This is a genomic window from Enterobacter cloacae complex sp. P24RS, assembly GCF_014982165.1.
GTDB lineage: Bacteria > Pseudomonadota > Gammaproteobacteria > Enterobacterales > Enterobacteriaceae > Enterobacter > Enterobacter quasihormaechei.
The window spans coordinates 56,754-113,591 of record NZ_JADCKU010000007.1; the positions used below are offsets into that span (position 1 = coordinate 56,754).

The following is a 56,838-nucleotide window of genomic DNA, read 5'->3' on the forward strand; positions in this document are numbered from 1 at the left end:
CCTACTTCCTGCTGGCGGACTACAGCGCGATATCCGATCTGGACGACGTCAGCTTTTGCCGGTGGCTGACGAAAGAGGTGGGCGTGGCGGCCATTCCGCTGTCGGTGTTCTGCGCCGATCCCTTCCCGCACAAGCTGATTCGCCTGTGCTTTGCGAAGCAGGAATCGACGCTGCTGGCGGCGGCGGAGCGTCTGGCGACGCTCTGACTATTTCACCGTCCAGGCTTCGGAATAGCGACGGTCTGCAAACAGCTCCAGCAGGCCGTTGATCTGCTTCAGGCGCAGCACCTCGTCGCCGTCCATCCCCAGCTCCTTACCGATTTTTTCGTCGTTCCAGCCTAGCTGGGCCAGTTCCCGCACAATGTCGGACATGGCGTTAATCTGGTGACGGCCGCGGGCCCGGTTATGGCGAATGGTGGCCGCCATCCGGTCAAGCTTTTGCTGGCGATCTTTGCGCAGGCAGGTGACGGGCAGATAGCCCCTGAGCTGGCGCTTCAGCGCGGCTCTGCTTTTGCCGATTTCGTGGCGATGGAATCCGTCGACAATTTCATAGTGCGCCGGCTCGCTTTCGGTCACCACGATGGGCTGGGTAAAGCCGTCCAGTTCCAGCGATTTGCTGAGCAGCCGTTTTTCCGGTGGCGCCACGTTATTGGGGTTGTAATCGTTGGCGCTGATGTCGTCCTGCCTGATCCACAGCACGCAGTCGACGGGCTGATCGCGAAACGGGCTGAGCTGATGCATGGCCTGGCGAAACGCATTGATAGCGTCAATTCTTTTCTCATCGCTTAACGTCTGAAGGTACGCTTCCATCTCGCTGATTATTCGTTGTTGCATAAAATTCCCCACTCCTTGCGTTTTGATTTCATTCGTTCGCTGTAGCGCTGATAGTGCCTGGGTTTGTTTGGGCTAAACGAGAGCGCCCGACACCAGTAATCGTTATTCAGCAGAACCTTGCATATCCGCCGCCATGAGGGGATATCCTTCGCGCCAATATCGCCCTCCTGCGTTTCGGGGATATCCGCCATCCCGCGCTTCTGATACCAGTGCAGGTACACCGCGACCTTATTGCGGTAATGTTCAGCGGTCGATTGCGGCATGCTGTCGAGCAACAGCATGGCGTATTGGCGCCAGCTCAGGTGGTCGGGCTTGAGGATCTTCCTGTGGCCGTAAAAGTGGTTATCGTGCCCGGCGTAAATTCCGCCGCTGCGCACGCCGCTCACGCGTTCGCACATGGCGGCCCAGCGATCGGGCTCCACAACGTGATAGAGCCATAACCCCTGGCGCTGCTCGGGGCCAAAGGGCTCACAGATGCGCATATAGCGCGGCGGCACGCCAGCCTGGTACATCAGGTCGTAGAGGGGGTTATAGGGACAGCCGGATTTGGCAAACCAGGTCCAGATGTCGGCGGTTTTCCAGTCGTAGAGAGGGTAGATATACCAGGCATGCCCGCCCGGCGCGACGGTTGTCCAGGGTTTGTCATCGGAAAAGCGCTGCTTGCGGGCGGAGGCGATAGCCAGGAAGCGGTTGTAGGATTCATCGGCGCGGATGCCCACCATCACTGCGGCGGGGCGCCTTCGCGCATACCATTCGGCAAAGTCCCGGACGAAGGCTTCGAAGGTCATCCCCTGCTGATAAAAAGCGAAGTATTGTGGGTCGGTAATGGCATCTTCAGGCGGCAGGCGAACCCAGCGGGTGCCCGGCTCCCAGCACTGCCATTCGGGCTGAAACTGGGACAGCGCATTTTGCGTGGTGATTGGCAGAGCCACCCACCAGAAGTGATGGATAACGTCCTGATACAGCACACGCATGTTTTCGATGTGCTCGATAGTGCTTGAAAACTGTGCTTCCCAGTCCAGAAAAAGCACGTCGATTTTTCGCTTTAAGCGCCGCGCCTGCTGCGCGACAAGGTGGAGCATAACCGTTGAATCTTTTCCGCCAGAAAAAGAGACGCAGACCCGCGTCAGGTTCTGAAGCGTCCAGTTTATGCGTTCGGTAGACGCCTCCAGAACATTTTCCTGAAGCGGTAATTTATAGAGAGACATGATGAATCGCGTCCTGCGTATTGAAGACTTTTTACATTATTGAACGCCAATAATGGTATTATCTGTCTGTATTCACAAGTCATCATTGCTATATCGTGCGCCTGCTCACGGGCGGCGGTGGTTCATTATATTGATACGGTTAATGCGCCAGCTTATGCATTTTTTCAATGAATGTTGCAAAAACGGTACTGTTTAGCGATGAGCGGTTGTACAGCATATAAATAGGTACTTCCGGTAATTCAAACGGCGGTAAAAGCCGTTTTAACCCGAGCGATGATTTATACGTTTCAAAAATAGAAAGCGGGATATACCCTAACAGGTCCGACATGCTGACCATAGACACAAACGAGCTCATGGAATCCGTGCGAAAGGCGATATTTCTGTCAGGATAAATGTCTGCTGCACGGCCCTGAAGCTCCTTAATACCCGGATTAGTGCTCTGGTAGAAGGTAAATTTCTCCTGCTTTAGCTGGTCCAGCGTGACCTCGCCGTCAAGGCGCGAATGATCCTGGCGACAAAACAGCACAGACGGAATCGTCACGAAGTGAGAGCACACTACGGCGCGGCTGTTGACCGGCGAAACGGTAAAGATCAGGTCGGCTTTGCGGTAGGCCAGTAAATCCTCCGCAGACTCTGCCGAAACGAGCATATCGCGTTGTTCTACCTCGTAATTTTCCTGAGACATCAGCAGCCGGATGGGTTCATAAAGGTAGCCCGGAGAGACCATCTGTGAGCAATAAATCACAAACTTCTTTTTGATGTCGGCATCGTGCATCAGGTTGATGGTTTGCTCTATCTGGTTGAGGTTTTTCTCAAGATGCTGGTGCAGATTGATGCCAACGGTCGTCGGGGTGATGCCTTTACCGGAACGAATAAACAGCGGATCGTTCAGTTGTCCACGCAGGCGCTGAAGCGACTGGCTTACCGCGGAAGGGGTGATATAAAGCATTTCCGCTGCTTTACTGATGCTAAGATGTTGATAAATGCATTCAAAAATAACTAACAGGTTAAGATCGAACTTTTTAAGATCGTAAAGGTTTGCCATGTTTCATCCTGACTGTGCCGTGTGTGCGAGTATGACATATTGTTGATAACTATAGATTAAAGCTAACCATTTACAATCCTTTTGGTTAACGACTTAAAAAGATATTTAAGTCATCTTAATATATCACGCTGTCGCATTAATGAAATAGAACTTCAGATGTGATTAAGATAATTTTATCTTTGAACAGAGCGATAATAAATTAAAGGGTAATTGACATTTATATATTGCCTCTTATTCATCACCCGTTTTGATTTAGTCAGGCGGTTATGACTGTTCGGTTAAACCTATCAGAGCCATAGACAGGAACGCCCCTGTTAAGGATTGCTCAATGCCTGTACGGATGGTGTAATCAGGGTGCTGTTACCGCCTTGATACAAGGTAAGTAGAGCGCAACGCAACGCCAGCTTCGGCTGGCACTGAATGTACCTGCGGGGAATTCAGGTATCAGGGCCGCCCGTTGAGGCGGCCTTTTTACTTTCAGGCTTTCCTGTAAAGAGTTCACCTTGCTGTCTTGTTGCCGTTGTAAGGTTTGGCTGATTGATTTGATAAAGCATACGCATTAGCCCCGATGAGCAAAGTTGGTTACCTTACATCTCAACGAAAACACGGAGGAAGTACAGATGTCCTTGATTAACACCAAAATTAAACCATTCAAAAACCAGGCGTTCAAAAACGGTGAGTTCATTGAAGTTACCGAGAAAGATACTGAAGGTCGCTGGAGCGTCTTCTTCTTCTATCCGGCTGACTTCACCTTCGTTTGCCCGACTGAACTGGGCGACGTTGCTGACCATTACGACGAACTGCAAAAGCTGGGCGTAGACGTTTACTCAGTGTCTACCGATACCCACTTCACCCACAAAGCGTGGCACAGCAGCTCTGAAACCATCGCGAAAATCAAATACGCGATGATCGGCGACCCGACTGGCGCCCTGACCCGTAACTTCGACAACATGCGTGAAGATGAAGGCCTGGCAGACCGTGCAACCTTCGTTGTTGACCCGCAGGGTATTATCCAGGCTATCGAAGTTACCGCTGAAGGTATCGGCCGTGATGCATCTGACCTGCTGCGTAAAGTGAAAGCGGCTCAGTACGTAGCTTCTCACCCAGGTGAAGTGTGCCCGGCGAAATGGAAAGAAGGCGAAGCAACTCTGGCGCCATCTTTAGACCTGGTCGGCAAGATCTAAGTCTGTAAAGCCTGGCGGCGCTGCGCTTGCACAGGCCTACGGTATCGTAGGCCGGGTAAACGAAGTGCCTCCGGCAATCAATGGGCGCACCCGCGCCCATTTCATTCCAGCACCATGATGCAAGTTGCATTCAGGCCGCCCGCAAAGGCAGCTTGCATGATGACGTCTTAAGAGAGGGAAGAACCATGCTCGACACCAATATGAAAACCCAGCTCAAGGCCTACCTTGAGAAACTGACCAAACCCGTTGAGCTGATTGCCACGCTGGACGACAGCGCGAAATCGGCAGAAATCAAAGAGCTGCTGGCAGAGATCGCTGAACTGTCGCCGAAAGTGACCTTCAAAGAAGACAATTCGCTTGCGGTTCGTAAACCTTCTTTCCTGATTACTAACCCGGGCTCGGACAAGGGACCGCGTTTTGCCGGCTCTCCGCTGGGACATGAATTTACCTCACTGGTGCTGGCGCTGCTGTGGACCGGTGGTCACCCGTCGAAAGAAGCGCAGACCCTGCTGGAGCAGATCCGCGATATCGACGGTGATTTTGAATTTGAAACCTATTATTCGCTCTCCTGCCACAACTGCCCGGACGTGGTGCAGGCGCTCAACCTGATGTCGGTTCTGAACCCGCGCATCAAGCATACGGCGATTGACGGCGGCACGTTCCAGAATGAAATCACCGATCGCAACGTGATGGGCGTTCCGGCGGTGTATCTGAACGGTCAGGAGTTCGGTCAGGGCCGCATGACGCTGACGGAAATCGTCGCGAAAGTGGATACCGGCGCGGAAAAACGCGCGGCGGAAGAGCTGAACAAACGCGATGCGTACGATGTGCTGATTGTCGGTTCCGGCCCTGCGGGCGCGGCGGCAGCGGTTTACTCCGCACGTAAAGGGATCCGCACCGGCCTGATGGGCGAGCGTTTCGGTGGTCAGGTGCTCGATACGGTAGACATCGAAAACTACATTTCCGTGCCGAAAACCGAAGGTCAGAAGCTGGCCGGTGCGTTGAAGGCGCACGTCAGCGATTATGCTGTGGACGTCATCGACAGCCAGAGCGCCAGCAAACTGGTTCCGGCGGCGGTAGAAGGTGGCTTACACCAGATTGAAACCGCCTCTGGCGCGGTGCTGAAAGCGCGCAGCGTGATCATTGCCACCGGCGCGAAATGGCGCAACATGAACGTGCCGGGTGAAGATCAGTATCGCACCAAAGGCGTGACCTACTGCCCGCACTGCGACGGCCCGCTGTTCAAAGGCAAACGCGTAGCGGTGATCGGCGGCGGTAACTCCGGCGTGGAAGCGGCTATCGATCTGGCGGGGATTGTTGAACACGTTACCCTGTTGGAGTTCGCCCCAGAGATGAAAGCGGACCAGGTGTTGCAGGACAAAGTACGTAGCCTGAATAACGTCGACATTGTGCTGAATGCCCAGACGACGGAAGTGAAAGGCGACGGCAGCAAGGTGACTGGCCTGGAATACCGCGACCGCGTGAGCGGCGATACCCACAGCGTACCGCTGGCGGGGATCTTCGTTCAGATTGGTTTGCTGCCAAACACCACCTGGCTGGAAGGCGCGATTGAGCGCAACCGCATGGGCGAGATCATCATTGATGCGAAATGCGAAACCAGCGTGAAAGGGGTATTTGCGGCGGGCGACTGTACCACCGTGCCGTACAAGCAGATCATCATCGCCACCGGCGAAGGTGCGAAAGCGTCGCTGAGCTCGTTTGATTACCTGATCCGCACCAAAACCGCATAACAAAAGAAAGCAAGACTATACCTGCAATGCAAGAGGCCACCAGAAGGTGGCCTCTTTTTTTATCTGACGACCATCACCGGAATGTGGGTGTGGCGGATCACGCTGGACGCGTTCGATCCCAGCAGGTGCGTGGTAATGGAAGGATTACGCGAACCGATCACCACTACGTCCGCATTCAGCTCCGCGGCCAGCTCGTTAACGGCGTCGCGAACGCTGCCGAAGCGAACGTGAGTTTTAATGCGGGAAGGGTCGATGCTGAAATGCCCGACCATGGTTTGCAGGCGCGTTTCGGCTTCGTGCTGTAAATGCTCTTCAAAACGACGCACGTCGGCAGCAAAGCGGTGCAGGCTCAGGCTGGCAGAGCCCGGTAAGACATGCAGAAGATGAATAATTCCGTCCTGCTGCGCGAGAAATTCCGCGTGACGTACAGCTTTATCACTCAGTTCCATTTCGAAAACATCAACCGGCATAATGATTGTTTGATACATAACCGTTTCTCCTTGTTTATAAACGCTGAAATCATTCAACCACAAAATATAAATGGTTTCTGTAATCCCGACAGCACTTTTTCATTTCGCCAGGATAAATCTCAAAACAGCCGGATTCCGGGGCAGATCCCGTGGGGTAGCTACCCTTTTATAAGCTAACCCACACCCTTTCGGAGGTTGCATGAAAGCTCTCACCTATCACGGTCCACACCATGTTCGGGTTGATAACGTGCCTGACCCGGGCATTGAACAGCCAGACGATATCATCCTGCGCGTAACGGCCACGGCGATCTGTGGTTCCGATCTGCATCTTTATCGCGGAAAAATTCCCAAGGTCCAGCACGGCGATATCTTTGGTCATGAATTTATGGGCGAAGTGGTGGAGTGCGGCAGCGAGGTGAAAAACGTGCAGAAAGGCGACCGGGTGGTGATCCCGTTTGTGATCGCCTGCGGCGACTGCTTCTTTTGCCAGATGCAGCAGTACGCGGCCTGCGAAAACACGAACCGCGGGCAGGGCGCGGCGCTCAACAAAAAGCAAATTCCCGCTCCTGCGGCGCTGTTTGGCTACAGCCATCTCTACGGCGGCGTGCCGGGCGGACAGGCTGAGTACGTGCGCGTGCCGAAAGGTAACGTGGGGCCGTTTAAAGTGCCGCAGCTGTTGTCTGACGACAAAGCGCTTTTCCTGTCCGATATTCTGCCAACCGCCTGGCAGGCGGCGAAAAACGCCCAGATCCAGAAAGGCTCCAGCGTCGCCGTATTCGGGGCCGGACCGGTGGGGCTACTGACCATAGCCTGCGCGCGTCTGCTTGGCGCAGAGCAGATTTTCGTGGTTGACCATCACCCTTACCGGCTGCGGTTTGCTCAGGAGCGCTATGGCGCCATCCCTATTAACTTTGATGACGATAACGACGCGGCGGAGAAAATCATTGAGCAAACGGCCGGGCAGCGCGGGGTGGATGCGGTCATTGATGCCGTCGGGTTTGAGGCCAAAGGCAGCACGACGGAAACGATCCTCAGTAACCTGAAAATTGAAGGCAGCAGCGGCAAAGCCCTGCGCCAGTGCATTGCGGCGGTGCGACGCGGTGGTGTGGTCAGCGTGCCGGGCGTATATGCCGGGTTTATTCACGGCTTCCTGTTTGGCGATGCCTTCGATAAGGGGCTGAGCTTTAAGATGGGCCAGACGCACGTCCATGCCTGGCTGGGAGAGCTGCTGCCGCTCATCGAAAAGGGGCTGCTCACGCCGGAAGATATTGTGACCCATTACCTTCCGCTGGCCGACGCGGAGCGCGCCTATAAGATTTTCGAAAAACGCGAGGAGGAGTGCCGCAAGGTGATCCTGGTGCCTGGCGCAGATACCCCGGAGGCCGCACAGCAGAAGGTGAAAGGGCTGGTGAATGCTTTCCCCGGCGGCGTCGTGTGAGGCCTCTCACTGACACTCTCGGGTGATTTTGCGGAAAGAGGATGCAGACGCATCCTCTGTGCAAAGCGAGGTCGCTTGTTCAGAAGGGATTAACGCAGATAATCGCCTGCGGCTTCAGGCTGGTAGAGCAGCTCAAGCACTTCCAGGTGGGCCGAGGCGCCGCCCGGGAGTTCCCAGTGGATGGTATCGCCCGTGCGCAACCCAAGCAGCGCCGCGCCCACGGGGGCCAGCACCGAAAGCTGCGTGCTGCTGTCGGTCATCTGCGCCGGGTAGACCAGCGTGCGGGTCAGTTCTTCCCCGGTCGTCAGGTTGCGGAACTTCACCTGGCTGTTCATGGTGACCACATCATGCGGCATGGTTTCAGGCGTACACATCTGCGCCCGGTCTAGCTCCTCGTTCAGCGCATCCGCTACCGGCAGCGAGGCAAATTCTGGTTTTTCCAACAGGCGGTCAATACGTTCTGCGTCGAGTTCATTGATGATAATCGTAGGTCTGGACATTTTTACTCCATGTCGTTAATGCTGCGTGTAACGCAGAAACCAATCCAAAAGAAAACCCTCGCCGTCTGGCAGCGAGGGTTTAACTTATCTGATGATACTGTCTGAACCCGTAAGTTTGAAGTGATGAACGTCACAATCATGCGCCATATGAATTTTTAGCAATAAACCCGGCCCCCGATTCACGCTGAACGGAAATTTCGTTAGTCTGGGAAGACCGAACCCGGGCAATGCGCGTTGCAGCCCACCGTAGAGGTAGCGATATGTACTTTTACCAACCTTCTCAGGGGCACGGCCTGCCGCACGACCCGCTGAATGCTATTATCGGCCCGCGTCCGATTGGCTGGATCTCATCCAGTGATAAGGCCGGACAGCTAAACCTGGCCCCGTACAGCTTCTTTAACTGCTTTAACTATCGCCCCCCAATCATTGGTTTTTCCAGCAACGGCTGGAAGGACAGCGTGCGGAATATTACCGAAACGGGTGAGTTTGTCTGGAACCTCGCGACGCGCGATCTGGCTGAGGCGATGAATGAAACCTCCGTCACGCTGCCTCATGGTGAGGATGAATTTACCTTTGCCGGCCTGACGCCCGTAGCCAGCCAGCTTGTGGGCGCGCCGCGCGTGGCGGAAAGCCCGGTTAATTTCGAGTGTCGATTATCGCAGTGCATTCAGCTTACCGGCGCGGACGGGACGCCGATTGATACCTGGCTGGTGCTCGGCGAAGTGGTGGGCGTCCACATCGCCGAAAGTCTGCTGGAAGAGGGGATTTACCAGACCGCAAAAGCGCAGCCCATTCTGCGTGCGGGTGGACCGACGGCCTACTACGCCATCAGCGACAGCCATCGGTTCGATCTGGTACGCCCGGATGCCCGCAGGAACAATCAGTAACCGGCTTTATCGATCACGAACTGTTTACCGCAGTTGCCCGGATGCGGCTGCGGAGCAAAGTAGCCGGCAGAGAGCGGCTGGTTTATGGTGCTGGATTTCAGCGAGATCTGCATTTCGGTCAAATAGGCCGGATTGCCATGGCAGGTAAGCTTGAAGGCTTTAACGTTCTGCTTCCCCCAGCTTTTGGCCACGGCGGCATCAAAGTCGCTGCGGCGTACGGTTTTGCCGTAGTTTTCCGCCAGAAATTCCCCTACCGCGCTACTCTTCACTTCCTGGTTCATGCGCACCATGGTGCCGAAGTAGGCGTCGGGATCAAAACCAAAGCAGACGCCGTGTTTCGCGTATTCATAACGTTCAAGGCAGGAGTTGCCGCCCGCGCCGGGCATCACGCTGTTCAGCTTTGCCGCGCCCGAGAGTGATAGCCCGGTTTCTGCGGCGGCACATTTGCGGCTGGCTTTTGCTTCCGGCATGTTCGGCACCGGACGCGTGGCGCAGCCGAAGCGCATCCAGCGGCGTTCATCCACGCCGCGAGCAGCGATCGATTTCGGCAGGCCGGGCCATAAGCCGTGGACGGTCAGAAAATCGGTTTTGTTGTTGCTCTCTTTTTGCAGACGGCACTCGTCCGGTTCGCCGCGGTTACGTTCGACCATGCTTTGGCAAAATCCGGTTTGCCAGGAAAGCGCCAGAACGTAGCGATCGAAATCGCCGTACTGCGTTGCCTTAAGAGGGTCCGCCTGGAGTGAGAAGACACAGAGTGCAAGCGCTACTGCGCCAGACGGGATAACGATATCCTTCCTGAACATTTGCTTTCCTGATTGGTTGGGCGCGATTAATTTCTGGGGGTTATTAAAGCACAAAAAGCGCCCGCAGGCGCTTTTTGGAAACCAGGAATTTCGCTTAGGCAGCGCCGGGAACCAGCACTTCGGTGGCGATGATGACGATAATCAGACCAACCAGCACCGGCACTGACGTGCGTTTTACCACTTCAAACGGAGAGATTTTTGCCATCCCCGCAACCGCAACCACCACGCCCGATACCGGAGAGATGGTACGACCCAGGTTAGAGGCCTGAAGCATTGGAATGGACAGGTAAGCCGGGTTGATGCCGGAAGTGTGTGCCAGCTTAGGGATCATCTCAACAAAGGCGTAGAAAGGCGCGTTACCGGAGCCGGTGGTCATCGCCGCCAGCATGGTCAGCACCACCAGTACCAGCATCAGGATAATGCTGGCCGAGCCGAACGAGGTGGCGATTGAGATCAGGCTCTGAATAAAGCCGATAGTGCTCAGCCCCTGGGCAAATACCCCTGCGGCAACCAGCAGCATTACCACGCCCGCGAAGGCGTCCGCCATACCGCGGAAGGCGACTTCAAGACCAGTGAACACTTTCTGGGTATTAAAGCCACGGACAAATTCGAGGATGGCCGCCAGCAGCATACAGATCACCAGGATAGTGATGATGTGCAGCTGCGGACCCCATTTGCCGTCAAAAATAAGCACGCCAATAATCGGGGTGAACGGCAGGATGGAATAAAACGCCGGGGCGGTAGTGGTGATTTCGCTGACGTCCATCATTTCATGGCTGACGTTCTCTTTCTTATCGAGATAGCGCTGCCAGAAGAAGTGCGCCACGCCCATACCGAGAATAGCGGTAATAGAGATCGGCAGCGTGGTTTTGAAGGCGAAGTCAATCAGCGACATTTCCGCTGCTTTTGCGGCCAGCACTACGTCACCGGAAGTAGGGGAGAGGATAATAGCCGCCGGAGAGGCGCAAATAGCCGCCGCTGCGCCACGGCTGATCCCGACGTTAACCATCACCGGGAATAACGTCGCCATCAACAGCACGCCGAGGCCTGTGGCTGAGGAAACGGCTAACGACATCAGGCAGGCCAGGAAATAGGCCGCGACCATCAGCAGGTAGGGGGAGTTAATATATTGCAGCGGTTTAGAGGCCAGCTTCACCACCATATCATTCGCGCCGATATGGGTCATGTAGGCGGCAAAACCGCAGAGCATCATGATCATCATGCCCAGATCGCCGCCGCGGCTCATCAGCAGAATTTTTATATATTCCACAATATCGGTGGCGGTATATCCCGTGCTGGCTTCACTGGCGGGTAATACCTGATGACCCATTAGCGCGCTAATAATGAGCAGCGCAAGGCCCCCGACAAATAACACGCCGGTGGCAGAGTATCCTTTAATGATGTAGCGTGCTACACCGACAATGACCACGACTCCAATGAGGAGTTCGAGAAAAGTAAGCATGATTTCCCCTGTATCCTTGCTGCCCGAGAGGACAAATAATCAATAAAAAAGCAGCCTGAAATGTGCCGAATAAATGGCCAGTCCTTGCTGATTAAAATCAAGTAAGCGACGACTAAAGGCAATGATGATGATATTTTTGCTCATCCTGCGTCATTTATCTTATGTCCTTATTGACCAGATGAATAGAGATTATATGTCATTAAATTGATATTTAAGTGTTAATTTTTTTTGGTGTGGCGTACTGTTGTCCCAGCATCTCGCTCCGAAAAGCGTTGAAGCACGCGAACGTGCCCTGGCCGCGGCCCGGCGCTGTACCGTCGCAGCGATGGCGGCAGGAAGATTACCGCACCACGGCTGAGAATGTCGGATATTCCTGCGCAGCATAAATTGTTACATCAGAGTTAAATATGCCATCTGCATGCGCTTATTCAGTCAGGCAGATTTCCGGTACGCAGACTATTCTCAGTACCGGATTGTTAATTAAGAATATCCCCCCATGCCGTTAAGCGTTCATTCAAGTATCCTGTGTTAAGGTTTGCACTGAATACGAAATAGGGTAATGGCACTGTGATTGTACGATTTAAATTCCCCCTTCTTTTATTGTTTATTATTGGGCAGTTATCGTTCGCGTCCGTTGTAAATGCAGAGGGTAATACAGCGGATAAAGGCTGGTTTACGACCTTCACGGATAACGTCGCGCAAACATGGAAGGAACCCGAGCATTACGATCTCTATATTCCGGCCATTACGTGGCACGCCCGTTTTGCCTACGATAAAGAAAAAACAGACCGTTATAACGAGCGTCCCTGGGGGGCTGGCTTCGGTCAGTCTCGCTGGGATGAAAAAGGGAACTGGCATGGCCTGTACCTGATGGCGTTTAAGGACTCCTACAACAAATGGGAGCCCATTGGTGGCTACGGCTGGGAAAAAACCTGGCGTCCGTTATCAGACGACAATTTCCATCTGGGTTTAGGCTATACGGCAGGGGTGACGGCGCGTGATAACTGGAAATACATTCCTGTCCCGGTGCTGTTGCCGCTTGCCTCTATCGGTTATGGTCCGGCGACGTTTCAGATGACCTACATACCGGGTACGTATAACAACGGTAACGTTTACTTTGCCTGGATGCGGTTCCAGTTTTAACTGATTTTGGGTGATGAATCGGCCAAAAAATGCACAGGCATTGAAATGTAAAGGATAAAAATCGGACAGCAAAAATTAACGCGACTTTTGTCACTTTTTATCAAAGATCCGCTGGACAAAACGCCTCACAATTGTTGTACTGATACCCGACACAGCATTTGTGTCGTTTTTTAATGTAAAGGTAATTTTGATGTCTAAGATTAAAGGTAACGTTAAGTGGTTTAATGAGTCCAAAGGATTCGGTTTCATTACTCCTGAAGATGGCAGCAAAGACGTGTTCGTACACTTCTCTGCAATCCAGTCTAATGGTTTCAAAACTCTGGCTGAAGGTCAGCGCGTAGAGTTCGAAATCACTAACGGTGCCAAAGGCCCTTCTGCTGCTAACGTAATCGCTCTGTAATTCAGACGCGTCAGCAAGAATTTCAAAACCCGCTCAATGAGCGGGTTTTTTTCGTTCTGAATCAACCCATAAGATAGATTTTCAGAAAGCTGGCGACGATCGCAACGCTTAGCAGTACCATGCCCGCGCTCAACAGATTCTCTTTCATGCTCTCACCCTCAGTCAGTAATGCGCCAAGAGTGACAGAGAAAAGTTAAGCCAACATTAAGGGTGCCGCGTTTACTGTCCGCTGGCGGGGGAAAATAACCAGAATGCGATCGCGGTCATAGCAAACGAGCCAAGCATGTTAACGGCGATATTCGTCAGCGCCCAGCCCATCCGTCCTTCCTGAAACAGAAATACTACTTCCGCAGAGAAGGTCGAAAACGTCGTTAAGCCGCCGCAGAAACCGGTCGTGATCAGCACCTTCCACATCGGGTCGATATGAGTCATGCGGTTGAACCACGCCAGCCCCATGCCAATAATAAACGCGCCAATCAGGTTTGCTGCCAGTGTCCCCATCGGAATGGCCTGATGCAGAGGGTTAAACCGCATGCTTAAGAGCCACCGCGCAACGCTACCCGTGCCCCCACCAATAAAAACGGCTATAAGTAGTTGTAACACTGTCATTACCTGCTGTTTGCTGTGTGAATGCGTCGAGTGTAACGCTGTTTTTAACCGGGAGACAATTATGTATGTAGCAGTAGGACAGTTCGCGGTGACGCCGGACTGGAATGAAAATGCGCGCAAATGCGTCTCCCTGATGGACCAGGCATCGCAAAAAGGGGCGGCGCTGTTGGTGCTTCCGGAAGCGTTACTGGCGCGCGATGATAGCGATCCGGACCTGTCGGTCAAATCTGCGCAAATGCTGGAAGGGGCGTTTTTGAAACGACTTCTGGCCGAGAGCGCTGGCAACGCGCTCACCACCATTTTGACTATTCATGTTCCCTCCACGCCGGGACGTGCGGTGAACACGCTGGTGGCGATTCGTGAAGGTGCGATTGTCGCGAGTTACGCCAAGCTACATCTGTATGATGCGTTCAGCATTCAGGAGTCGCGGCTGGTCGATCCGGGAAGTAGTATTCCGCCGCTGATTGAGGTGGACGGTTTTAAGGTTGGCCTGATGACCTGCTACGATATCCGTTTTCCCGAGCTGGCGCTGAACCTGGCATTGCAGGGGGCAGACGTGCTGGTGCTGCCTGCCGCGTGGGTCAGAGGCCCGCTTAAGGAGCATCACTGGGCCACGCTGCTGACCGCACGCGCGCTGGATACCACCTGTTATGTGGTTGCCGCAGGGGAATGTGGTAACAGGAATATCGGGCAGAGCAGGGTTGTTGATCCGCTGGGAGTGACCGTTGCGGCGGCGGCGGAGTCGCCTGCGCTACTGCTGACGGAGATAACATCAGACCGAATCGCGCTTGCGCGTGAGCAATTACCTGTTCTGCGTAACCGCAGATTTGCGCCACCGCAATTAATATGATGTTTTTTTCAACAATGCTTGATTCACCTTGTTACAGATTGCTATTGTGTGCGCGCGCCTGATGACCGTTAATACGTTCAGGTTTCTTTGGCGCTGAATGCAGCCTGTTTCATGTAAAGAAGGTATTTATGGGTGAGATTAGTATTACCAAACTGCTGGTGGTTGCCGCACTGGTCGTCCTGCTGTTCGGTACCAAGAAGTTACGCACGCTGGGTGGAGACCTGGGTGCTGCCATTAAGGGCTTTAAGAAAGCAATGAACGATGACGACGCGGCAGCAAAGAAAAGTGCCGAAGATGACATCACCGCACAGAAGCTTTCGCACAAAGAGTAATGGCAATGCTGCAAGGCTTGCATAAAAAAACCGGCTCACGAGGCCGGTTTTTTGTTTTACTGTAAGCAAATTTTACAGGTTTATTTAACTTCTTCGCCTTTCGCCTGCATATCGGCGTGATAAGAGGAGCGAACAAACGGGCCGCAGGCCGCGTGGGTAAAGCCCATCGCCATCGCTTCGGCTTTCATTTCATCGAACTCATCCGGGCTCACGTAACGCTGTACGGGCAGGTGGTGACGGCTCGGCTGTAGGTACTGGCCCAGCGTCAGCATCGTCACGCCATGGCGGCGCAGATCGCGCATCACTTCAATGATTTCAGCGTTGGTTTCACCCAGACCCACCATCAGGCCAGACTTGGTAGGAATATGCGGATGGGCTTCTTTAAAGCGCTCCAGCAGTTTCAGAGACCAGTTGTAATCTGCACCAGGACGCACCTGACGGTAGATACGTGGCACGTTCTCCAGGTTGTGGTTGAACACGTCTGGAGGCGTCGCGGTCAGAATATCGAGCGCGCGGTCCATTCGGCCACGGAAGTCCGGCACCAGCGTCTCAATCTTGATGTTCGGGCTTTTTTCGCGGATGGCGGTAATGCAGTCAGCAAAATGCTGAGCACCGCCATCGCGCAGATCGTCACGGTCAACGGAGGTGATAACAACATAACGCAGCGCCATATCGGCAATGGTCTGCGCCAGTTTTTGCGGTTCGTTTGCGTCAGGCGCAACAGGACGGCCATGGGCAACGTCACAGAACGGACAGCGGCGGGTGCAGATGGCACCCAGAATCATAAACGTCGCGGTACCGTGATTGAAACATTCAGCAAGGTTAGGGCAGGAGGCCTCTTCACAGACAGAGTGGAGGCCATTTTTGCGCATCGCCGCTTTGATCCCCTGGATACGCGAAGAGTCAGCCGGAAGTTTAATTTTCATCCATTCCGGTTTTCTTAACAGCGCCTCGCGCTCTGTAGCCACGTTTTTAACCGGGATAAGGGCCATTTTATCGGCATCGCGGTATTTAACACCGCGTTCCATCACAATGGGTTTACTCATAGCGTGCGTGTTCCAGTTGCGAATATCGAAGGAAAGCGTTTCAATTCAAGGGAATGTTGTAATTATCAACTATTTTTGAACGAACGACAGGCAGTATATCATTTATAGGGGCGTGAAAGCAGCCTGCCAGGTCGCCAATTTGTAAAATAGTTGTTGTTTTGTGCCTTTTGCCCCGCATGCGGCAGGGGCTTGTGCTGAAAGGCAGGATCAGAAAGCCTGACGGATCACGTTAATGACGTTTTCCAGGACCGGATCGCGCAGGCTTAGTTTGTTGTAATGCAGTGAGATTTCAACAGATTCCGTAGCGAGCTGGCTCAGCGGAATGCTCTCCAGCGGCCAGCACTTTTGCAGCAGAGTGAAGAGACGCACGGGCATGATACAGAGCAAATCGCTGCTGCCAAGCAGGGCCGCAAGGGTAAACATATTGTAACTGCTAAAGCTGATCAGACGGTCCGGGAACAGTTCGTTAATACGCTGTCGCAGCGGATCTTGTCCCTGTCCTTCGGCCATAAACGTGGCATGTTCGTATTGACGCAGATTTTCTGGCGTCAATGGTGCGCTTAACGCAGGGTGAGCCTGACGGCAAACGAGCGCCAGCGAGTCGGAATAAAGTACGTTATGCCCTAATGCTCTGGCCGCGAAGGTATTGCTGTCGATGATCAGATCCGTCTGGAATTGCCCCAGCTGTGTTTCCGGATCGTTTACGGGCACGTTGCGGATCAGCAGCTGCGGCGCATGCTGTTTCACAGCCTGATAAATAGCCGGCATGACCAGAACGCCCACCGAGGGCGAAGTGCCTATGGTAATGGTTCTTTGCTTATCGTAACTGCCGGTGAGATCCAGCGCGCCCAGAATCGACTCCAGGCCCTGACTGATGTACTCATGCAGATGGGTGGCGTATGCGGTTGGGGTTACGCCCTGGCCTTTACGAATAAATAACGGATCGGGAAATATCGCGCGCAATTTTTGAATGGACTGGCTAATAGCAGAGGGCGTGAGATTAAGAATTTTCGCAGCATTAACGATACCTTTGTGGACATATACCGCCTCAAAAATAGTCAGTAAATTGAGATCAATATTACGTAAAGTCCGAAAAATTTGCGGCTTATCTTCGCCGCCAGTTTCATTCAGGCGTTTGGCTGGTAAATTAGTAGGCTCCACGCTCTTACTCCGTATCCATTCACAATATGAATGATAGTTGAATTTATTTATTATGCTTGCAGAGATCAGTAAAGTCTTTCGTAAGTTTCCATTGTTTATCGAAAACAAGCAGTTGGGTGATTGTCACGCACGTTACACGCTACCCGGTAATGGTTCTATTAAGGTTCTAATTAATATGGGTCGCTAATATATGGGCGACTCGAAAATATAGAATATGCGGTTTATTGTAAAGCGTAAATGCGTTTATTAAGACGTGGCTCGTCAAATAATCGAGCCACTGACGGATAGATGTTAAGCAGTAATATATTCGTAAGCGGGATTGTTAAGCAGCGCTAAAAAGTTCTTCAGAAGCACGGGGCGGATATTGTCAGGCGTGGCGGTATCAACCCACTGGCGCATTTGCGTCATTTCCATACCGGCATACCCACACGGGTTGATGCGCTGGAAGGGGGTCAGATCCATATTGATATTCAACGCCAGCCCATGGAACGAGCAGCCTTTACGAATACGCAGCCCCAGCGAACAGATCTTCATCTCTCCTACATAGACGCCCGGCGCATCGGCGCGAGGATGAGCGTCAATATCATACTCAGCCAGCGTGTTCACCACGGTCTGTTCCAGTAGGGTAACCAACTCGCGCACGCCCAGCTTTCTGCGTTTCAGGTTAAGCAAAACATACATCACCTGCTGGCCAGGGCCGTGGTACGTCACCTGTCCACCGCGATCGCTCTGGATCACCGGGATATCGCCCGTCATTAATAAATGTTCGGCTTTTCCTGCCTGGCCTTGAGTGAACACCGGCAGGTGTTCAACCAGCCAGATTTCGTCAGGCGTGGTGTCATCGCGCGTATCGGTAAAGTCATGCATAGCCTGAGAAACTGGCTCGTAAGGCTGTAGCCCAAGATGGCGGACAAGAATTTTATCCTGGTACAAAAGGATGTCTCCGAAGACAGGGGAGAATAGGTAACGGGGAGTATATCACAGCGGGGAAAGGGGTTACCCGGCAAACCGGGCAACCGCAGAGGGACTACAGTACCATACGAACAATTTCGATATTGCCGAGCTCTTCGTACAGCGTCTCTACCTGCTCAATGTGTGTTGCAGTAATGGTGATTGAGACCGAGTGGTAGTTACCTTTGCTGCTCGGTTTGACTGATGGAGAGTAGTCGCCCGGCGCATGGCGCTGTACCACTTCAACCACCTGATCAACCAGCTCAGGTTTCGCCAGACCCATTACTTTGTAAGTAAAAGGGGTAGGGAATTCAAGCAGTTCGTTAAGTTTGGTTTTCATGTCAGCTCCGGCGTGTGTATAAAAAATAATAACTCCCGCCACGGGGCGGGAGTTTTACTGATACGTAGTATATGGGGATCAAAATCACACTTTCAAGTGTTCAATTTTTAACCAAACCAGTGATGGAACATCAGCTTAATGTAATCAATGATTTTGCCGAAGAAATTGCCTTCAGGAATTTCTTCCAGCACCACCAGTGGGCGCTGATCGATGGTTTTGCCATCCAGCTGGAAATTGATGGTACCCACAACCTGATTCTTTTGCAGCGGGGCGTGCAGTTCGGTGGTATTCAGCACGTAGCTGGCTTTTAGATCTTTCATACGCCCGCGTGGGATTGTCAGATAGAGATCTTTGTCCACGCCCAGGGAAGCACGGTCGTTATCGCCAAACCAGACGGGCTCAGAAGCAAATTCTTTACCGGCCTTCAGCGGGTTCACGGTTTCGAAGAAGCGGAAGCCCCAGGTCAGCAGTTTTTTACTTTCTGTTTCGCGTCCTTTAAACGTGCGGCCCCCCATCACGGCGGAGATCAGACGCATCTGGCCTTCAGTAGCGGAGGCCACCAGGTTATAGCCAGCTTTGTCGGTGTGACCGGTTTTAATGCCGTCGACGTTCAGGCTGTTATCCCACAGCAGGCCGTTACGGTTGGTCTGACGAATGCCGTTGAAGGTGAACTCTTTCTCTTTGTAGATAGAGTATTCGTTTGGCACATCGCGGATCAGCGCCTGACCAATCAGCGCCATGTCACGCGCGGAGCTGTACTGGCCTTCCGCATCCAGGCCGTGAACGGTCTGGAAGTGGGTGTTTTTCAGGCCCAGCGCGGAGACGTAGCTGTTCATCAGACCCACAAACGCGTCCTGGCTGCCTGCGGCAAAGTCGGCCATTGCCACACAGGCGTCGTTACCGGACTGCAAGTTAATGCCGCGAATCAGCTGAGAGACGGGAACCTGCATGCCTGGCTTCAGGAACATCAGCGATGAACCTTTGAACACCGGGTTACCGGTCGCCCACGCGTCGTTACCGATAGTTACCAGGTCGGTTTCTTTGAATTTTCCTGCCTTCATCGCCTGGCCGATAACGTAGCTGGTCATCATTTTAGTCAGGCTGGCCGGATCGCGGCGGACATCGGCGTTCTGTTCTGCCAGAACTTTGCCGGAGTTGTAATCAATCAGGATGTAGGATTCCGCGTCGATCTGCGGAACGCCAGGGATCATGGTCTTGATGTTCAGGTCATCAGCGTGAGCGGCGGAGAACGCAGCAGCGCAAAGGGCCGTGGTCAGCGCCATGCGCTGCACAAAACGAGCAGAAAAAGTGGTCTTCATGGTCAGAACTACGACATCCGTGATGGAATTAAAAAAAGTGCCTTACTATAGCAAATGCTATACGGGCAGGCATCCGACTTTCATCATGAGAGTGTTAACGTGGTTTACACAAACTGACATTTCGGATACCACCGATTAATTATTTCGTAACAGCGATAAACGACTGGAGTTGCGCCTCGCTCTGCAAACGCTGTTGCAGGGACGCGGCCTGTGCTTTGCTGGCAAACGGGCCCATCTGGATACGCCATACCGCACCGTTTTGCTCAACGCGGCCTGGCACGCCAAACTGCTGGCTTAAGCGCTGCTGATACTGCTCTGCACGCGTCCGATCGCTGACGGCGCCAACCTGAACCACGTAGCTGCCGCTCGCCGCCGCAGGCGCAGCAGTCTGCGTCGCAGCCGGCGCAGTTACCGGGGCGGGTTGTGCTGCGGGCGCAGTAACGACAGGCGCAGGCGCTGGTTCATTCGTTTCAATCACGCCCGACGCTAAGGTGGTGGGTGCGCCAAGGAAGCCGCTGCTTTTCACCGGGGCGCCTGTCGCATCTTCACTTTGCAGCGTATCGTTGCTGATGGCGCGCACTTCACCCTGCGGCTGTGCGGGCTCTGCCGGCGTTGACGCGCCCCCCATACCACCGCTCAGATCCGGGCGAGCGGGCAGGGCGTAGGTTTGCTTCGCCACCGTGGTACAGGCTGTGCCTGGTCCAGACAGCGAACCATCCTGCGCCACGATAATCGGGTCGATACGCACTTTCGTATTATTGGAGGTGTTCAGACGATCGGCCGCCGCGCGCGAAAGGGAAATCACGCGATCGTTGCCGTAAGGGCCACGATCGTTGATGCGCACCACGATCATTCGGCCGTTCGCCAGGTTAGTGATGCGCGCATAGCTCGGGATGGGCAGCGTCGGGTGTGCCGCCGTGATCTGCATCGGATCGAAGGTTTCACCTGACGCGGTCAGGTTGCTGCCTGGCTCAGCATCATAGATGGCAGCAAAGCCCGCCTGGCTGAAGCGGGAAGGATCCTGAACGATTTTATAGCTTTTACCGTCGCGCTGATAATCCTGATTCACGCTGGCGTTCAGCGGTTCATAAATGGGATCGGCACCGCTAATTTCAACAATCGGGCCATTACAGACCGCAGGCTGCGGCGGCGCGACGGTTGCCTGTTGCTGACCATCATCACTTGTACAGGCGGCAAGTAAACTTGCTGCGATACAGATACCCAGCCACTGCTTACGCATTGCGATCCCCTTATTTTTATACGCTTTTGGACAACATTTTCCTGTGGGTATGGATCGACATCACGATACCAAACCCGGCCATCAACACGATCAGTGCCGAGCCCCCGTAACTCACCAGCGGCAGCGGTACGCCAACAACCGGCAGAATACCACTCACCATACCAATATTTACGAAGACATAAACGAATAAAATTAACATTAACCCACCCGCCATCACCCGGCCAAAGGTGGTCTGCGCACGCGCGGCAATGTAGAGCCCACGCATGATCAGCAGCACGTAGAGTGCAAGCAGCACCAGGATGCCGACCAGCCCTAACTCCTCAGCCAGAACGGCAAAGATAAAGTCGGTGTGGCGTTCCGGTAAAAATTCGAGCTGCGACTGCGTACCGTGCAGCCAGCCTTTTCCGCGCAGGCCGCCGGAGCCAATCGCAATCTTCGACTGAATAATATGATAGCCTGCGCCCAGCGGATCGGTCTCGGGATCGAGCAGCATCATCACGCGCTGGCGCTGGTAATCATGCATCAGGAAGAACCAGAGAATAGGGATGAAGGCTGCCAGCAGGACTACCGCGATGCCGATCAGGCGCCAGCTCAGGCCGGACAGGAACAGAACGAACAGGCCGGAGAGGGCGATAAGAATCGAGGTACCGAGGTCAGGCTGTGCGGCCACGAGCAGCGTCGGCAGGAAAATCAGCACCAGCGCAATGGCGGTATTTTTCAACGACGGCGGACAGACGTCGCGGTTAATGAAGCGCGCCACCATCAGCGGAACGGCGATTTTGGCAATTTCCGACGGCTGGAAGCGGACAATCCCCAGATCCAGCCAGCGTTGCGCCCCCTTCGAGATGGCACCGAACGCGTCTACCGCCACCAGCAAAATGATACAGAAAATATAGAGATAGGGCGCCCAGCCCTCATACACGCGCGGTGGGATTTGCGCCATCACCACCATAATGACCAGGCCCATGGCGATCTGGCCGATTTTACGCTCCATCATGCCGATATCCTGGCCGCTGGCGCTCCAGATAACGAGGGCGCTGTACACCAGCAGAGCCAGCAGGATCAGCAGCATGGCTGGGTCGATGTGGATCTTATCCCACAGCGATTTTTTATTCGGATTATCCGTCATGATTATTGGTCCTCCGCCGCAGCGGCTGCCGGGTTTTCAGCAGGCAGTTCGGTATTGTTATCACCCAGCATGATGTGGTCGAGGATTTGACGCATGATGGTACCCACCGCCGGGCCTGCGCCGCCGTTTTCCAGAATCATCGCCACCGCAACCTGCGGGTTATCGTAAGGGGCAAACGCCGTCATGAGCTTGTGGTCACGCAGACGTTCGGCAATTTTGTGGGCGTTATAGGTTTCATTCGCTTTCAGACCGAAGACCTGTGCAGTACCCGATTTGGCGGCAACCTTATACGGTGCGCCAGCGAAATATTTGTGCGCCGTGCCGTTAGGGCGGTTGGCTACGCCGTACATACCGTCTTTCGCGATTTCCCAGAATCCGGAGTGAATGTCACCCACCGGTGGCTCATGAGGCTGTATCCACGGCACTTTTTTGCCGTCTTCAACGGTGCTTTGCAGCAGGTGCGGCACTTTCACTACGCCATCGTTGATGAGGATCATCATCGCCTTGTTCATTTGCAGCGGCGTTGCCGTCCAGTAACCCTGGCCGATCCCCACCGGAATGGTGTCACCCTGATACCAGGGCTTTTTAAAGCGCTTCTGCTTCCATTCGCGGGTTGGCATGTTGCCGGAACGCTCTTCCGCCAAATCTATACCGGTGTAATGCCCGTAGCCGAATTTGCTCATCCATTCAGACAGACGGTCAATACCCATGTCGTAGGCGACCTGATAGAAGAAGGTATCAGCAGACTCCTCCAGTGATTTGGTCACGTTCAGATGGCCATGGCCCCATTTTTTCCAGTCGCGGTAGCGTTTCTCAGAGCCAGGCAACTGCCACCAGCCCGGGTCAAACAGGCTGGTATTGCGGGTAATGACGCCCGCGCTCAGCGCAGACACGGCGACATACGGTTTAACCGTTGAGGCTGGAGGATAAACCCCCTGCGTAGCGCGGTTCACCAGCGGGGTGTTTGGGTCATTGAGCAGGCCGGAGTAATCTTTGCTGGAAATACCGTCCACGAAGAGGTTCGGATCGTAGCTTGGCATGGAAACCATCGCCAGAATGCCGCCGGTACGCGGGTCGGTCACGATCACGGCGGCGCGGCTACCCGCCAGCAGCGTTTCGATATACTGCTGGAGCTTCAGGTCGAGCGTCAGATACACGTCATGTCCCGCCTGCGGGGGGACCTCTTTTAGCTGACGGATCACGCGACCACGGTTGTTGACTTCAACCTCTTCATAACCGGTCTGACCGTGCAGGACATCTTCGTAGTAACGTTCGATCCCCAGCTTGCCGATATCATGGGTTGCGGCGTAGTTAGCCAGCTTGCCGTCTTTATCAAGGCGTTCGACGTCTTTATCGTTGATTTTGGAGACGTAGCCAATCACGTGCGTCAGCGCGGAGCCGTAAGGATAGTAGCGGCGCTTATAGCCTTTGACTTCCACGCCGGGGAAACGGTACTGGTTAACGGCAAAACGGGCGACCTGAACTTCTGTCAGGTTGGTTTTTACCGGAATGGAGGTGAAGCGGTGAGAGCGTGCGCGCTCTTTTTTGAACGCCGCGATGTCATCATCGTTCAGGTCGACAACGCTTCTCAGCGCGTTCAGCGTATCCTGCACGTTATCCACTTTCTCCGGCATCATTTCTATCTGGTAGATGGTGCGGTTTAGCGCCAGCGGGGTGCCGTTACGATCGTAGATAATGCCGCGGCTGGGCGCGATGGGCACCAGCTTGATACGGTTTTCGTTTGAGCGGGTCTGGTAATCGGTATAGCGGACAATTTGCAGATTATAGAGGTTGGCGATCAGCACGCCGGTAAGCAGCAAAATCCCCGTAAAGGCGACCAGCGCCCGGCGCACAAACAGCGCGGACTCAGCCGTATAGTCGCGAAAAGAATTCTGTAGTTTCATCCGCTGCTTAAGTTACCCTGGTCAGTCATTACTCGCGGTGATAAGGGTGGTTGGTAGTGATGCTCCACGCGCGATACAAACTTTCTGCCACGAGAACCCGCACGAGCGGGTGGGGCAGCGTCAGCGCAGAGAGTGACCAACTTTGTTCTGCTGCCGCTTTGCAGGCGGGAGATAACCCCTCTGGTCCGCCAATCAACAGACTGACGTCACGACCGTCCTGCTTCCAGCGCTCCAGTTCGTGCGCCAGCTGCGGCGTATCCCAGGGCTTGCCCGGGATATCGAGGGTCACGATGCGGTTTTTGCCTGCGGCAGCCAGCATCAGCTCTCCCTCTTTATCGAGAATACGTTTGATATCTGCGTTCTTGCCGCGCTTTCCTGCTGGGATCTCCACCAGTTCGAACGGCATATCTTTTGGGAAACGACGCAGATACTCAGTAAAACCGGTTTGTACCCAGTCCGGCATTTTGGTGCCGACGGCGACCAGCTGCAACTTCACGCATTAACCCCAGAGTTTTTCCAGCTCATACAGGCGACGGCTCTCTTCCTGCATGACGTGGACAATCACATCGCCGAGATCGACAACCACCCAGTCAGCGGTCGCTTCACCTTCAACGCCCAGCGGAAGCAGCCCTGCCGCGCGCGATTCCTGAACAACATGGTCAGCAATCGAAACAACGTGACGAGTTGAGGTACCGGTGCAGATAATCATGCAGTCGGTGATGCTGGATTTACCCTTAACGTCGATAGCGATGATGTCCTGACCTTTCAGGTCATCAATTTTGTCGATAACAAAATCCTGGAGTGCTTTACCCTGCAAGTTTTCCCCCTGGGTGAATGAGATTGTACAACTGTGAATTCGTGGTCAGCCAGTATACCTGAACTGACGCCAGTCGCGGGACAAATGTCACCGCCCGGCTTTTGAAGGCGGGTATCATCCCACCCTCCGCCTGAGATTGCATCGCCATTTTTGTAAAACAATTTCTGTAAAGCAACGATCGGCGGGAAAGTCTGGCAGCGGAGGATATCAGTATGGCTTAGCCTGTCAAGGCAGGATAATCATTAACAGACAATTTCGCCGGCGATGTTCAGGCATCTGTACTTTTCTGATACAGACCGTGTGCGTGGATATAGTCCAGCACAGGTAAGGGCAGGAGATCGTCACAGTTCAAACCCTGCTGGAGACGCTCGCGGATGAGGGTTGCGGAAATATCAAACCACGGCGTCTCGGCGAGGTAAATTTTACCGGCGGGCAGGCTGTGAAGGTCTTCTATATTGTCCGTCAGATGCGCGTCAAGCCACTGCTGATGCTGCGCTTCACGCATGGTCAGCGGGTAGCCCGGACGGCGGCAGACCAGCAAGTGACTGTTTTCCAGAATGGTTTCGTACTGGTACCAGCTGGGAAAGTTGAGCAAGGAATCCTGGCCGATGATAAACGCCAGCGGTTTCACTGGCCCCTGTTCAGCGCGCCACTCCCGCAGCGTTTGCGATGTCCAGGACGGCGTATCCCGGCGCAGTTCGCGCTCGTCAAGCGTGAAGAGAGGCTTATCGGCGATAGCCAGCGCGAGCATCGCTTTGCGCTGTTCGCTGGTTGCTTCTGGCTGAGGACGGTGCGGCGGAACATTGTTGGGCATGATGATCACCCGCTGCAAGCCAATCAAATTCGCGAGGATTTCTACCGGCTTAAGATGCCCATAGTGCACCGGGTCGAAGGTCCCGCCATACATTGCCTGTAAAGAATGCATATCACCCATCGATAAATACGTCTGCCAGCGCCTTATGGCAGAGCAGTAAGGAGAGGCTCTCCAGCTCCGCCCAGACGGACTGGCCGTAATCCTGTTTCAGCGTCAGTTCGGCGCGCATCAGCAGCTGCACGGCCTGACGCAACTGCTCCTGGCTCAGGCGGTTTATCGCCTCTGTGGTCATCGCCCGACGGTTCTGCCACACGCGATGCTTGTCGAATAAGGCGCGCAGGGGCGTATGCGCAGACTGGCGCTTAAGGTTGTTCAGCAGCAGTAGTTCGCGCTGGAGCGTGCGGAGCAGAATGACCGGCTCACTGCCTTCCAGGCGCAGCTGTTGCAGTATGTGCAGGGCACGCTTACTTTTCGCCGACAGCAGCGCATCAACCCAGTGGAAGGGGGTAAAGTGCGCGGCATCGTTCACCGCCTGTTCGACGCGGGGTAGCGTCAGCTTGCCATCCGGCCACAGCAGGGAGAGCCTGTCCAGCGCCTGCGCCAGTGCCAGAAGATTGCCTTCATAGCAGTAGCAAAGGAGCTGGCTGGCAGCATCGTCCAGTTGCAGGTTGTGCTGCTTTGCTCGCGCGGCAACCCATTTTGGCAGATGTGCCTGTTCAGGCGTCTGGCAGGTAACCAGTACTGCACTGGTGGCCAGCCGGGTAAACCAGGCCGCGTTTTCCTGCGCTTTTGTGAGTTTGTTGCCGCGTACTATCAGCAGCAGATCGCTGTGTAACAAGCTGACCAGCATGGCGAGCTGTTCGTTGATGGCGGCGTTAGGGCCATTCTCTGGCAGCAGGATCTGGATTGTCTGACGTGAGGCAAACAGGCTCATGGCCTGACATAGCGAGAAGATAGCGTTCCAGTCGGTACTGTTATCGATCTGAAACGTATGATGCTCATCAAAACCCTGTGCGGCTGCCGCATGGCGAACAGCATCAAGGCTTTCCTGAAGTAACAGGGGGTCGTTACCAAGTAGCAGGTAGGCCGCGCGCAGCCCTTCGTTGAGCTGCGCGCGGAGTTGTTCAGGATACAACCTGATCATCAGTTACCCAGCGACGTTGGCATGTCCGGCGTGCTGGCATCCGGTGTTTCGATGACGTCAGCGCCTTTTTTCGACGACGCGGCAATGGCAGGCAGTCTACGGATCAGCTGCTCTGCGGCCTTATCATACATTTCCTTGATGATAATCTGCTGTTCAGCGTCTTTTGCCAGGGCCGTCTGCGGGTTATCGAAGAACGAACGGTAGACTTTGGTGTTGATAGGGTAAATATCTTTACCCGGCATTAAGACGGCCGCATCAACGGTAAGCACCATTTGATATTCCGCGGTTCGACCATCCTGGAAGATCGACGCCGTGTCTTGTGACAGTGTAGATTTCAGGACGCGAAGCGAAGGAACATCCTGACGCAGGGTTCCCTTCTCGATCAGCTTAACATCGTTCAAACGCAGTTGGTTACGAATGGCCCGGCTCAGCGGTCCGTTCGGATCGGATGAGTCAAAGATCATCGTTTTCATCTGCGCAGGCACTGCCGTGGTGTTGCGCAGGTGCCAGCCGCAGCCAGCGGTGACAAGCACCGCCAGAGATAAGAGTATTGTTGCCAGTTGTCGCACGTTTCCTCCCGCGCTTAGCCAACGACCAGATTCAGCAGTTTACCCGGTACGTAGATCACTTTACGTACGGTAACGCCCTCAAGGTATTTCGCGACCAGATGCTCCTGGCCTGCGCGCTCGCGAACCTGTTCTTCGGTTGCGTCGACCGCGACGGTGATTTTACCGCGCACTTTACCGTTAACCTGCACCACCACCAGCGTGGTGTTTTCCACCATAGCGGATTCATCAGCCACTGGCCACGGCGCGTTGTCGATATCGCCTTCGCCTTTCAGCTCTTGCCACAGCGTGAAGCTAACGTGCGGCGTGAACGGGTTCAGCATGCGAACGACCGCCAGCAGCGCTTCACGCATTAACGCGCGATCCTGCTCGCCGTCCTGCGGAGCTTTCGCCAGCTTGTTCATCAGTTCCATAATAGCCGCAATTGCGGTATTGAAGGTCTGACGACGACCAATATCGTCGGTGACTTTCGCAATGGTTTTATGAACATCACGACGCAGCGCCTGCTGATCTTCAGTCAATACAGCTACGTTCAGCGCTGGCGCATCGCCCTGAGAGGTGTGCTCGTAAACCAGTTTCCAGACGCGTTTCAGGAAGCGGTTGGCCCCTTCAACACCGGATTCCTGCCACTCCAGGGTCATGTCTGCCGGAGATGCGAACATCATGAACAGACGCACGGTGTCTGCACCGTAACGCTCAACCATCACCTGCGGGTCGATGCCGTTATTTTTAGACTTGGACATCTTGCTCATGCCGGTATAAACCAGTTCATGACCTTCAGCGTCTTTCGCCTTCACGATACGGCCTTTCTCGTCACGTTCGACAATCGCATCAACGGGAGAAACCCAGTTACGCTCGCCGTTCGCGCCAACGTAGTAGAACGCATCTGCCAGCACCATCCCCTGACACAGCAGCTGTTTTGCTGGCTCGTTGGAATTGACCAGGCCTGCGTCACGCATCAGTTTGTGGAAGAAGCGGAAGTAGAGCAGGTGCATGATGGCGTGTTCAATGCCGCCGATGTAGATGTCTACCGGCAGCCAGTAGTTTGCCGCGTCCGAATCCAGCATGCCTTCTTTATACTGCGGGCAGGTGTAGCGCGCGTAGTACCAGGAGGACTCCATGAAGGTGTCGAAGGTGTCGGTTTCACGCAGCGCTGGCTGACCGTTGACGGTGGTTTTGGCCCACTCAGGATCGGCTTTGATCGGGCTGGTGATACCGTCCATGACCACGTCTTCCGGCAGGATCACCGGCAGCTGATCTTCCGGGGTTGGCATGACGGTGCCGTCTTCCAGGGTCACCATAGGGATTGGCGCACCCCAGTAACGCTGACGGGAAACGCCCCAGTCGCGCAGACGGTAGTTCACTTTACGCTCGCCCACGCCCAGCGAGGCCAGTCTGTCGGCGATGGCGTTGAAGCCCTCTTCGAAGCTCAGGCCGCTAAACTCACCGGAGTTAAACAGGGTGCCTTTTTCGGTCAGCGCCTGCTCGGAGAGGTCAGGTTCAGAACCGTCAGCCGCCAGGATCACAGGCTTGATGTTCAGGCCGTATTTGGTAGCAAATTCGTAGTCACGCTGATCGTGGCCCGGCACGGCCATCACTGCGCCCGTACCGTATTCCATCAGCACGAAGTTCGCTGCCCAGACCGGGATGGCTTCGCCCGTCAGCGGGTGAATTGCTTTGAAGCCGGTATCAACGCCTTTTTTCTCCATCGTCGCCATGTCGGCTTCGGCCACTTTCGTGTTGCGGCATTCGTCGATGAAGGTTGCCAGCTCCGGATTGTTTTCCGCTGCTTTTTGTGCCAGCGGGTGACCCGCAGCCACGGCAAGGTAAGTCGCACCCATGAAGGTGTCCGGACGGGTGGTGTAGACGGTCAGGGTCTGGTCGTAGTTTTCTACGTTGAAGGTGATTTCAACGCCTTCGGAACGGCCAATCCAGTTGCGCTGCATGGTTTTAACGGTGTCAGGCCAGTGATCCAGAGTGTCCAGATCGTTCAGCAGCTCGTCAGCGTAGGCGGTGATTTTGATAAACCACTGCGGGATCTCTTTACGCTCAACTTTGGTGTCGCAGCGCCAGCAGCAGCCGTCGATAACCTGCTCGTTCGCCAGTACTGTCTGGTCATTCGGGCACCAGTTAACGGCGGACGTTTTTTTGTAGACCAGGCCTTTTTTATACAGCTCGGTGAAAAACTTCTGCTCCCAGCGATAATATTCTGGTGTACAGGTAGCCAGCTCGCGGCTCCAGTCGTAGCCAAAGCCCAGCATTTTCAGCTGATTTTTCATGTACGCGATGTTGTCGTACGTCCACGGAGCCGGTGCCGTGTTGTTTTTCACCGCTGCGCCTTCAGCAGGCAGGCCGAACGCATCCCAGCCGATAGGCTGAAGAACGTTTTTGCCCAGCATACGCTGGTAGCGTGCAATCACATCACCGATGGTGTAGTTACGCACATGGCCCATGTGTAGTCGACCAGAAGGATAGGGAAGCATCGACAGGCAGTAATACTTCTCTTTGCTCTCGTCTTCGGTTACTTCAAAGGTGCGCTTCTCGTCCCAGTGTTGCTGGACTTTTGATTCTATCTCTTCCGGGCGGTATTGCTCTTGCATGGCAGCCAGTGGTCCTGTGTTCAATACAGCTACAAATGTAGCCAATGGATGTGGTAATTCAGATCCGCATAGCATAGCCCAAACGCCCGCGTCAAAACAGCCTTTCACGCAAATGCACTTTGCAGGAATTTACCGGGTCTGTGCTTCACCTGACAAAGCGGTGACGAAATAAGGTCTATTATTAGAGACAGTTACTTACCCGGGAGGCAAAATGATGAACAAGGTTGCTCAATTTTACCGTGAACTGATGGCCACACTGACGGAACGGCTGCGTAACGGCGAGCGCGATATCGACGCGCTGGTCGAACAGGCACGCGCACGCGTGACGCAAACGGGTGAGTTAACGCGAACCGAAGTGGAAGAGGTGACGCGCGCCGTGCGCCGTGACCTGGAAGAGTTTGCGCGAAGCTACGAGGAGAATCAGGACGAGATCGCCGACAGCGTTTTTATGCGGGTCATTAAAGAGAGCCTGTGGCAGGAGCTGGCAGATATTACCGATAAAACCCAGCTGGAGTGGCGCGAGGTGTTCCAGGATTTAAACCACCACGGTGTCTATCACAGCGGCGAAGTGGTGGGGCTGGGGAATCTGGTGTGTGAGAAGTGCCACCACCATGTGGCCGTTTATACGCCGGAGGTGCTGTCGCTGTGTCCTAAGTGCGGTCACGACCAGTTCCAGCGTCGCCCGTTTGAGCCATAAGTAAAAGCGCAGGTTTATTCCCTCTCCCCGTGGGAGAGGGCCAGGGTGAGGGCATCAGGCCGCAGAATAATAAGCCAGCCTCTCCGCCAGCAAATCCACAAACGCTTCCCGATCAATATCCACCATTACCGTCGTATTCGGCTTGTTTCCCGTCAATGAGTAATAGTCTACCACCGTCATTCCTTGGGTATATTTCCCCTGCGTCTCCACGCCAACCCAGCGATCCAATGTGGTAAACATCTCCGGCTTCAGCAGCCAGGCGATGGTGCATGGGTCGTGCAGCGGCGCGCCGTGGAAGCCCCACTTCTCGGCTTTGTGATACTCCATAAAGAAGTCGAGCAGCTCGGCCACGGTCGTTGCAACCGGGTTGTCCACGGCGCTAAAGCGTTCAATATCGTCTGCCATAATCTGCGCCCGATGCGTCACGTCCAGCCCCGCCATCACAATCGGCAGGCCCGACTGGAAGACGATCTCCGCCGCTTCCGGGTCAACAAAGATGTTGAATTCGGCCGCAGGCGTCCAGTTCCCCAGCCCCATTGACCCGCCCATGATGACAATACGGGCGATGTTGCTGTGCAGTTCAGGATGGCTGTTCAGCAGAAGCGCAACGTTGGTCTGCGGGCCGGTAGCCACCAGCGTCACCGGCTCTGCGCTTTCACGCAGTATCTTCGCCATTAGCTCGACGGCAGTGCAGTCTTGCGGTGCGAAACCTGGCTCCGGCAGTGCCGGGCCATCCAGCCCGCTTTCACCGTGAACGTTGTCCGCAATGATCAGCTCGCGCATCAGCGGCTTAATGGCGCCGCCTGCGACCGGAATATCGGTGCGTTTCAGCAGCGTCAGCATGCGCAACACGTTTCGCAAGGTTTTATCCGGCGTCTGGTTCCCGGCGGAGGAGGTGACAGCTTTGACGTCCAGTTCAGGGGAGGCAAGCGCGAGGACGAGCGCGATCGCGTCATCATGACCCGGGTCGCAGTCGAGAATTATAGGGTGTGCCATAGCGTTCTCCATTCTTAGCATTATTTTGTGACAAGGTTAACGCTGCGATGTGACGCCGAATAGAAAAAGAGATCTAAAGCGTGAAGCAGTGCGCAATCCGCAGATTGCGCACTGAAAAGATTAATGCAGGATTTTAGCGAGGAAGTCTTTAGCGCGTTCGGATTTCGGATTCGCGAAGAACTCTTCTTTCGGCGAGTCTTCAACGATTTTCCCTTCATCCATGAAGATCACGCGGTTGGCCACTTTACGGGCGAAGCCCATTTCGTGCGTCACCACCATCATGGTCATCCCTTCGTGCGCCAGCTCCACCATCACGTCCAGCACTTCGTTGATCATTTCAGGATCGAGTGCAGAAGTCGGTTCATCGAATAGCATCGCCACCGGATCCATACACAGCGCCCGCGCGATTGCCACGCGCTGCTGCTGGCCGCCCGAAAGCTGTGCCGGGAACTTATCCGCATGCGCAGAGAGCCCGACGCGTTCCAGTAACTTCAGCCCTTTTTCGCGCGCCGCTTTTTTATCGCGCTTCAGCACTTTCACCTGCGCAAGCGTCAGGTTTTCAATGATCGACAGGTGCGGGAACAGCTCAAAATGCTGGAACACCATGCCCACGTGGGAGCGAAGCTGGGCAAGGTTGGTTTTACGGTCGTTCACTTTGGTGCCGTTAACGACAATTTCACCCTGCTGGACAGGTTCCAGACCATTAACGGTTTTGATAAGCGTAGACTTACCGGAACCGGACGGGCCGCAGACCACCACCACATCGCCTTTTTTCACTTCTGTTGAGCAGTCGGTCAGCACCTGAAAGTGCCCATACCATTTAGAAACATTTTTCAGGGAAATCATTATACGGTCCTTTTCTTCAGCCAGCTGACCAACAGCGATGCGCTTAAACTAATCACAAAATAGACCCCGCCCGCGAAGAGGATCATCTCAACCTGCGTTCCGTCACGTTCGCCAATGGTGGAGGCGGTACGGAAGAAGTCTGCCAGGCTCAGCACGTAGACCAGGGAGGTATCCTGGAACAGGACGATGCCTTGCGTCAGCAGCAGCGGAACCATGGCGCGAAACGCCTGCGGCAGAATAATCAGCTTCATGGACTGCCAGTGCGTCATACCGAGCGCCAGCGCAGCGCTGGACTGCCCGCGAGAGATACTCTGAATACCGGCGCGGATGATCTCGGAGTAGTAGGCGGCTTCAAACATGGAAAACGCCACCATGGCAGAGATCAGGCGGATATCGGTTTTCGGCGACAGTCCCAGCACGTTCTGTAAGAATCCGGGAACAATCAGGTAAAACCACAGCAGCACCATGACCAGTGGAATGGAGCGGAATACGTTAACGTAAGCCGTGGCGAACCAGGCGAGCGGCTTAAAGCTCGACAGGCGCATCACCGCCAGCAGGGTGCCCCAGACAATACCGACAATAATAGCGATAACGGTGATCTTTAAGGTAATTGCCAGTCCATCCAGCAGATAGGGCATGGAGGGAACAATGGAACTCCAGTCAAATTCGTACATTATTTATTTGCCCCCCAGATTGCCCGGCAGGCGTACTTTGCGTTCAACCAGGTTCATCACCAGCATGATGAAAGCGTTAATCAGAACATACGCGAGCGTGATCGCCGTGAAGGATTCCCACGCGTGAGCGGAGTAATCCAGCAGCTTACCCGCCTGCGCCGCCATATCGACCAGGCCAATGGTTGAGGCGATGGCCGAGTTTTTCACCAGGTTCATCATTTCGGAGGTCATTGGCGGAACGATGACGCGGTAAGCGTTAGGCAACAGGACGTAACGGTAGGCCTGTGGCAGGGTCAGGCCCATCGCCAGTGCCGCATTCTTTTGCCCGCGCGGCAGTGACTGTATGGCGGCACGTACCTGCTCGCAGACGCGCGCAGCGGTGAACAGCCCCAGACACAGCATGGAAGAGACAAAGAACTGTACGTTAGGATCCAGTTCTGCCTTGAACCACATGCCGAGATCTTCCGGCAGCAGTTCCGGGATCACCAGATACCAGGTAAAGAACTGCACGATCAGCGGAACGTTACGGAACAGTTCCACATAGAGCGTGCCAATTGAAGAGAGAAAACGGTTAGGGACGGTACGCAGAATACCGAACAGCGAACCGACAAGAAACGCGATAATCCACGCCGTTATCGATAGCGCAACGGTAACCTGAAAGCCGCTCCACAGCCAGCCGAGATAGGTGGTGTTGCCGAACGGGGCTTGTTGCAGAAAGATGCCCCAGTTCCAGTCAATTGACATAGTAAACTCCAGAAAAAAGAGGGTAGCAGCGCTACCCTCGAAGATTGGTGAGAAGCTCAATTTTTGCGCTGAGTGGGGAACGACCACTCAACGTATAGTCTGTCCATGCTTCCCGACAATCGAGAGGGCAGGAGATCCCGCCCCTGTCGTTCTAATTAGTTAAGAGCTTTGTCGTTTGGTGATTTGAACAGCGCTTTCATGTCGTCAGACAGTTCAAAGTTCATGTTCAGGTTTTTTGGTGGAATAGGGTTCTTGAACCACTTGTCGAACCATTTTGCCGCTTCGCCAGAGGTTTGCGCCTGAGCGATGGTGTCATCGATCAGCTTTTTGAAGTCTTCATCGCCTTTACGCAGCATACAGCCGTAAGCTTCTTTCGACTGCGCGGTTCCGACGATTTCCCAGTTGTCTGGTTTCTTCGCCTTCGCGCGTTCGCCCGCCAGCAGGGCGTCATCCATCATAAACGCGACAGCACGACCGCTTTCCAGGGTACGGAACGAGTCGCCGTGGTCTTTCGCGCTGATGATGCGCATGTCCATTTTCTTCTCGTCGTTCAGCTTGTGCAGCAGTACTTCGGATGTGGTACCGGAGGTCACGACAACCGCTTTGCCTTTCAGGTCAGCAAAGTCTTTGATATCGCCGCCTTTTTTCGTCAGCAGGCGAGTGCCCACAACGAAGATGGTATCGGAGAAAGCGGCCTGTTTCTGACGTTCAAGGTTGTTGGTGGTCGAGCCACACTCAAAATCAAACGTGCCGTTTTGCAGCAGAGGGATACGGTTCTGTGAAGTGATGGGGATCAGCTTCACTTGCAGGTCAGGTTTGTTCAGCTTTTTCTTCACGGCTTCAACGATGGCGTTGGAGTAATCCTGTGAATAGCCCACGACTTTTTGCGTGTTGTCGTAGTAAGAGAACGGGACAGAAGATTCACGGTGGCCGACCACGATCACGCCGTTTTTGGCAATCTTGTCGAGAGTGCTTCCTGCTGCCGGAGCGTCTTCAGCGTGGACGATGCCCGCAGACATTCCCATAACCAGCATTGCTGTGGCCAGTTTACGTAATTGCATACCCAACTCCTTTCTTATCAGCGCCAGTGACGCATAGATACCCATTGTGATGTTGTTATATCTCGCGCAATGCGAGTGCAGTGTTATGCAAGCTTGTTAACATTTAGTCTGGCTTAATGTAAAGATTTTGCTGCGTTATTGTTTATTTTTGCGAAGCGCGCCGCACCATTCCGAGGCAATAATCTCCCGTTGCACCGTTTCGGTGCCACCGGCGATCGTTGCTGGTGCGACAGGGTTGCACGTTAAGCCAGACAGCGTTTGCGTGAAGAAATAAAGCAACAGGCGTGCCAGAATTGAAGGGTTGGGAGGAAATTGTCGGGTGGCGGCGACGCCTTAACCGACCTGCGGGAGTAAAAATGTAGGCCGGGTAAGCGTCAGCGCCACCCGGCAACAGAAGGTTAGACTAGCGACGACGCTGACGCAGGCTCATCAGCACGGCGCCAAAGCCGAACAGCGCGGTCAGGATCCACAGCGGCCAGTTGCCGGTGCGGGCGTACGGCGTCAGGCCCGAGGCAGGCGTGACTTTGGTTGTCAGCACTTCACGGGTGAACTGCGGGATCATGGCCTGGATTTCGCCCTGCGGGCCAATCACGGCGGTGATGCCGTTATTGGTGCTACGCAGCAGCGGACGCGCCAGCTCCAGAGAACGCATTCGCGCCATCTGGAAGTGCTGCCACGGGCCAATCGATTTACCGAACCAGGCGTCGTTTGAGATGGTCAGCAGATAGTCGGTGTCCGGGCGGAAGTTATCGCGCACCTGCTCGCCGAGGATAATCTCGTAGCAAATGACGGCCGTCAGGGCAAAACCGTGCGCGTGAAGCTGCGGCTGAACGTACGGGCCGCGGCTGAATGAGGACATCGGCAAATCAAAGAACGGTGCCAGCGGGCGCAGAATCGACTCCAGCGGAACAAACTCGCCAAACGGTACAAGGTGGTTTTTGTTGTAGCGATTGGTGGAGGTATAGCTGTAATCGCTGTCCTTACCGAGCGTAATGATCGCGTTGTAGGTGTCATAGCGGTTCTGCTGGTTCAGACGCGCATCCACAATGCCGGTAATCAGCGTACTGCCGCGGGCGCGCAGCAAATCGTCCATCATCTTCAGGAAGGGTTGCTGATTGATCTCCAGGTCCGGGATCGCAGACTCAGGCCAGATGATGAGCTGTGATTTGCCCATCACCTCTTCGGTGGCGTTGGCGTAGATTTTCAGCGTGTTCAGCAGCTGATTCTCATCCCATTTCAGTGACTGCGGGATATCGCCCTGCACCAGAGAAACCTGCGTGGCGCGCGCGGGCTCCAGCGTGTACCACTGGATATAGCGCAGCGGGAAGGGCAGGGCAAACAGGATCAGCGCGACAGCCAGCGGCTTCCCGTTACGCGTCACCAGGGCCAGCACCAGCAGGCCGCTGACCGCAATTAACAGGAAGTTGATCGCCTCCACGCCCATGACGGGAGCCAGACCTTTCAGCGGGCCGTCTATCTGGCTATAGCCGAACTGCAACCACGGGAAGCCGGTCAGTACCCAGCCGCGCAGAAATTCGGTGATTTGCCAGACAGCGGGAGCCGCTATCGCCACGCGCAGCCAGCTGGTTTTAGGCCACAGACGAGAAAGGACACCCGCGAACAGGCCGGTGTAGAGCGACAGATACGCGGCGAGCAGCACAACCAGGAAGACGTTAACCGGCCCCGGCATTCCGCCAAATTGCGCGATACTGACGTAGACCCAGTTGATGCCAGAGCCGAACAGCCCCAGCCCCCAGAAGTAGCCGATGGCCGCGGCCTGTACCGGGCGACGGTTCAGGGTAAGACCCTGTAGCCCCATCAGGGAGAGAAGAGCGGCAGGCCAGATATCGTAAGGAGAAAAAGCCAGCGTACCGCTGGCTCCGAGTAACAGCGCCAGCAGCAAACGGACGCGCTGGCGTTCAAATAATGGGGCAAATGCCATTTACATTAATCTTCCAGTTTTGGCACCGGTGAGTCGTCCGGCATTCTGACGTGAACCTGAATAATACGTCGGCTGTCAGCCATTGCGACCTTGAACTGGTAACCATCGATGTCAACGGTTTCACCGCGGGCCGGAAGATGGCCGAAGGCCTGCATCACCAGACCGCCAATGGTGTCCACTTCTTCATCGCTGAAGCTGGTGCCGAAGGTGTCGTTGAAGTCTTCAATGGAGGCCAGCGCGCGCACGGTCCAGGTGTGGCGGCTCAGCTGACGGAAGTCGATATCCTCTTCTTCGTCATACTCATCTTCAATTTCGCCCACGATCAGCTCAAGGATGTCCTCGATTGTAACCAGACCGGAAACGCCGCCAAATTCATCAATAACAATCGCCATGTGGTAGCGCTGGGAGCGAAACTCCTTCAGCATCCGATCCACACGTTTACTTTCCGGCACAACGACGGCCGGACGTAACACTTTTTCCATACTGAAGGCTTCGGCATCGCTGCGCATAAACGGCAGCAGATCTTTCGCCATCAAAATCCCTTCGATGTGATCTTTATCTTCGCTGATGACCGGGAAGCGCGAGTGAGCCGATTCGATAATCACATCGAGGCACTCGTCCAGCGTCTGGTTGCGTTTCAGGGTAATCATCTGCGAGCGGGGGATCATGATGTCGCGGACGCGCTGGTCGGCGATGTCCATCACCCCTTCGAGCATTTCGCGCGTATCTTCATCGATAAGATCGTTCTGCCCGGAATCACGAATCAGCTCCAGCAGTTCATCACGGTTTTTGGGTTCGCCGTGGAAAAGCTGGTTCAGAATGAGGGAGAAAAATCCCTTTTTTGTGGTTGTCGTGTCGCTACTGTGTGAATTGTCGTCGCTCATGGCGTTTGTTAAGGGTTCTCTTGTTAGTTCAACGTTAACCGCCGCGCTCTATCCCTGCGCGGCGGAATGGTAGTCAGTGACTGACTATTCTTTCTCGGCAATGTACGGATCCTCATAGCCCAGAGCAAGCATTATCTCTGTCTCGAGGGATTCCATCTCTTCCGCTTCGTCATCTTCAATATGGTCGTAACCCAGAAGATGCAGGCTACCGTGCACCACCATGTGTGCCCAGTGTGCTTCCAGCGGCTTTTGCTGCTCTTTGGCTTCCTGCTCAACCACCTGACGGCAGATAATCAGATCGCCCAGCAGCGGCATCTCAATACCCGGAGGCGCTTCGAACGGGAAAGAGAGCACGTTGGTCGGCTTATCTTTCCCGCGGTAGGTCAGGTTGAGCTCATGGCTTTCCGCTTCATCCACCAGGCGAATCGTGACTTCTGATTCTTCCTGAAACTGGGGGATTACCGCATCCAGCCATTTCTGAAACTGTGCCTCTTCTGGCATGCCGGAATTATCTTCACAGGCCAGCTGTAAATCGAGGATCACCTGACTCATTTCTGTTCATGCTCCTGCGCTTCGCGCTTACGTTCTGCGGCCAGTTCGGCCCTGCGCTTCTGATCGGCCTCTTCCCAGGCCTCATAAGCGTTAACGATACGCGCGACGACCGGATGGCGTACCACATCTTCACTGTGGAAGAAGTTAAAGCTGATTTCGTCTACCTCGGCCAGCACTTCGATGGCGTGACGCAGACCCGATTTGGTGTTGCGCGGCAGGTCAATCTGGGTCACGTCACCGGTGATAACCGCTTTCGAGTTAAAGCCGATACGCGTCAGGAACATCTTCATCTGTTCGATGGTGGTGTTCTGGCTCTCATCCAGAATGATGAACGCGTCGTTAAGCGTACGGCCACGCATGTAGGCCAGCGGGGCGACTTCAATCACGTTACGCTCAATAAGCTTTTCAACTTTCTCGAAGCCGAGCATTTCGAACAGCGCGTCGTACAGCGGGCGCAAATAGGGGTCCACTTTCTGACTCAAATCGCCCGGCAGGAAGCCGAGTTTCTCACCGGCTTCTACGGCAGGACGGGTCAGCAGGATGCGACGGATTTCCTGACGCTCCAGCGCATCCACCGCAGCGGCAACCGCCAGATAGGTTTTACCCGTCCCCGCCGGACCCACGCCGAAGGTGATGTCATGGTCAAGAATGTTGGCGATGTACTGCGCCTGGTTCGGCGTACGCGGCTTGATGACGCCGCGCTTGGTCTTGATATTGATGGCCTTACCGTAGTCCGGCACGCTCTCGGCGCTCTGCTCGAGCACGCGCGCCTCTTTGATGGCAAGGTGGATCTGTTCAGGCTCAATATCCTGAATTTCGCCACGCATCGGGGCGGTATCAACATACAGGCTGCGGAGAATATCTGCCGCGGCATTGACGCAGATTGGGCGTCCGGTGAGTTTGAAATGGTTATCGCGACGATTGATTTCGATACCCAGACGTCGCTCCAGTTGTTTGATGTTGTCATCAAACGGCCCGCACAGGCTCAGCAGGCGAGCGTTGTCTGCGGGCTCAAGGCTAATTTCACGCGTATCTATGTTCAAACTGTTCCTCTTTTATTGGTTAACTGACCTGTGGCCACACGGCGTAATAAAACGGTCATTACCGAAATTATTCACGCCATAGAATAAAGGCGCAAGCGTTGCGGTAGATATTGGGGGTGATGAGAGGAAATACAAGGCCTGCCAGGAGGGCAGGCCAGAAGGATTACGGCTGGTAAATACCTACGCCAGAATCGTTGACTTTGCGGGTGCGAGAGATGACGGATTCTGGCGTCTGTGCAATGCGCAGACCCATTTCATCCTCGGTGCGCACCAGCTTCCCGCGCAGGGAATTAGTCAGCACTTCGACAATCTCAACGTCCACAAATTTACCGATCATGTCCGGGGTGCCTTCAAAGTTCACCACGCGGTTATTTTCGGTTCGACCGGACAGTTCCATAATGCTCTTACGGGAAGTGCCTTCCACCAGAATACGCTGGACGGTGCCGAGCATGCGACGGCTCCACGCGTTGGCCTGCTGGTTAATACGCTCCTGCAAAATATACAGACGCTGTTTTTTCTCTTCTTCCGGCACGTCGTCAACCATATCGGCAGCAGGCGTGCCCGGTCGCGCGGAGAAGATGAAGCTGTAGCTGACGTCGAAATTCACGTCGCCGATAAGCTTCATGGTGCGCTCGAAGTCGTCAGCGGTTTCGCCAGGGAAGCCGACGATGAAGTCGGAGCTAATCTGGATATCCGGGCGCGCTTCACGCAGCTTGCGGATGGTGGATTTATACTCCAGCACCGTGTGTGGACGGCCCATCAGGTTAAGCACGCGGTCAGAGCCGCACTGAATCGGCAGGTGCAGGAAGCTCACCAGCTCCGGCGTATCGCGATAGACGTCGATGATGTCGTCGGTAAATTCCATCGGATGGCTGGTGGTAAAACGAATGCGGTCGATGCCGTCAATCGCCGCCACCAGTCGCAGCAGTTCAGCAAAGCTGCCCGTGGTGCCGTCGTAGTTCTCACCGCGCCAGGCGTTAACATTCTGGCCCAGCAGGTTCACTTCGCGTACGCCCTGTGCGGCAAGCTGAGCGATTTCAAACAGAATATCGTCCGCCGGGCGGCTAACTTCTTCACCGCGGGTATAAGGCACCACGCAGTAAGTACAGTATTTGTTACAGCCTTCCATGATGGAGACGAAGGCGGTCGGGCCATCCGCGCGCGGCTCTGGCAGACGGTCAAATTTCTCGATCTCCGGGAAGCTCACGTCAACCACCGGGCTGCGATTCCCGCGAACCTGATTGATCATCTCTGGCAGACGGTGCAGGGTCTGAGGGCCAAAGACGATATCCACATACGGGGCTCTCTGGCGGATCAGCTTACCTTCCTGCGATGCCACGCAGCCACCCACGCCAATGATCAGGTCCGGATTTTTCCGTTTGAGAAGCTTCCAGCGGCCTAACACATGAAAGACTTTTTCCTGTGCTTTTTCACGAATTGAACAGGTGTTCAGCAGCAGCACATCGGCTTCTTTCGCATTTTCAGTCAGCTGGTATCCGTGGGTGGTATCCAGCAGATCGGCCATCTTGGATGAATCGTATTCGTTCATCTGACAGCCCCAGGTTTTTATATGGAGTTTTTTAGTCATCGACTTGCTCAGCTCAGGATTGCAAGCCGCGTATTGTAATGCTTTGGTGCGGTTGTGACCAGTATGAAGGTTGTCAACCTCAGGACCGCAAAAATCCGGTAAACTTAAGGCATTCTCCAATAAGGAATAGTGACCATGACACTCCTGAACACCGAAGTTGCCGTTGTCGGCGGCGGTATGGTCGGCGGCGCACTGGCGCTGGGGCTGGCGCAGCAGGGATTTGATGTAACCGTTATTGAACAGGCGGCTCCGCCAGCATTCGATCCTGCCAGCAAGCCGGACGTGCGTATTTCCGCCATCAGCGCGGCGTCTGTTGATCTGCTTCGCGGGCTGGGCGTCTGGGAGGCGGTGCTGGCGATGCGCGCGCATCCCTACAGTCGTCTTGAAACCTGGGAGTGGGAAAATGCCCACGTGTCGTTTGACGCCGCCGAGCTGAAACTGCCGCGCCTGGGTTATATGGTGGAAAACAACGTGCTCCAGCAGGCGCTCTGGCAGGCGCTGGAGGCGCATCCGAAGGTGACGCTGCGCGTTCCGGCCTCGCTGAAAGCCCTGCATCGTCATGAAAGCGGATATCACCTGACGCTGGACAACGACGACGAGCTGGCCGTGAAGCTGGTGGTGGGGGCAGATGGCGCGAATTCACAGGTCAGGCAGATGGCAGGCATTGGGATCCATGCCTGGCAGTATCAGCAGTCCTGCATGCTGATCACCGTTCAGTCAGAAAACGCACCGGGCGAAAGCACCTGGCAGCATTTTACGCCGAACGGCCCGCATGCATTCTTGCCGCTGTTTGATAACTGGGCTTCGCTGGTGTGGTACGACAAACCGGCGCGTATTCGGCAGTTGCAGGGGCTGACAATGGCGCAGTTGCAGCGTGAAATCCAGCAGCACTTCCCGAGCCGTCTGGGGAACGTAACGCCGGTTGCTGCCGGTGCATTCCCGCTGATGCGACGCCACGCGTTGCAGTATGCCCGTGAAGGGCTGGCGCTGGTGGGGGACGCGGCGCACACCATTCATCCGCTGGCGGGGCAGGGGGTTAACCTGGGATACCGTGACGTCGATGCGTTACTGGACGTGCTGGGCAACGCACGCGCTCACGCGGAAGTCTGGGCCAGCCATCAGGTACTCAAGCGCTACCAGACGCGCCGGATGGCGGATAACTTCGTTATGCAGTCGGGGATGGATCTGTTCTATGCCGGGTTCAGCAATGACGTGGGTCCGGTGCGGATATTGCGAAATATCGGACTGATGGCGGCAGAGCGTGCCGGTGGCCTGAAGCGTCAGGCCCTGAAATACGCCCTCGGACTCTAATCTTAATTCCCTCTCCCCGTGGGAGAGGGGTAGGGTGAGGGCATCAGGCCGCACTATTCTGAGCAACAAAAACAAAAAAGCCCGCAGAGCGGGCTTTTTTGTTTTAAGTGGCTGGGGTGCAGGGATTCGAACCCCGGAATGCTGGTATCAGAAACCAGAGCCTTACCGCTTGGCGACACCCCAATTGCGTTAAACAAATGGCTTAACGACTTTAAAGTGGCTGGGGTACGAGGATTCGAACCTCGGAATGCCGGAATCAGAATCCGGTGCCTTACCGCTTGGCGATACCCCAACAATGTTCAGTTTACCGAATGGTATTCGATAACGTAAATATGGTGGCTACGACGGGATTCGAACCTGTGACCCCATCATTATGAGTGATGTGCTCTAACCAACTGAGCTACGTAGCCAGTACTGCAATCTTCGATGGCTGGGGTACCTGGATTCGAACCAGGGAATGCCGGTATCAAAAACCGGTGCCTTACCGCTTGGCGATACCCCATCCGTGCAACGCTTACCTGGGAATGGTGCGGGAGGCGAGACTTGAACTCGCACACCTTGCGGCGCCAGAACCTAAATCTGGTGCGTCTACCAATTTCGCCACTCCCGCAAAAAAGATGGTGGCTACGACGGGATTCGAACCTGTGACCCCATCATTATGAGTGATGTGCTCTAACCAACTGAGCTACGTAGCCAGTACTGCAATCTTCGATGGCTGGGGTACCTGGATTCGAACCAGGGAATGCCGGTATCAAAAACCGGTGCCTTACCGCTTGGCGATACCCCATCCGTGCAACGCTTACCTGGGAATGGTGCGGGAGGCGAGACTTGAACTCGCACACCTTGCGGCGCCAGAACCTAAATCTGGTGCGTCTACCAATTTCGCCACTCCCGCAAAAAAGATGGTGGCTACGACGGGATTCGAACCTGTGACCCCATCATTATGAGTGATGTGCTCTAACCAACTGAGCTACGTAGCCATCTTTTTTTCGCGTTACCTTATCGGCGTTGCGGGGCGCATTATGCGTATAGACCCTTGCAGCGTCAACACCTTTTTCAATGAAAATAGCCGGAATGTGACTGTTTGGTTAGGTTGCGAACAGCGAGGCCGAATATTCGACAATTATTGGTTATTAATCGTTTTTATGCGGGGAAAAGAGAGGCAAAAAAATCAGGCCCCGGAGGGCCTGATTATGGTCTGGACATTATTTATAGGCAGACTGGTGAACGCCTACCGCACGTCCTGATGGATCGTTCATGGATTTGAAAGATTCATCCCATTCAATGGCTTTGGCAGACGAGCAGGCGACCGATGGCCCCCCCGGTACGCACTCGGCTGCGCTTGGAACCGGGAACAGCTCTTCGAAGATCTCACGGTACAGATACGCCTCTTTCGAGCCCGGCGTGTTGTACGGGAAGCGGAAGCTCGCGGTTTCCAGCTGTTGGTCAGAAACCTGCTTCGCTGCCACCTCTTTCAGGGTGTCGATCCAGCTGTAGCCTACGCCATCGGAGAACTGCTCTTTCTGACGCCACGCCACGCTCGCCGGCAGGTAGGATTCAAAACATTCGCGCAGGATATGTTTTTCCATTTTGCCGTTGCCGCACATTTTATCCTGCGGGTTGATGCGCATTGCCACGTCGAGGAATTTCTTATCGAGGAACGGCACGCGGGCTTCCACGCCCCAGGCGGACATGGCCTTGTTGGCGCGCGCGCAGTCAAACATGTGCAGCGCCTGTAGCTTACGCACCGTCTCTTCATGCAGCTCTTTGGCGTTCGGCGCTTTATGGAAATAGAGGTAACCGCCAAACACTTCGTCAGAACCTTCGCCGGAGAGCACCATCTTGATGCCCATCGCCTTGATCTTACGCGACATCAGGTACATCGGCGTGGAGGCGCGAATGGTGGTCACATCGTAGGTTTCAATGTGATAGATCACGTCGCGGATCGCGTCCAGGCCTTCCTGCACGGTGAAGTGAATTTCGTGATGCACGGTGCCCAGATGGTTCGCCACTTCCTGGGCAGCCTTCAGGTCAGGTGCCCCTTCCAGACCCACGGCAAAGGAGTGCAGCTGCGGCCACCAGGCTTCGGAACGCTCCTGATCTTCCACGCGACGGGCGGCGAATTTTTTGGTGATCGCGGAGATCACGGAGGAGTCCAGGCCGCCGGAGAGCAGAACGCCGTACGGCACGTCAGACATCAGGTGGCTCTTCACGGACTCTTCCAGCGCCTGACGCAGTTCGGCTTTATCCGTCACGTTGTCTTTGACCGCGTCATAGTCAAACCAGTCGCGCTGGTAGTAAGGGCGGATCTCGCCGTCTTTACTCCACAGGTAGCTGCCCGCCGGGAACTCTTTAATGGTGCGACAAACCGGTACCAGCGCTTTCATCTCTGAAGCAACGTAGAAGTTGCCGTGTTCATCGTGCCCCATGTACAGCGGGATAATACCGATATGGTCACGGCCAATCAGGTAAGCGTCTTTTTCGCTGTCGTACAGCGCGAAGGCAAACATGCCTTGCAGCTCGTCGAGAAACTCCGGGCCTTTCTCCTGATACAGCGCCAGGATCACTTCACAGTCAGAACCGGTCTGAAAGGCGTAGCGGTCACCGTATTCGGCGCGCAGCGCCTGATGGTTGTAAATTTCACCGTTAACAGCCAGCGCGTGCGTTTTTTTCTCGTTATACAGCGGCTGTGCACCGGCGTTGACGTCAACAATGGAGAGACGTTCGTGAGCCAGAATCGCTTTATCGCTGGCGTAAACGCCTGACCAGTCCGGACCGCGATGGCGCATCAGGCGGGACAATTCGAGTGCTTTTTTACGCAGTTCGCCCGCGTCAGTTTTAATATCCAGTACGCCAAAAATAGAACACATAACCTTCTCCGTTAACCCTGTTGCATTGTGATGTTGCTTGCTTAAGAAAATGCCGCAAAAGGGGGAGGGCGCGCAAGCGTTTTACGGGTGAAAACGTAAATAGTGCAACGACGATTGCCGAATCTTAAAAATAGAGCATGCCGAAGGCGATTTTATTGATGATTATTCAGTAAAAGGTGGTTTTTGTTAGATGGCGTTATGTTTTACGACGCCAGAAATGAAAAACCACGCCCTGGGGCGTGGTTCTGAATCAAATAACGTCGATTTCGTCGACAGAAGGGTAAATCCAGCTGGGCCGGAAGGGCATCGTATCAATATCATCAAGCTGCGAGACGCCAGAAAGCACCAGAATGGTTTCAAGCCCCGCCTGGAAACCGGCCAGAATATCGGTGCGCAGGTTGTCGCCAACAATGACGGTATCTTCCGAGTGTGCCTGCATCGTATTCAGCGCGGCGCGGATGATCCACGGGCTTGGTTTGCCGACAACAAACGGCTTACGGCCAGAGATTTTTTCGATACCGGCGCACAGCGCACCGCAGGCGGGATAAAAACCACGACCATGCGTATCCGGGTTGGTGGCGATAAAACGCGCACCGTTGGCGACAAAGTAAGCTGCTTTATGCATCATCTCCCAGTTAAAGGAGCGCGTTTCACCCACGATGACAAAGTCCGGGTTCACGTCGGTGATGGTAAAGCCCGCTTTATACAACTCGTGGATCAGCGCGCCTTCGCCGACCACGTAGGCTTTCTTGCCTTCCTGACGCTTCAGGAAATCCGCCGTTGCCATAGCGGAGGTATAAAACACGCTGTCCGGGACATTAACGCCCGCAGTCGCAAAGCGGTTTGCCAGATCCTGACCAGTCTGTGAAGGGTAGTTCGTGAGAAGAACCAGTGGCATTCCTTTGTCGATGATGCGGTGAAGAAACTCCGCAGCACCCGGCACGGCAACGTTGTCGTGCATCAGCACGCCGTCGATATCACAAATTACATTCTTAATGGTCATGGACAATCCGACATCAAAAAAAGAAGGCGTTACTATAAAGTCCGATCAGGATTCCAGCAAATGTTGCAGCAGGATCCCGTTGAGCATGGCACGTTTTACCAGGGCGAATGCGCCAATTGCCGAGCGGTGATCCAGCGTAGAGCGCACTACCGGCAGGTTCTGGCGAAATGCCTTCAGCGCCTGGGTATTGATGCAGCCTTCAATGGCAGGCAGTAACACTTTTTCGGCTTCCACGATCTCCCCGGCAATCACCACTTTTTGCGGATTAAACAGGTTGATGGCAATGGCGATGGTTTTACCCAGGTGCCGTCCTACCTGTTCGATCACTTCGCAGGCCAGCGCATCGCCTTTATTTGCCGCCTTGCAGATGGCGCCGATCTTACAATCGTCCAGCGTGACGCGGCTCTGGTAACCCTGCTCCAGCAGATGGCGAACGCGATGTTCAATGGCGGCATTCGCGGCAACGGTTTCAAGACAGCCAAAGTTACCGCAGTGGCAGCGTTCGCCAAGCGGTTCAACCTGGATATGACCAATCTCGCCCACGTTGCCGTTACGACCGATAAAAATGCGCCCGTTAGAGATGATGCCCGCACCTGTACCGCGGTGTACGCGCACCAGAATAGAGTCTTCGCAGTCCTGGCTCGCACCAAAGTAGTGCTCCGCCAGCGCCAGGGAGCGAATATCGTGCCCGACAAAACAGGTCAGCTTAAAGCGCTTTTCCAGCGCTTCAACCAGCCCCCAGTTCTCCACGTTAATATGCGGCATGTAGCGAATAACGCCGCTCTCCGGGTCGACCAGGCCGGGCAGAATGACCGAAATGGCAATCAGCTCGCGGATCTTGCGCTGACAGCTTTCAATAAAGTGCGCGATGGTATTCAGTAAGGCGTGTTCAAGCGTTTCCTGCGTGCGCTCGGGCAGCGGGTAGTGCTCTTCGGCAATGGCTTTGCTGCTCAGATCGTAGAGCGTAAGCGTGGTGTCATGACGGCCTAAGCGGACGCCAATCGCCTGAAAATTGCGGGTTTCAGTGACAATGGAAATCGCGCGGCGGCCTCCGGTGGAGGCCTGCTGATCCACTTCTTTGATCAGGCCGCGCTCAATGAGCTGACGCGTGATTTTTGTCACGCTGGCGGGAGCAAGCTGGCTTTGTTCGGCTATCTGAATGCGTGAGATTGGCCCGTGCTGGTCAATCAGGCGATAAACTGCCGCGCTGTTAAGTTGTTTAACGAGATCGACATTACCGATTTGAGCTTGTCCGCCTGGTGTCATACTTTTACTTACTCAGTGACGACCTCGTTACCATTAACGATGGTCTTAATAATTTTATAATCGTGTGTGAACGCCGTCAGGTTTGCAACCATACCTGGCGCAATACCCCCGAGCTGTTTATCGACGCCAATGGCGCGCGCCGGATACAGCGTGGCCATGCGCAGCACTTCCTCAAGCGCAATGCCGCAATGCTCAACGAGGTTACGCACCCCTTCGATCATCGTCAGAGAAGAACCGCTCAGCGTGCCGTTCTCATCCACACACAGTCCATTCCGGTAGTATATTGTTTTACCAGCAAAAATGAACTGGTCAATATTTGCCCCTGCCGGAGCGGTAGCATCCGTTACCAGGCAGAGCTTGTCGCCCTTGAGACGCTTGGCGTTGCGGATGTTGGTGTAATCCACATGCAAGCCGTCGGCGATAATGCCGCAGTAGACGTCTGGTTCATCCAGAATGGCGCCGACCAGCCCGGGTTCGCGGCCAGTAATATACGGCATCGCGTTATAAAGGTGTGTGGCAAAGGTAATGCCTGCGCGGAAGCCGGCTTTCGCCTCTTTGAGCGTCGCGTTTGAATGGCCCGCAGACACCACAATCCCGGCAGCGGCCAGTTTGCTGATAACGTCCGTGCCGGTCATTTCCGGCGCCAGCGTCACTTTAGCGATCACGTCGGCATTGGCGCACATGTAGTCAACCAGCTCGGCATCCGGCTTGCGCACGTAGTTCGGGTTATGGGTGCCTTTTTTGACCATGTTCAGCCACGGTCCTTCCAGGTGCAGACCCAGCGCCTGGTTCGGGTGTTTTGCCAGGTACTCGCGCATAACGCGGATACCCTGTTTCATCAGGTCATCGCTGCTGGTGATAAGCGTCGGCAGATAGCTGGTGCAGCCCGATTTCTCGTTGGCTTTCTGCATGATTTCCAGCGTTTCAACCGTCACCGCTTCTGCGGTATCGTTAAACTGGACACCGCCGCAGCCGTTAAGCTGTACGTCGATGAAACCGGGGGAGATTACAGCTCCATTGAGTGAGCGCTGTTCGATCTCCGGCGGCAGTTCCGCCAGCGGGCAAACACGTTCAATCAGGCCATTGGCGATAACAATCGCATGGTCATCCAGAATTTCATGGCCGGTATAAATCCGACCGTGGGTTAAAGCGTACATATCGACCCCCGGTTAAAAAAAGCGACCGCCTCTGACAGAAGAGGCGGTTATTCAGTTACAGACCTTTGATGTTCTCAGCTTCTAACTCGTTGAAGTATTTCAGCGTTTTCACTTTCAGTTCCATAGTGGACGGTTCGTCACACACGACAACCGCTTTTGGATGCAGCTGCAAGCAGCTGATAGTCCACATATGGTTCACGTTACCTTCAACGGCAGCCTGAAGCGCTTGCGCTTTCACGGCACCCAGCACCAGAATCATCACTTCTTCAGCGTCCAGCAGCGTACCCACGCCCACGGTCAGCGCGTATTTAGGCACCTGATTGACGTCGCCGTCAAAGAAGCGGGAGTTAGCCACACGCGTGTCATGAGTCAGCGTTTTAATACGGGTGCGGGAAGCCAGTGAAGATGCCGGTTCGTTGAACGCGATGTGGCCATCGTTGCCCACGCCGCCCATAAACAGGTGGATTTTACCGTAGGAACGGATTTTTTCTTCATACTGACGGCATTCTGCGTCAATATCAGGCGCGTTTCCATTCAGCAGGTTAATATTTTCAGCCGGAATATCAACGTGATCGAAGAAATTACGGTGCATAAAGCTGTGGTAACTTTCCGGATGTTCCTTTGGCAGGCCGACATATTCGTCCATGTTGAAGGTCACAACGTGCTTGAAGCTAACCTGGCCCGCTTTATGCATTTCAACCAGCGCTTTATACGCGGTCAGTGGCGTGCCGCCGGTTGGAAGACCGAGAACGAAAGGACGATCGGCTGTTGGTTTGAACGCGTTGATGCGGTTAACGATATGACGAGCAGCCCATTTTCCGACTTGTTCAGCTGTTGCCAGGGGAATCAGTCTCATTATTCACCTCTAAAGTTTAAGTAAAAGTGGGCGGATGATTAGTGCAACCTGAACTAAGCGTAACCTGGAACCTTTCAGGCCGGATCAATCCGTCTTGATTTTTTGAATGATAAAATAAGTTTTCGTCGTTAGCCAGTGAAAGGGAGGGTTTAATACGATATTTGGTGACAATAATCACAAAAAATAGGTGTTTAATTTGCGATACGAATTAATTTTTCACACACTCACACTGCCAGTGAATCATCAACTGTATCTATCGTTCGTGACACAATAAAAACATAGTTTATGCGCGAGTCTTAACAATGGGTCTCGTAGGGGGAATAGGATGAATATTTTAGGTTTTTTCCAGCGCCTCGGTAGGGCTTTGCAGCTCCCTATCGCCGTGCTACCGGTTGCAGCGTTGCTGCTGCGATTCGGGCAACCCGATCTTCTTAACGTGCCGTTTATTGCCCAGGCAGGCGGCGCCATTTTTGACAACCTTGCGCTGATCTTCGCCATCGGCGTGGCGTCAAGCTGGTCAAAAGATAGCGCCGGTGCTGCGGCACTGGCAGGGGCGGTAGGTTACTTCATCCTCACGAAAGCGATGGTAACCATCAACCCGGAAATCAACATGGGTGTACTGGCGGGTATCATTACCGGTCTGGTCGGTGGCGCCGTGTACAACCGCTGGGCAGGTATCAAACTACCTGACTTCCTGAGCTTCTTTGGCGGTAAACGTTTTGTGCCGATTGCGACGGGCTTTTTCTGTCTGATCCTGGCAGCCATCTTTGGCTACGTCTGGCCGCCGGTGCAGCACGCTATCCATGCGGGCGGCGAGTGGATCGTCTCTGCGGGCGCAATGGGGGCGGGCATCTTCGGTTTCATTAACCGTCTGCTGATCCCAACCGGTCTGCATCAGGTACTGAACACCATCGCCTGGTTCCAGATTGGTGAGTTCACCAACGCGGCCGGCGCGGTATTCCACGGTGATATCAACCGCTTCTACGCAGGCGATGGCACCGCGGGCATGTTCATGTCCGGCTTCTTCCCAATCATGATGTTTGGTCTGCCTGGTGCTGCGCTGGCAATGTACCTGGCCGCGCCAAAAGCGCGTCGCCCGATGGTGGGCGGTATGCTGCTGTCCGTTGCGGTAACGGCTTTCCTGACCGGCGTGACCGAGCCGCTGGAATTCCTGTTCATGTTCCTGGCACCGCTGCTGTACCTCATGCACGCCATCCTGACCGGTATCAGCCTGTTCGTTGCTACTCTTCTGGGCATCCATGCTGGCTTCTCCTTCTCCGCAGGCGCCATCGACTATGTGCTGATGTACAACCTGCCGGCGGCAAGCAGCAACGTCTGGATGCTGGTGGTGATGGGCCTGATCTTCTTCGTTATCTACTTCGTTCTGTTCAGCGCGGTTATTCGCATGTTTAACCTGAAAACGCCGGGCCGCGAAGACACGAAAGAAGATGTGGTGACCAGTGAAGCCAACAGCAATACCGAAGAAGGTTTAACCCAGCTGGCAACCAGCTACATTGCCGCTGTAGGCGGTACCGATAACCTGAAAGCGATTGATGCCTGTATTACCCGTCTGCGTCTGACCGTGGGCGACTCTGCGCGCGTGAGCGATGCAATGTGTAAACGCCTGGGCGCGTCTGGCGTGGTGAAGCTGAACAAACAAACCATCCAGGTTATCGTGGGTGCGAAAGCCGAATCCATCGGCGATGAAATGAAAAAAGTGGTTGCCCGTGGCCCGGTTGCTGCCGCCTCAGCGGACAGCGCGCCAGTGGCTGATGCTCCGGTTGCGAAGCCGCAGGCTGTGCCAAACGCGGTGACCATCGCTGCGCTGGTTTCTCCGGTGACGGGTGACGTGGTTGCGCTTGAGCAGGTGCCTGACGAAGCGTTCGCCAGCAAAGCCGTAGGCGACGGCGTGGCCGTGAAGCCAACGGATAAAATCGTGGTCTCTCCGGCAGCCGGCACCATCGTGAAAATCTTCAACACCAACCACGCGTTCTGCCTGGAGACTGAGAAAGGCGCGGAGATCGTTGTCCATATGGGTATCGATACCGTTGCGCTGAATGGTCAGGGCTTTACTCGCCTGGTGGAAGAGGGCGCTGAGGTGGCAGCAGGCCAGCCGATCCTGGAAATGGATCTGGACTACCTGAACGCCAACGCGCGCTCCATGATAAGCCCTGTGGTGTGCAGCAACATCGACGACTTCAGCGGTCTGGTACTCCAGGCGCAGGGTCAGGTAGTTGCGGGCCAGACACCATTGTATGAGATTAAAGGCAAGTAATCGCTCCTGAGTAGAGTTATGCCTTTAGCGGCGGGGGGAAATCCTCCGCCGCTTTTTTTTGCAGCAAATGCCCCCATTATTTTCTTCTGGAACGTTTTAAGGGTTGTCACTACGTCCGGCTTATAAGATCATATGCCGTTATACGTTGTTTACGCTTTGAGGAATCCACGATGAGTGAGGCAGAAGCCCGCCCGAGTAACTTTATTCGTCAGATCATCGATGAAGATCTGGCCAGTGGTAAGCACACCACGGTGCACACGCGTTTCCCGCCGGAGCCAAACGGCTACCTGCACATTGGTCACGCTAAATCGATCTGCCTGAACTTTGGTATCGCGCAAGACTACCAGGGACAGTGCAACCTGCGTTTCGATGACACCAACCCGGTTAAAGAAGACATCGAATACGTTGAGTCGATTAAAAACGACGTGCAATGGCTGGGCTTCAACTGGTCTGGCGATATCTGCTACTCCTCAGACTATTTCGATCAGCTGTATGCCTATGCGGTTGAACTGATCAACAAAGGTCTGGCTTACGTTGACGAGCTGTCTGCTGACGAAATCCGTGAATACCGCGGTACGCTGACTCAGCCCGGCAAAAACAGCCCGTTCCGCGATCGCAGCGTGGAAGAGAACCTGGCGCTGTTTGAAAAAATGCGTGCCGGCGGCTTCGAAGAAGGCAAAGCGTGCCTGCGTGCCAAAATCGACATGGCATCTCCGTTCATCGTGATGCGCGACCCGGTGCTGTACCGCATTAAGTTCGCTGAACACCACCAGACCGGTAACAAGTGGTGCATCTACCCGATGTACGACTTCACCCACTGCATCAGCGATGCGCTGGAAGGTATTACGCACTCGCTGTGTACGCTGGAGTTCCAGGACAACCGTCGTCTGTACGACTGGGTGCTGGATAACATCACCATTCCTGTGCATCCGCGCCAGTACGAGTTCTCTCGTCTGAACCTGGAATACACCGTGATGTCCAAGCGTAAGCTCAACCTGCTGGTCACCGACAAGCACGTTGAAGGCTGGGACGATCCACGCATGCCGACCATTTCTGGCCTGCGTCGTCGTGGCTACACCTCCGCGTCCATTCGTGAGTTCTGCAAACGTATCGGCGTCACCAAGCAGGACAACACCATTGAGATGGCCTCACTGGAATCCTGCATCCGTGAAGATCTGAACGAAAACGCGCCGCGCGCGATGGCGGTGATCGACCCGGTTAAGCTGGTTATCGAAAACTATCCGCAGGGCGAAAGCGAGCTGGTCTCTATGCCTAACCATCCGAACAAACCGGAAATGGGCACCCGCGACGTGCCGTTCAGCGGTGAAATCTGGATCGATCGTGCTGACTTCCGTGAAGAAGCGAACAAGCAGTACAAGCGTCTGGTGATGGGTAAAGAAGTGCGTCTGCGTAACGCCTATGTCATCAAAGCCGAGCGCGTAGAAAAAGATGCGGAAGGTAACATCACGACCATCTTCTGTACGTACGACGCAGAGACGCTGAGCAAAGATCCGGCGGATGGCCGTAAAGTGAAAGGCGTAATCCACTGGGTGAGCGCGCCGCATGCGCTGCCGGTTGAGATCCGCCTGTACGATCGTCTGTTCAGCGTGCCGAATCCAGGTGCGGCGGAAGACTTCCTCGCAACCATCAACCCGGAATCGCTGGTCATTAAGCAAGGTTATGCTGAGCCGTCCCTGAAGGCCGCTGAGGCCGGCAAGGCGTTCCAGTTTGAGCGTGAAGGTTACTTCTGCCTGGACAGCCGCTACAGCACGGCAGAAAAACCAGTATTTAACCGTACCGTGGGTCTGCGTGATACCTGGACTAAGATCGGCGAATAATAACGCTGCTCTGGTCAATGAGAAACAAACGCCGCGTAATGCGGCGTTTTTTTATTTAGCGATCATATCGTTAAGCGCAGGCGAAATTATTATTAGCCAGCAGAACGGGTCAATGAGGTGCTACTTATTTTTCTGAAAAAAGTTTGTTTATTTACGAAAAATGAAAAGGGATAAAAATAGATAAATAGTAATGGCGTTACTTGCTGAAAATCCACCGGTTCCTCGCCAGTACTCGGCTCCTGCTAATTGTTACAAAGCACTACGAAATATGTGCTCTTCGTCATAATCCTGACTTTTGCCTGATTAAAAGCATTGATAATTCGCGTCGCGAAAAATAACCTAAAGACGGTAGTTAATTCGAGGGTATTTCTGACTACCCCTGACCTTTTGGTCTTTTCTGTTTTTCGCCGTTTAAGGCGTTTTAATTCGTCAAAGAGGAATAATCTATGCGTACGTTCAGTGGCAAACGTAGTGCGCTGGCGCTGGCTATCGCCGGTGTGACAGCAATGTCGGGCCTGGTGATTGCGCCAGAGGCAAAAGCAGCAGGCTTCATTGAAGATTCCACCCTCACGGGCGGTATTTATTACTGGCAGCGTGAGCGTGACCGTAAAGACGTCACTGAAAATAAATACAAAACCAACCTTTCTCACTCGACCTGGAACGCCAACCTGGATTTCCAGTCGGGTTATGCCGCTGATATGTTCGGGATTGATATTGCTGCTTTCACCGCAATTGAAATGGCCGAAAATGGCGACAGCGGCCACCCGAACGAAATTGCGTTCTCCTCCAGCAATAAAGCCTACGACGAAGACTGGTCCGGCGATAAAAGCGGTATCAGCCTTTATAAAGCGGCGGCAAAATTCAAATATGGTCCGGTCTGGGCGCGCGGGGGGTATATCCAGCCAACAGGACAAACGCTGTTAGCGCCGCACTGGAGCTTTATGCCAGGTACCTATCAGGGGGCGGAAGCCGGCGCTAATTTTGACTACGGCGATGCGGGGGCGTTGAGCTTCTCCTATATGTGGACCAACGAGTACAAAGCGCCGTGGCACATTGAGATGGACAAGTTCTACCAGAACGATAAAAAAACCAAAGTCGAGTATCTCCACTCTCTTGGCGCGAAGTATGACTTTAAAAACGATTTGGTGCTGGAAGCGGCGTTCGGTCAGGCTGAAGGCTATATCGATCAGTACTTTGCTAAGGCCAGCTATAAATTTGATATCGCAGGTAGCCCGCTGAGTACCAGCTATCAGTTCTACGGCACGCGCGATAAGGTCAGCGATGGCAGCGTAAATGATATCTATGACGGCACCGCATGGTTGCAGGCGCTGACCTTCGGCTACAAGGTCGGCCAGGTTGATTTACGCCTGGAAGGGACGTGGGTTAAGGCTGAAGGGCAGCAGGGATACTTCCTGCAACGTATGACGCCTACCTACGCCTCCTCTAACGGTCGTCTGGATATCTGGTGGGATAACCGCTCTGACTTTAACGCCGACGGCGAAAAGGCGGTCTTCTTCGGCGCAATGTATGACCTGAAAAACTGGAACCTGCCCGGCTGGGCAGTGGGAGCATCCTACGCGTACGCCTGGGATGCGAAACCCGGGGATATGGCAACGCCAGACGCGTACTACGATCCAAACTACCGTCTGAAAGAGTCTTCATACAGCCTGGATGCGATCTACACCCTTCAGGAGGGCCGTGCGAAAGGCACGATGTTCAAACTGCACTTCACCCAGTATGACAACCACTCCGATATCCCGAGCTACGCGGGCGGCTACGGCAACATCTTCCAGGATGAACGTGACGTGAAATTCATGGTCATTGCGCCATTTACCATCTTCTGATGAATGCTGCGGCGGGCGGTGTCCCGCCGTTATGGAGACTGAACATGATGAATAAAAGGGTAATCGTTGCGTTGCTGGCCTTCGGGCTGGTGGCATGCGTGCAGGAGCAGGCGCCGAAAGAGGACTCCAGTCTGAAAGAGGCCTACAGCGCGTGCATCAATACCGCACAGGGTTCACCTGAGAAGATTGAGGCCTGTCAAAGCGTGCTGAACGTGCTGAAAAAAGACAAAGCCCATGAGCAATTCGCCACGCAGGAAAACGTTCGCGTGATGGATTACCAGGCCTGTATTCAGGCGCGTAAAACCGGTAACGATCAGGAAGTGGCGAAGCGTTGCGATAATATCTGGAACGAGATACGCAATAACAATAAATAAGTTGCTTTACGCCCGGTGGCGCTGCGCTTACCGGGCTTTTTTCAGTCAAAAAAAAGCCAACCTCACGGCTGGCTCAGAGTATGAACACTCACTTATTTTGCGTCGTGCGCATGTTCATTTTCGCGGCAATCCCCTTCAGCGCAGTGACCATACAGGTACAGGCTGTGGTTAGTCAGGCGGATGCCATGACGGGCGGCGATTTCACGCTGGCGTGATTCAATGGAATCATCGCTAAATTCAATGACCTTGCCACAGTCGAGGCAGATCAGGTGATCGTGGTGGTGCTGCTGAGTCAGTTCGAATACGGACTTGCCGCCTTCGAAATTATGACGAGTAACAATGCCCGCGTCGTCAAACTGGTTCAGCACACGATAGACGGTTGCCAGCCCAATCTCTTCACCCATATCGATAAGACGCTTGTAAAGGTCTTCCGCACTGACATGGTGATTGTCTGGCCCCTGAAGCACTTCAAGGATTTTTAACCGAGGAAGCGTTACTTTCAGGCCAGCTTTCTTTAATGCGGTATTGTTGTCAGTCATGCGGAATCTGTCCTGTTGCTAAACGATTCACTTCAAAAGAAGAAGTGACAGAAAATGCACTTGGGATAATGCGTCTCATTATAGAACTGCCATGCCTAAATGAAAACTGCAAGTCTCAAGCAAAGTATGCTTATAAAAACGTGGTATCACCAACAAACTTGTTCGATGGCACCCACTTTTTACCAGGGGGATATTGTACAGGTCTGAGCGAAAAAGTTAAAAGTTTGTAGCAATTAATTTAATCGGTTTTACCTGGAAAACGGGCGCAACCGGAGCTGCGCCGCAGGGATATCAGGCGTTAAGGATATCGTCCAGGTTCAGCTCTTCGCGAACCTGCTTAACCCATTTCTCTACGCGCTCAGCGGTCAGCTCTGGCTGGCGGTCTTCGTCAATGGCCAGGCCAACAAAGTGATCGTCATCTGCCAGACCTTTAGAAGCCTCGAAGTGGTAACCCGCCGTTGGCCAGTGACCGACGATCGCCGCGCCGCGTGGCTCAATGATGTCGCGAATGGTGCCCAGCGCATCACAGAAA

At 54.3% G+C, this 56,838-nt stretch carries 54 protein-coding genes and 9 tRNA genes (2 of these 63 running past the window's edge); 15 read left to right on the forward strand and 48 right to left on the reverse strand.

The genetic code is table 11. The features are described 5' to 3' along the window. Positions 1–206, forward strand: the final stretch of a protein-coding gene (locus INF58_RS09375) for a pyridoxal phosphate-dependent aminotransferase (protein WP_193527570.1). The gene continues 955 nt to the left of window position 1, outside the view; only the last 206 of its 1,161 coding nucleotides appear in the window; its start codon lies off the left edge, out of view; the stop codon is at positions 204–206. Here INF58_RS09375 and INF58_RS09380 read toward each other — a convergent pair whose 3' ends face one another. From INF58_RS09380 to INF58_RS09390, 3 genes are all read right to left on the reverse strand, one after another. Further along, complete coding sequence (locus INF58_RS09380; protein ID WP_063866066.1) at positions 207–833, reverse strand: ParB/RepB/Spo0J family partition protein; 627 nt, start codon at positions 831–833, stop codon at positions 207–209. It abuts the gene before it with no gap. Next, positions 818–2,041: a phosphoadenosine phosphosulfate reductase gene (locus INF58_RS09385; RefSeq protein WP_193527571.1), complete on the reverse strand. Its 1,224-nt coding sequence runs from the start codon at positions 2,039–2,041 to the stop codon at positions 818–820. The genes INF58_RS09380 and INF58_RS09385 overlap by 16 nt, the downstream gene beginning before the upstream one ends. 139 nt (positions 2,042–2,180) lie before the next feature. Then, positions 2,181–3,086 carry a LysR substrate-binding domain-containing protein gene (locus tag INF58_RS09390; RefSeq protein WP_193527572.1) on the reverse strand — a complete coding sequence of 302 codons (906 nt, stop codon included), beginning with the start codon at positions 3,084–3,086 and terminating at the stop codon, positions 2,181–2,183. A 620-nt stretch (positions 3,087–3,706) separates the two neighbouring features. Here INF58_RS09390 and ahpC point away from each other — a divergent pair. Both ahpC and ahpF read left to right on the forward strand, forming a co-directional pair. Continuing rightward, the gene (gene ahpC / locus INF58_RS09395; RefSeq protein ID WP_008501015.1) at positions 3,707–4,270 is read left to right on the forward strand and encodes an alkyl hydroperoxide reductase subunit C; all 564 of its coding nucleotides are present in this window, start codon (positions 3,707–3,709) and stop codon (positions 4,268–4,270) included. Between the two features lie 185 nt (positions 4,271–4,455). Next, entirely contained in the window at positions 4,456–6,021 is a 1,566-nt protein-coding gene (gene ahpF / locus INF58_RS09400; RefSeq protein WP_063866069.1) for an alkyl hydroperoxide reductase subunit F, read from the forward strand. Between the two features lie 59 nt (positions 6,022–6,080). Here the strand turns inward: ahpF and uspG are convergent, their stop codons facing one another. After that, a complete protein-coding gene (uspG, locus tag INF58_RS09405) occupies positions 6,081–6,509 on the reverse strand; it encodes a universal stress protein UspG (RefSeq protein WP_063449390.1) in 429 nt (142 codons plus the stop codon). Between the two features lie 181 nt (positions 6,510–6,690). On the opposite strand from uspG, the gene INF58_RS09410 reads away from it, so the two are divergent. Beyond that, a complete protein-coding gene (locus tag INF58_RS09410) occupies positions 6,691–7,929 on the forward strand; it encodes a zinc-dependent alcohol dehydrogenase (RefSeq protein ID WP_015571156.1) in 1,239 nt (412 codons plus the stop codon). A gap of 89 nt (positions 7,930–8,018) precedes the next feature. Here INF58_RS09410 and rnk read toward each other — a convergent pair whose 3' ends face one another. After that, positions 8,019–8,429 carry a nucleoside diphosphate kinase regulator gene (rnk, locus tag INF58_RS09415; protein ID WP_006809650.1) on the reverse strand — a complete coding sequence of 137 codons (411 nt, stop codon included), beginning with the start codon at positions 8,427–8,429 and terminating at the stop codon, positions 8,019–8,021. A 260-nt stretch (positions 8,430–8,689) separates the two neighbouring features. On the opposite strand from rnk, the gene INF58_RS09420 reads away from it, so the two are divergent. Further along, on the forward strand, positions 8,690–9,316 hold the full coding sequence (locus INF58_RS09420) for a flavin reductase family protein (RefSeq protein WP_107534915.1): 627 nt from the start codon (positions 8,690–8,692) through the stop codon (positions 9,314–9,316). Here INF58_RS09420 and rna read toward each other — a convergent pair. Beyond that, positions 9,310–10,119 (reverse strand): ribonuclease I, encoded by an 810-nt coding sequence (gene rna, locus INF58_RS09425; protein ID WP_193527573.1) that lies wholly within the window; start codon positions 10,117–10,119, stop codon positions 9,310–9,312. The genes INF58_RS09420 and rna overlap by 7 nt on opposite strands. Positions 10,120–10,213: 94 nt before the next feature. Next, a complete protein-coding gene (gene dcuC / locus INF58_RS09430) occupies positions 10,214–11,581 on the reverse strand; it encodes an anaerobic C4-dicarboxylate transporter DcuC (protein WP_064910849.1) in 1,368 nt (455 codons plus the stop codon). A gap of 600 nt (positions 11,582–12,181) precedes the next feature. Here dcuC and pagP point away from each other — a divergent pair. Both pagP and cspE read left to right on the forward strand, forming a co-directional pair. Continuing rightward, positions 12,182–12,724 carry a lipid IV(A) palmitoyltransferase PagP gene (gene pagP, locus INF58_RS09435; RefSeq protein WP_226848011.1) on the forward strand — a complete coding sequence of 181 codons (543 nt, stop codon included), beginning with the start codon at positions 12,182–12,184 and terminating at the stop codon, positions 12,722–12,724. A gap of 190 nt (positions 12,725–12,914) precedes the next feature. Continuing rightward, positions 12,915–13,124 (forward strand): transcription antiterminator/RNA stability regulator CspE, encoded by a 210-nt coding sequence (gene cspE / locus INF58_RS09440; protein ID WP_002439184.1) that lies wholly within the window; start codon positions 12,915–12,917, stop codon positions 13,122–13,124. 219 nt (positions 13,125–13,343) lie between these two features. On the opposite strand, the gene crcB is transcribed toward cspE, so the two are convergent. Further along, the gene (gene crcB / locus INF58_RS09445) at positions 13,344–13,727 is read right to left on the reverse strand and encodes a fluoride efflux transporter CrcB (protein WP_112792622.1); all 384 of its coding nucleotides are present in this window, start codon (positions 13,725–13,727) and stop codon (positions 13,344–13,346) included. A 67-nt stretch (positions 13,728–13,794) separates the two neighbouring features. Here crcB and INF58_RS09450 point away from each other — a divergent pair, with 67 nt between their 5' ends. Both INF58_RS09450 and tatE read left to right on the forward strand, forming a co-directional pair. After that, the gene (locus INF58_RS09450) at positions 13,795–14,583 is read left to right on the forward strand and encodes a deaminated glutathione amidase (RefSeq protein ID WP_193527574.1); all 789 of its coding nucleotides are present in this window, start codon (positions 13,795–13,797) and stop codon (positions 14,581–14,583) included. A 128-nt stretch (positions 14,584–14,711) separates the two neighbouring features. Then, positions 14,712–14,915, forward strand: coding sequence for a twin-arginine translocase subunit TatE (gene tatE / locus INF58_RS09455; protein ID WP_003858723.1), 204 nt, complete (start codon positions 14,712–14,714; stop codon positions 14,913–14,915). Positions 14,916–14,995: 80 nt separating this feature from the next. Here tatE and lipA read toward each other — a convergent pair whose 3' ends face one another. From lipA to leuS, 14 genes are all read right to left on the reverse strand, one after another. After that, positions 14,996–15,961 carry a lipoyl synthase gene (lipA, locus tag INF58_RS09460; RefSeq protein ID WP_006809637.1) on the reverse strand — a complete coding sequence of 322 codons (966 nt, stop codon included), beginning with the start codon at positions 15,959–15,961 and terminating at the stop codon, positions 14,996–14,998. Positions 15,962–16,168: 207 nt separating this feature from the next. Next, on the reverse strand, positions 16,169–17,122 hold the full coding sequence (locus INF58_RS09465; protein ID WP_063866076.1) for a YbeF family transcriptional regulator: 954 nt from the start codon (positions 17,120–17,122) through the stop codon (positions 16,169–16,171). 291 nt (positions 17,123–17,413) lie between these two features. After that, positions 17,414–18,055, reverse strand: coding sequence for a lipoyl(octanoyl) transferase LipB (gene lipB / locus INF58_RS09470; protein ID WP_063866077.1), 642 nt, complete (start codon positions 18,053–18,055; stop codon positions 17,414–17,416). A 94-nt stretch (positions 18,056–18,149) separates the two neighbouring features. Beyond that, complete coding sequence (gene ybeD / locus INF58_RS09475) at positions 18,150–18,413, reverse strand: DUF493 family protein YbeD (RefSeq protein WP_003858718.1); 264 nt, start codon at positions 18,411–18,413, stop codon at positions 18,150–18,152. Between the two features lie 107 nt (positions 18,414–18,520). Beyond that, positions 18,521–19,732, reverse strand: coding sequence for a D-alanyl-D-alanine carboxypeptidase DacA (dacA, locus tag INF58_RS09480; protein WP_063866078.1), 1,212 nt, complete (start codon positions 19,730–19,732; stop codon positions 18,521–18,523). Between the two features lie 139 nt (positions 19,733–19,871). After that, a complete protein-coding gene (gene rlpA, locus INF58_RS09485; protein ID WP_193527575.1) occupies positions 19,872–20,972 on the reverse strand; it encodes an endolytic peptidoglycan transglycosylase RlpA in 1,101 nt (366 codons plus the stop codon). 16 nt (positions 20,973–20,988) lie between these two features. Continuing rightward, positions 20,989–22,101 (reverse strand): peptidoglycan glycosyltransferase MrdB, encoded by a 1,113-nt coding sequence (mrdB, locus tag INF58_RS09490; protein ID WP_048966702.1) that lies wholly within the window; start codon positions 22,099–22,101, stop codon positions 20,989–20,991. A gap of 2 nt (positions 22,102–22,103) precedes the next feature. Next, entirely contained in the window at positions 22,104–24,005 is a 1,902-nt protein-coding gene (gene mrdA, locus INF58_RS09495; protein ID WP_063449377.1) for a peptidoglycan DD-transpeptidase MrdA, read from the reverse strand. 28 nt (positions 24,006–24,033) lie between these two features. Then, the gene (rlmH, locus tag INF58_RS09500) at positions 24,034–24,501 is read right to left on the reverse strand and encodes a 23S rRNA (pseudouridine(1915)-N(3))-methyltransferase RlmH (RefSeq protein ID WP_003858701.1); all 468 of its coding nucleotides are present in this window, start codon (positions 24,499–24,501) and stop codon (positions 24,034–24,036) included. 3 nt (positions 24,502–24,504) lie between these two features. Next, the gene (gene rsfS, locus INF58_RS09505; protein WP_003858696.1) at positions 24,505–24,822 is read right to left on the reverse strand and encodes a ribosome silencing factor; all 318 of its coding nucleotides are present in this window, start codon (positions 24,820–24,822) and stop codon (positions 24,505–24,507) included. A gap of 268 nt (positions 24,823–25,090) precedes the next feature. Continuing rightward, complete coding sequence (gene nadD, locus INF58_RS09510) at positions 25,091–25,756, reverse strand: nicotinate-nucleotide adenylyltransferase (protein WP_193527576.1); 666 nt, start codon at positions 25,754–25,756, stop codon at positions 25,091–25,093. Continuing rightward, on the reverse strand, positions 25,749–26,780 hold the full coding sequence (holA, locus tag INF58_RS09515; protein WP_112792617.1) for a DNA polymerase III subunit delta: 1,032 nt from the start codon (positions 26,778–26,780) through the stop codon (positions 25,749–25,751). Before holA ends, nadD begins: the two co-directional genes overlap by 8 nt. After that, positions 26,780–27,349: an LPS assembly lipoprotein LptE gene (lptE, locus tag INF58_RS09520; RefSeq protein ID WP_063449374.1), complete on the reverse strand. Its 570-nt coding sequence runs from the start codon at positions 27,347–27,349 to the stop codon at positions 26,780–26,782. Before lptE ends, holA begins: the two co-directional genes overlap by 1 nt. A 14-nt stretch (positions 27,350–27,363) precedes the next feature. After that, positions 27,364–29,946, reverse strand: a complete 2,583-nt coding sequence (gene leuS, locus INF58_RS09525) for a leucine--tRNA ligase (protein WP_193527577.1) — start codon at positions 29,944–29,946, stop codon at positions 27,364–27,366. 214 nt (positions 29,947–30,160) lie between these two features. On the opposite strand from leuS, the gene INF58_RS09530 reads away from it, so the two are divergent. Next, positions 30,161–30,643, forward strand: coding sequence for a zinc ribbon-containing protein (locus INF58_RS09530; protein ID WP_193527634.1), 483 nt, complete (start codon positions 30,161–30,163; stop codon positions 30,641–30,643). Positions 30,644–30,697: 54 nt separating this feature from the next. Here INF58_RS09530 and rihA read toward each other — a convergent pair whose 3' ends face one another. The 10 genes from rihA to miaB all read right to left on the reverse strand — a co-directional run bounded on the left by rihA (position 30,698) and on the right by miaB (position 40,973). After that, the gene (rihA, locus tag INF58_RS09535; RefSeq protein WP_193527578.1) at positions 30,698–31,639 is read right to left on the reverse strand and encodes a pyrimidine-specific ribonucleoside hydrolase RihA; all 942 of its coding nucleotides are present in this window, start codon (positions 31,637–31,639) and stop codon (positions 30,698–30,700) included. Positions 31,640–31,759: 120 nt separating this feature from the next. Beyond that, positions 31,760–32,485 carry an amino acid ABC transporter ATP-binding protein gene (locus INF58_RS09540; protein WP_006809622.1) on the reverse strand — a complete coding sequence of 242 codons (726 nt, stop codon included), beginning with the start codon at positions 32,483–32,485 and terminating at the stop codon, positions 31,760–31,762. Next, positions 32,485–33,159, reverse strand: coding sequence for a glutamate/aspartate ABC transporter permease GltK (gene gltK, locus INF58_RS09545; protein ID WP_022647437.1), 675 nt, complete (start codon positions 33,157–33,159; stop codon positions 32,485–32,487). Before gltK ends, INF58_RS09540 begins: the two co-directional genes overlap by 1 nt. A gap of 3 nt (positions 33,160–33,162) precedes the next feature. Continuing rightward, a complete protein-coding gene (gene gltJ, locus INF58_RS09550; protein ID WP_015571133.1) occupies positions 33,163–33,903 on the reverse strand; it encodes a glutamate/aspartate ABC transporter permease GltJ in 741 nt (246 codons plus the stop codon). 155 nt (positions 33,904–34,058) lie between these two features. Next, on the reverse strand, positions 34,059–34,964 hold the full coding sequence (locus INF58_RS09555; RefSeq protein ID WP_063866084.1) for an amino acid ABC transporter substrate-binding protein: 906 nt from the start codon (positions 34,962–34,964) through the stop codon (positions 34,059–34,061). 403 nt (positions 34,965–35,367) lie between these two features. Next, positions 35,368–36,906: an apolipoprotein N-acyltransferase gene (gene lnt / locus INF58_RS09560; RefSeq protein WP_193527579.1), complete on the reverse strand. Its 1,539-nt coding sequence runs from the start codon at positions 36,904–36,906 to the stop codon at positions 35,368–35,370. Positions 36,907–36,911: 5 nt separating this feature from the next. Continuing rightward, the gene (gene corC, locus INF58_RS09565) at positions 36,912–37,790 is read right to left on the reverse strand and encodes a CNNM family magnesium/cobalt transport protein CorC (protein ID WP_003858679.1); all 879 of its coding nucleotides are present in this window, start codon (positions 37,788–37,790) and stop codon (positions 36,912–36,914) included. An 84-nt stretch (positions 37,791–37,874) separates the two neighbouring features. Beyond that, complete coding sequence (ybeY, locus tag INF58_RS09570) at positions 37,875–38,342, reverse strand: rRNA maturation RNase YbeY (protein ID WP_003858677.1); 468 nt, start codon at positions 38,340–38,342, stop codon at positions 37,875–37,877. After that, positions 38,339–39,385, reverse strand: a complete 1,047-nt coding sequence (locus INF58_RS09575; RefSeq protein ID WP_022647440.1) for a PhoH family protein — start codon at positions 39,383–39,385, stop codon at positions 38,339–38,341. The genes ybeY and INF58_RS09575 overlap by 4 nt, the downstream gene beginning before the upstream one ends. Before the next feature lie 163 nt (positions 39,386–39,548). Beyond that, the gene (gene miaB / locus INF58_RS09580) at positions 39,549–40,973 is read right to left on the reverse strand and encodes a tRNA (N6-isopentenyl adenosine(37)-C2)-methylthiotransferase MiaB (RefSeq protein ID WP_063449370.1); all 1,425 of its coding nucleotides are present in this window, start codon (positions 40,971–40,973) and stop codon (positions 39,549–39,551) included. A 135-nt stretch (positions 40,974–41,108) separates the two neighbouring features. Between miaB and ubiF the strand changes: the two genes are divergently transcribed. Then, positions 41,109–42,284, forward strand: a complete 1,176-nt coding sequence (ubiF, locus tag INF58_RS09585) for a 3-demethoxyubiquinol 3-hydroxylase (RefSeq protein ID WP_193527580.1) — start codon at positions 41,109–41,111, stop codon at positions 42,282–42,284. A gap of 108 nt (positions 42,285–42,392) precedes the next feature. On the opposite strand, the gene INF58_RS09590 is transcribed toward ubiF, so the two are convergent. From INF58_RS09590 to nagB, 14 genes are all read right to left on the reverse strand, one after another. Continuing rightward, positions 42,393–42,467, reverse strand: a tRNA-Gln gene (locus INF58_RS09590). Positions 42,468–42,501: 34 nt separating this feature from the next. Beyond that, positions 42,502–42,576 (reverse strand) — tRNA-Gln (locus INF58_RS09595). 41 nt (positions 42,577–42,617) lie between these two features. Continuing rightward, a tRNA-Met gene (locus INF58_RS09600) sits at positions 42,618–42,694 on the reverse strand. A 17-nt stretch (positions 42,695–42,711) separates the two neighbouring features. Further along, positions 42,712–42,786: transfer RNA gene (locus tag INF58_RS09605), tRNA-Gln, on the reverse strand. Between the two features lie 23 nt (positions 42,787–42,809). Further along, positions 42,810–42,894: transfer RNA gene (locus INF58_RS09610), tRNA-Leu, on the reverse strand. An 8-nt stretch (positions 42,895–42,902) separates the two neighbouring features. Beyond that, positions 42,903–42,979: transfer RNA gene (locus INF58_RS09615), tRNA-Met, on the reverse strand. A 17-nt stretch (positions 42,980–42,996) separates the two neighbouring features. Beyond that, a tRNA-Gln gene (locus tag INF58_RS09620) sits at positions 42,997–43,071 on the reverse strand. Between the two features lie 23 nt (positions 43,072–43,094). Continuing rightward, positions 43,095–43,179 (reverse strand) — tRNA-Leu (locus INF58_RS09625). Positions 43,180–43,187: 8 nt separating this feature from the next. Further along, positions 43,188–43,264, reverse strand: a tRNA-Met gene (locus INF58_RS09630). Between the two features lie 225 nt (positions 43,265–43,489). Next, entirely contained in the window at positions 43,490–45,154 is a 1,665-nt protein-coding gene (gene asnB / locus INF58_RS09635; protein WP_064910829.1) for an asparagine synthase B, read from the reverse strand. A 250-nt stretch (positions 45,155–45,404) separates the two neighbouring features. Next, positions 45,405–46,157: a ribonucleotide monophosphatase NagD gene (gene nagD / locus INF58_RS09640; RefSeq protein WP_063449367.1), complete on the reverse strand. Its 753-nt coding sequence runs from the start codon at positions 46,155–46,157 to the stop codon at positions 45,405–45,407. A gap of 45 nt (positions 46,158–46,202) precedes the next feature. Next, entirely contained in the window at positions 46,203–47,423 is a 1,221-nt protein-coding gene (locus tag INF58_RS09645) for an N-acetylglucosamine repressor (RefSeq protein WP_102750595.1), read from the reverse strand. 8 nt (positions 47,424–47,431) lie between these two features. After that, complete coding sequence (gene nagA / locus INF58_RS09650; RefSeq protein WP_063449365.1) at positions 47,432–48,580, reverse strand: N-acetylglucosamine-6-phosphate deacetylase; 1,149 nt, start codon at positions 48,578–48,580, stop codon at positions 47,432–47,434. Positions 48,581–48,635: 55 nt separating this feature from the next. Next, entirely contained in the window at positions 48,636–49,436 is an 801-nt protein-coding gene (nagB, locus tag INF58_RS09655) for a glucosamine-6-phosphate deaminase (RefSeq protein ID WP_003858663.1), read from the reverse strand. A gap of 325 nt (positions 49,437–49,761) precedes the next feature. Between nagB and nagE the strand changes: the two genes are divergently transcribed. From nagE to chiQ, 4 genes are all read left to right on the forward strand, one after another. Then, positions 49,762–51,711, forward strand: a complete 1,950-nt coding sequence (nagE, locus tag INF58_RS09660; RefSeq protein WP_193527581.1) for a PTS N-acetyl glucosamine transporter subunit IIABC — start codon at positions 49,762–49,764, stop codon at positions 51,709–51,711. Positions 51,712–51,881: 170 nt separating this feature from the next. Further along, positions 51,882–53,549 (forward strand): glutamine--tRNA ligase, encoded by a 1,668-nt coding sequence (gene glnS / locus INF58_RS09665; protein WP_193527582.1) that lies wholly within the window; start codon positions 51,882–51,884, stop codon positions 53,547–53,549. Positions 53,550–53,995: 446 nt separating this feature from the next. Further along, on the forward strand, positions 53,996–55,393 hold the full coding sequence (gene chiP, locus INF58_RS09670) for a chitoporin (RefSeq protein WP_107534927.1): 1,398 nt from the start codon (positions 53,996–53,998) through the stop codon (positions 55,391–55,393). Between the two features lie 47 nt (positions 55,394–55,440). Then, on the forward strand, positions 55,441–55,767 hold the full coding sequence (chiQ, locus tag INF58_RS09675) for a ChiQ/YbfN family lipoprotein (protein ID WP_193527635.1): 327 nt from the start codon (positions 55,441–55,443) through the stop codon (positions 55,765–55,767). Between the two features lie 92 nt (positions 55,768–55,859). Here chiQ and fur read toward each other — a convergent pair whose 3' ends face one another. Then, positions 55,860–56,306, reverse strand: a complete 447-nt coding sequence (gene fur / locus INF58_RS09680) for a ferric iron uptake transcriptional regulator (protein ID WP_003858655.1) — start codon at positions 56,304–56,306, stop codon at positions 55,860–55,862. A 291-nt stretch (positions 56,307–56,597) separates the two neighbouring features. Further along, a protein-coding gene (fldA, locus tag INF58_RS09685) for a flavodoxin FldA (RefSeq protein ID WP_003858653.1) crosses the window boundary here: on the reverse strand, positions 56,598–56,838 show its 3' portion. The gene runs 290 nt beyond the window's last position; the window shows 241 of its 531 coding nt (coding positions 291–531); its start codon lies off the right edge, out of view; it ends in the stop codon at positions 56,598–56,600.

Excerpts from the sequence above, each read along its gene's own strand:
- cspE (WP_002439184.1), top strand. The coding sequence starts at position 12,915 with ATGTCTAAGATTAAAGGTAACGTTAAGTGGTTTAATGAGTCCAAAGGA.
- ybeY (WP_003858677.1), bottom strand. The coding sequence starts at position 38,342 with ATGAGTCAGGTGATCCTCGATTTACAGCTGGCCTGTGAAGATAATTCC.
- dcuC (WP_064910849.1), bottom strand. The coding sequence starts at position 11,581 with ATGCTTACTTTTCTCGAACTCCTCATTGGAGTCGTGGTCATTGTCGGT.
- uspG (WP_063449390.1), bottom strand. The coding sequence starts at position 6,509 with ATGTATCAAACAATCATTATGCCGGTTGATGTTTTCGAAATGGAACTG.
- dacA (WP_063866078.1), bottom strand. The coding sequence starts at position 19,732 with ATGAAGACCACTTTTTCTGCTCGTTTTGTGCAGCGCATGGCGCTGACC.
- lnt (WP_193527579.1), bottom strand. The coding sequence starts at position 36,906 with ATGGCATTTGCCCCATTATTTGAACGCCAGCGCGTCCGTTTGCTGCTG.
- chiQ (WP_193527635.1), top strand. The coding sequence starts at position 55,441 with ATGAATAAAAGGGTAATCGTTGCGTTGCTGGCCTTCGGGCTGGTGGCA.
- lipA (WP_006809637.1), bottom strand. The coding sequence starts at position 15,961 with ATGAGTAAACCCATTGTGATGGAACGCGGTGTTAAATACCGCGATGCC.
- gltJ (WP_015571133.1), bottom strand. The coding sequence starts at position 33,903 with ATGTCAATTGACTGGAACTGGGGCATCTTTCTGCAACAAGCCCCGTTC.
- nagD (WP_063449367.1), bottom strand. The coding sequence starts at position 46,157 with ATGACCATTAAGAATGTAATTTGTGATATCGACGGCGTGCTGATGCAC.
- ahpC (WP_008501015.1), top strand. The coding sequence starts at position 3,707 with ATGTCCTTGATTAACACCAAAATTAAACCATTCAAAAACCAGGCGTTC.
- fur (WP_003858655.1), bottom strand. The coding sequence starts at position 56,306 with ATGACTGACAACAATACCGCATTAAAGAAAGCTGGCCTGAAAGTAACG.
- chiP (WP_107534927.1), top strand. The coding sequence starts at position 53,996 with ATGCGTACGTTCAGTGGCAAACGTAGTGCGCTGGCGCTGGCTATCGCC.
- nagA (WP_063449365.1), bottom strand. The coding sequence starts at position 48,580 with ATGTACGCTTTAACCCACGGTCGGATTTATACCGGCCATGAAATTCTG.
- rihA (WP_193527578.1), bottom strand. The coding sequence starts at position 31,639 with ATGGCACACCCTATAATTCTCGACTGCGACCCGGGTCATGATGACGCG.
- INF58_RS09410 (WP_015571156.1), top strand. The coding sequence starts at position 6,691 with ATGAAAGCTCTCACCTATCACGGTCCACACCATGTTCGGGTTGATAAC.
- asnB (WP_064910829.1), bottom strand. The coding sequence starts at position 45,154 with ATGTGTTCTATTTTTGGCGTACTGGATATTAAAACTGACGCGGGCGAA.
- rlpA (WP_193527575.1), bottom strand. The coding sequence starts at position 20,972 with ATGCGTAAGCAGTGGCTGGGTATCTGTATCGCAGCAAGTTTACTTGCC.
- tatE (WP_003858723.1), top strand. The coding sequence starts at position 14,712 with ATGGGTGAGATTAGTATTACCAAACTGCTGGTGGTTGCCGCACTGGTC.
- nagB (WP_003858663.1), bottom strand. The coding sequence starts at position 49,436 with ATGAGACTGATTCCCCTGGCAACAGCTGAACAAGTCGGAAAATGGGCT.
- corC (WP_003858679.1), bottom strand. The coding sequence starts at position 37,790 with ATGAGCGACGACAATTCACACAGTAGCGACACGACAACCACAAAAAAG.
- INF58_RS09390 (WP_193527572.1), bottom strand. The coding sequence starts at position 3,086 with ATGGCAAACCTTTACGATCTTAAAAAGTTCGATCTTAACCTGTTAGTT.
- nagE (WP_193527581.1), top strand. The coding sequence starts at position 49,762 with ATGAATATTTTAGGTTTTTTCCAGCGCCTCGGTAGGGCTTTGCAGCTC.
- mrdA (WP_063449377.1), bottom strand. The coding sequence starts at position 24,005 with ATGAAACTACAGAATTCTTTTCGCGACTATACGGCTGAGTCCGCGCTG.
- ahpF (WP_063866069.1), top strand. The coding sequence starts at position 4,456 with ATGCTCGACACCAATATGAAAACCCAGCTCAAGGCCTACCTTGAGAAA.
- INF58_RS09380 (WP_063866066.1), bottom strand. The coding sequence starts at position 833 with ATGCAACAACGAATAATCAGCGAGATGGAAGCGTACCTTCAGACGTTA.
- INF58_RS09645 (WP_102750595.1), bottom strand. The coding sequence starts at position 47,423 with ATGACACCAGGCGGACAAGCTCAAATCGGTAATGTCGATCTCGTTAAA.
- INF58_RS09540 (WP_006809622.1), bottom strand. The coding sequence starts at position 32,485 with ATGATTTCCCTGAAAAATGTTTCTAAATGGTATGGGCACTTTCAGGTG.
- INF58_RS09420 (WP_107534915.1), top strand. The coding sequence starts at position 8,690 with ATGTACTTTTACCAACCTTCTCAGGGGCACGGCCTGCCGCACGACCCG.
- gltK (WP_022647437.1), bottom strand. The coding sequence starts at position 33,159 with ATGTACGAATTTGACTGGAGTTCCATTGTTCCCTCCATGCCCTATCTG.
- mrdB (WP_048966702.1), bottom strand. The coding sequence starts at position 22,101 with ATGACGGATAATCCGAATAAAAAATCGCTGTGGGATAAGATCCACATC.
- ybeD (WP_003858718.1), bottom strand. The coding sequence starts at position 18,413 with ATGAAAACCAAACTTAACGAACTGCTTGAATTCCCTACCCCTTTTACT.
- leuS (WP_193527577.1), bottom strand. The coding sequence starts at position 29,946 with ATGCAAGAGCAATACCGCCCGGAAGAGATAGAATCAAAAGTCCAGCAA.
- nadD (WP_193527576.1), bottom strand. The coding sequence starts at position 25,756 with ATGGGTGATATGCATTCTTTACAGGCAATGTATGGCGGGACCTTCGAC.
- ubiF (WP_193527580.1), top strand. The coding sequence starts at position 41,109 with ATGACACTCCTGAACACCGAAGTTGCCGTTGTCGGCGGCGGTATGGTC.
- glnS (WP_193527582.1), top strand. The coding sequence starts at position 51,882 with ATGAGTGAGGCAGAAGCCCGCCCGAGTAACTTTATTCGTCAGATCATC.
- INF58_RS09530 (WP_193527634.1), top strand. The coding sequence starts at position 30,161 with ATGAACAAGGTTGCTCAATTTTACCGTGAACTGATGGCCACACTGACG.
- INF58_RS09385 (WP_193527571.1), bottom strand. The coding sequence starts at position 2,041 with ATGTCTCTCTATAAATTACCGCTTCAGGAAAATGTTCTGGAGGCGTCT.
- holA (WP_112792617.1), bottom strand. The coding sequence starts at position 26,780 with ATGATCAGGTTGTATCCTGAACAACTCCGCGCGCAGCTCAACGAAGGG.
- rnk (WP_006809650.1), bottom strand. The coding sequence starts at position 8,429 with ATGTCCAGACCTACGATTATCATCAATGAACTCGACGCAGAACGTATT.
- miaB (WP_063449370.1), bottom strand. The coding sequence starts at position 40,973 with ATGACTAAAAAACTCCATATAAAAACCTGGGGCTGTCAGATGAACGAA.
- INF58_RS09555 (WP_063866084.1), bottom strand. The coding sequence starts at position 34,964 with ATGCAATTACGTAAACTGGCCACAGCAATGCTGGTTATGGGAATGTCT.
- INF58_RS09450 (WP_193527574.1), top strand. The coding sequence starts at position 13,795 with ATGTATGTAGCAGTAGGACAGTTCGCGGTGACGCCGGACTGGAATGAA.
- rna (WP_193527573.1), bottom strand. The coding sequence starts at position 10,119 with ATGTTCAGGAAGGATATCGTTATCCCGTCTGGCGCAGTAGCGCTTGCA.